The organism is Paucilactobacillus vaccinostercus DSM 20634, from assembly GCF_001436295.1.
In the GTDB taxonomy this organism is placed as follows: Bacteria; Bacillota; Bacilli; order Lactobacillales; family Lactobacillaceae; genus Paucilactobacillus; species Paucilactobacillus vaccinostercus.
Genome location: NZ_AYYY01000043.1, coordinates 57,672 through 115,342 on the forward strand (window position 1 = coordinate 57,672; position 57,671 = coordinate 115,342).

The window sequence follows — 57,671 nt, forward strand, 5'->3', positions numbered from 1 at the left end:
TTAGATGATAAAAGTCATCAAATCCGGCTGACTGTGGATTCATTGCATCAGCCCGCACCACTGCAAACACCATCGCCATCACGAGATTAACGGGGATTGATCGAATTACATTGGCGGCCATCGCCTCCTCTAGTAACGACACAACGACATTATTATTTAGTTGATCAGCCAACGGGTTGGTTTCGGACTGGCCCATCAGAAACTTGATTTGTTCAATAAGTGTCAAGCTTTCTGGATTTTTTAAAGCAAAATCATAGATCGACTTCATGTATAGTCGTAGTCGTTCTGTAATGGGAATTGTCGCATCACTAATTCGGGTTAAATCCCCCGTTGCAATAATTTTAGCTAATTCCCGCTGGTAGACACTCATTAGTAGATCATCTTTATTTTTAAAATATAAATAAACATTAGATTGTGAAATACCAACTTTTTTTGCGACTTTAATCGTCGATACTGCCGCCGCACCATATTTTAAAATGATTGCCGCAGTCGCATCCTGAATTTTCACTTTTTTCGTTTCATCTTTTTTTCTCATCATTAAATCCCCAACTAAATTTACCTTTTTTATCAGTTTAGCGAAATTTTAATCGCAGTACAACCTTGACAAAGATAGAACTATCTTTTATGATTAAAAGCAATTTAAAAGATATCTCTATCTTTTATATATAAAAATAACTACAATGAGGTGTTTTAAATGAAAATTACTTTACTAGGTTCACTCGGTAACATTAATCGGCTTGTCATTCCCCGCTTGATCGCTGACGGTCATGAAGTCACCGTTGTTACTTCTCGGCAAGAACGTACCACAGCTATTACGGCCTTGGGGGCCACACCAGCTGTCGGAACAATGACGGATTTAGCTTTTTTGACGACCCAGTTTACTGGTCGCGACGTCGTTTATCTCATGATTTCCGGAACCTCACCCGATTTATTTGCCAGTGCCCAGCAGCAAGCTGCTATTTTCCAAGCTGCAATCCGCGCATCTCACGTCCAAAAAGTGGTCAATCTCAGTAGCATTGGCGCTCAAGATGCGCGTTCTGGCAGCTTGTACGCTTACCACTTTATTGAAGATGCGCTCACCAACTTATCCGACGTTGATGTTGCCTTTGTCCGTCCTACTGGTTTCTACAATAATTTATATGCCAACCTTGCGAGTGTTCATTCAGATCACGCGATCTATGCTAATATTCCCGCAACCGTCCAACGAAAATATGTTGACCCTGCAGACATTGCCGACGTTGTGTACGCTCTGGTTAGTCAAACACCTGCCGGCAAGACAATTCGCTACGTCGTAAGCGATACCTTCACAGGGACTGAAATGATTGCCGCATTTAGTACCGCACTCGGTTTTAATGTTCGACTAGTTGAAATTTCTGATCAACAATATGCCGATGCACTCCGTCAAAATGGTATTCCAGAAAGCATTATCGGCCCGTTTGTTAAAAGTAGCCAGCTGCAACGCCAACCATCTGAGATGTACGCTGATCTTACACAACACCCGGTTCATGATGGTCACGTTAAGTTAGCCGATTTTGCACAAAAGTTTGCCCGTGCCTTTAATGACGGGGATCATGCCCCACAGGCACACACCATTGCAACTAAATAATCGTTAAAAACGGTCAACCCACTTGTCCAGGTTGACCGTTTCTTATTCATCGTAAGATATCAATTAAATTCTTGTTGGCAGCCTGTTTGGCGGGTAAAATACCAAAGACCAATCCAACCGTTGTCGACACACCGAGTGCCAGAATAACTGACGACAGCGAAACCACTGCTTTATATGGAATAAAGGCCGAAATAATTGCGGCAATTCCCACTCCCAAACCAAAGCCGATCACACCACCAATAACGGTCAGGATAATCGCTTCAATTAGAAATTGTGCCATAATCGCTCGCTGGGTCGCCCCAACCGCCAATCGAATTCCAATTTCTTGTGTCCGTTCAGAAACCGAGATATACATCATGTTCATAACCCCGATTCCCGCAATGAATAGAGAAATTGCGGCAATGGCCGAAACAAAGTATGTCAATGTATCAATCATATGCCCGACTTCATTCAGTGCATCACTATCTTCATACTCATAACTACCATAGGCAGCATGACTACCATTTTTGTTCAGTAAGCGTTGTGCATGCTTGCCTAAATGTTTGACTTTCGCCCCACTCAAAAAGGTTAATTTGATTTCATTTCCAGAAGTTGTCGACTGAAACCGGTAGTATGCCCGCTGAGGAACCAAGACATTACTTGGATTTTCAGAATGATCCACATATACACCAATAATTTGATAGCTCTGCCCGTTGATCGCTATGTTTCGTCCCAATGCATTCTGACTGCCATGAAAAATCTTTTTCGCCAAGCCACGGGAAATATTAGCCACATTATTTTCCATCACATTATCGTTAGTAGTAATGCGCTGACCTGCAATCATCGTCTTGGTCGTCTTTTTAACTGGTTTTAATTCAACCAAGTGGTTACGATCATTGAGCTGCGCCTGAACGCTCGATGGCATGCCAAAGCTATTGTCCTTCGCCATAATCTTGATACTATCAATTTTAAGCTTATTATCCGATTTCAAGAGGCTTAAATCGGACTGATCGAACCCATTTGCACTAGAGGTGCCATCCGAATAATAATTAATAATTGCTGTCTGCTTACCCGTTTTTGTGGCATGAAACTGCTTTAGCGTATCCTGCTTCACACCATTTCCAAGTGACATAATCGTAATCACCGAGGCAATGCCAATAATGATCCCAATCATGGTTAAAAAGCTTCGTTTCGGATGAGAACGCAGCGATCGCAAGGCAGAGATAATCAATTCTTTGACTAACATGATCTCATCCCCTTGTCGCTTGAGATTCGACCATCCGTGATTTTAACAATTCGATCACACATTTGCGCTAAGTGATCGTCATGGGTAACCATGATAATTGTTGTCCCTAATTCACGATTAAGATCCGTGAACAACTGCATGATATCAGCTGAATTATGGGAGTCTAACGCTCCAGTCGGTTCATCCGCAATCAAGAAGTTAGGATTAGCCACAATTGCTCGTGCAATCGCCACCCGTTGTTGCTGCCCACCGGACATATTTTTAGGCATCTTGCTACTAAATCCCGTCAATCCCACCTTATCAAGAGCCGCTTCAATTCGTTCGTTAATTTCATCTCGTCGTTTTCCGGCATATAATAATGGCAACGCAATATTTTCACCGACGTTTAAGTTCGTAATTAGCTTAAAGTTCTGAAACACAAATCCGACCTTCTGGTTACGTAAACTGGCAAATTGACGCTGATTCAGACGCCCAATTTCCTGCTTATTAAACTGATAGTGACCTTCAAAATGATTGTCCAAGAACCCAATAATATTAATGAGCGTCGATTTACCAGAACCAGATGGGCCAACAATCGCCAAAAATTCGCCCGCCGTCACTTTGAGCGAAATATCTTTCAAGACATGATACTGTTGGTTGCCTTGCCGATAAACTTTATTCACATTCGTTAGTTCAATCATTGGTTCACCTGCTGTCCGTCTTTCACCTTTTGAGGATTGCTGATAAACTTTTCGCCCACATGAAGGCCCTGCTTAATGACAGCAAAATCACCATTCACTTTGAGGTTAACCTTGGTTTGATGTGCCCGCCCATTTTTCACAAGCATGACAACCGTCCGCCCGTTACGATGCAAAACTGCGGAACGGGGAATTCTTAGGTAAGTCTGTGCCACTGCGACGCTGACGTGCTGTCCGTCCAGTAGCTGCTTTCGACACTTAACACTAAATTGATAAAGTGCTGTGTTTGTTTTACTACTTGTATCCGGAAGTTGATCGACGTTACTAATCGTTCCCTTAAATTTCTGCTGCCCCGCAAGTGCCGTGAGCGCAACAGATTCCCCCTGCTTGATCTTATGATAGTCATATTCAGAGACATATCCCTGAATTTGGTGCCCATTTGAACTAACCTTAACAACTGGTTGACCGCTGGCACCATTTTTAACACTTACTGTCCCACTGAACGGTGCCGTCACCTGGGAGTCATTATTACTACTAGCAGTCGTTACCTCTAATTGATCGTTATTAACGGTTGCCTGTGCAGAATTGATATCTGCTTGCAGTGACTGAACCTGGTCATTAAGATCTGCATAGTTATCCGCTGTCGATGATAACTGTGCCAACTGTCCCTTAAGGGTTGTTAGCTGTCGTTGCTTCAAGGCAAGGTTAGCTTGATCACTACTTAAAGTGTTTTGCAGTGCTTTTAGTTTATTAATCTGGGCAACATCATTAGTCGTTACCAAAGTTTCGCCCTTCTCGACCGCCATATTATTTTTTACAAGCACCGTAACTTTACCGTCTGGTAATTTCAAAGTCTCCTGTCGAATCGGCATAACGGTCCCCGTTTCAACCAAATCCGGTGTTTTGGTGACCGTCATAATATGATAACGATCACGTAAGGCCGCCTGTTTCTTTGCGCTATGCGCCCGAATTAATCCCCCACCAATGATGAGAACCACCAGTACTACAAAAATAATGACACGTTTTGATCGCCAAAAATGCTTCAAAATATTTCCTCCCTATTATCCCATTCAACACCACGCCTCATATTGCACTGAACGTTTTTGCCGAGAGGCGCAATCTTTTTTTAACGTGTGATTTTCACCTTTTAACGTGCACTGCGCTTCCCAAGAATTAAAAAACAACTAAAATTCTGTAACCGTTGTCATTTTGTTTTATACTGAAAGTATCAAAATAGAAATGGAGTCTTTCTCATGACCAAGTTTAATCAACCACCCGTGACTATTTCGGTTCTCGCCTTATCGGAAAAAGTTGGAAAAACCACGACGGCCTATTTTATTGCCGCAAATCTACTCAAATTGAATCACAATGTTACGATTCAGCGCGTCGATCAAGACGACAGCGTTATTCTGTCAAACAATCCTGATCAACAGCAATTTAACCTTCTAGATTGCACAGCGACACTAGATACTCAGCAAGATCAAACTGCCATTCAACACTCCCAATTATTTGTCATTCCCGTATTTTTGACCGCTTATTCCATCAATGAAATTGAACAAACCATTGCCAAAATCAGCGAGTTTAAACAGCAAATCGCCAATGCCAGCATTTTTATTCTGCCGCGCAAAATCGAAAGTCAAGGCTCCGACACAGCCAAAAATCTTTACGGGTTGCTCAGAAACAATTACAAAAATGATTCTCGCATTGTTTTGCTCCCCACCATTCCATGGGTAACAAATCTAAAGGTCAGCCCTAACCAACTTTCGGCAGCAGACAGCAGCACTTCCAATGAGCAACTTTCAAAAGCTTATGCACCAGTTGTCGATCAGCTTCACCTGGATTAGGATTTTAATCACAAAAAAGCGAAGATGTGTGACGCGTATATCGATCACATCTTCGCTTTTTGACTATTTACTCCAATTAATCGGTCTTGCGATTATCAGATTCATGTGAAGATTGCGCGGTTGTCCGTCCCAAATAGGTCCGTTCAGCTTCCTCGCGAGCAGCAATTGCTTCTTCCATCGTTGGAAATGATTTCAATAACACATAACGATTATGTCGCATTAGTCGAGCAAACCAAGTGTCAGAATGTTTATCGTACGATACCCCTAAATGCCCGGTTTTATTCCGGACGGACTTCTTCAGAGATGAATACAAAATACCATGTTCATCTGAAAAATTACTTACATCCCCAGTATACCGGCGAAATACCGGATTAGTCCGCGAACGCTCTTTCATCAAGTCACGCCTTAGGCAACCACAACTTTTCGTCACCCCATGGCGCAGTCGAACACCCGTTACGATCACATGGTTACCACAGTTGCACTCACACAACCACCGTGAATTTCCACGCGCGTCGCTGGGTTCTTCCCCAATTACTAGTAACCGTGTAAATCTTTGTCCGATTAAATTCATCTTTTTCATTGTTCGTCACTCCTAATTAATTAGACCATCACATTGACCTTTAAAAGAATCTTTCTGTAGGTTGAACAAGCAATATAAAATCAAATTAATTGTCATCATTAGAAAATATTGGTAAAACTATATTACTATCAAACCCTTCTCTGAGTTATATGACTACTTTAATCCTCATTCTTGTTGTTGCACTACATCAGCGTTTCGTTCAAATTAAGGCTGTGCTAAACAATATATTTTTGACTCAATGATCAATGAAATCAACTATTACGTTTGTTCATTATCACCCGATTTATCACTATAATTTCGCCTAAAAGGCCCTTACTGAAATTATTAAAAAAATATAATCCACCATTTCAAATGTTGACTCATAATCCCTGTCGGTGTATGCTCTACAAGGATATTTGACCAGTACTGCAATACTGATCAGCTGATTATGAATCAGATCCATCGTTCATTTCGGTTTGTTTATCATAATTTTTTTCTAAATAATTCTCGATTGGGTCCTTGCCTAAGCTAGAAACTACCAGTGAGTATAAAGGACAAAAAAGTTAGTGTGAAGGCACTAAATCAAAGAAGCGTTCATTAATAAGCTTTTAATGCTAAATCGTCTAATATTTAGGAGAGGAAGATATGGATAATACGCCGGATTTAAGAATCGTAAAAACGATTCAAATTATTGAAACCACATTTTTTACAGAACTTGCCAGCAAATCATTTGATCAAATTACGGTCACAGGGCTGGCCAGACAAGCAAGAATTAGTAAGGGGACATTTTATAATCATTATTTAGATAAATACGATCTGGCCCGTCAACTCATTGATTCACGCATCAAATCTTTAAACACCGTACTCAAACATCAATTAAATACGAGTTGGCGCCATAATATTTTATTAACCAAAATCACCCCAGAAATGGAAGAACAACTGGCCGAATTACGAATTTTACGGAAAATTCATACCTCAGAGTTGGACTTTGAAAAGCAGGTTAAGACAAGCATTGCTGAAATTTTTGAGCAACGAATTCTCCGGGATAACCTACCACTTTCACAACCACAGTTCGTATCTCGCCTATTTGCTGCCCTTGTATTCGAATTTTTCGATGAATACATTGATGATCTTCACAAAAAGGATGATCAAGTGATGCAAACACAACTGAATGAATTTTTACATGCCGCTAATGAGTTATTTCCGAAGAAGAAACGCTCGATTCGGTAAAAAAGATCCGGCTAAAAAAGAACTTCTAACCAATTTACTTGGCTAGAAGTTCTTTTTAATTTCACTACCCTATTTCCAGATTTTTACGTGTTATATAAGAAAAAATTTAATCGCAATAACCGTTTTTCTTTGATTTCTTTGACTCACTTCGTTATAGTACTGCCATGATGTAATTTACCCTTGTGAATTACATCTAGCTATCCAGAATATCGCGGAGTTGGTTCAACTCTTTTAAAAGCACCCTGGCGGAAAACAGAGTGCTTTTTGAGGCATTAAAAATCATTAATTTCAATCCGCTGGTCAACATGAAAATAATGATCGCGCACATTTCCCAGCATAAATGCATCACAATTCATGAGCGTCTTGCGCACATCATCAACATACAGTGACAATAACTTGAGTAAATCGAATTCGTTTTGTAATGGTGGTTGTTGATCAATTTCAAAATATTCGATTTTTTGATGGTCGTTATCAATCATCCCCAAATATTGACCATCAGGATAGTAGTCTCCCGGCGTCACATATAAACATGGATACACTGAGTCTTGTGCCAAAAAATTAATCACGCAAACTAGCCGCACTCTGCCAGCGTGAACCGAACCGTACATAATCCAATCTGCATCGCGCAAAAAGAGCGCCACATTCTCCGTGTAGCCATCCAATATTTTTACATAATCGCCCGGACATACCTCATCATCCGCGATACTGAAATAAGTTGGAATATCGCTATTTCCCAGCACAATTAAATAAAACCCGTCCTGAACACCTTCGCCAGCAGCAACTGTCTCTCCTTCTTCATATTGTCTGGTATGATCCATTTGGCTTCACCCACTTTATTCGTATTAATTAATGTCATCATAACAATAACCCATAAGGAAAGATATACCTTTACACGTATATGTCCATTTAATTAACCCCTTCGATTTGCATCCATGTGGTGTTAAATGTTATTCAATAAATTTATCGAAAACGCTTGCATTTATACGGATAAATTATATAATGGTACTAACAACTATATATTAACCGTATTTCGTTGCAATGAAAGCCATCCGAAACGCTTACCGGATGGCTTTTTTTGATCCGATTTCTGTTTAATACGGTTGTATTTATCCGGATAAATTATATAATAGACTTCGTTATCGATAAACTTCGGAAACGATAACGAACCTTCATAGCAATATCATTGAACCAACTTACACTTGTCGATCCTGTTCACACCGTGAACGGGATCTTTTTTATTTTTTAGTTAGTTTTATATTGACTTGTACTAACTAAATAACTATAATCCATATCGTTAGTTAGAAATATATCAATCCTAACTAAATTAATAACAACTATCTAGGAGGTACCGGTCATGCAACGGCCAACAAACTTCAATTCAAATGAATTTACACGTTCAAAATTTAAACTTCGCGATTTTATCCATCTAATCACGCAATCTAAACCACATTATTGGCAACTCATCGTGGGGCTAATCTTAGGGCTCTTCTCCACTGGAATGCAGTTAGCAGTTCCTAAATTCGCAGAATCACTCATCAACGGTCTTGGTAAGCACCTTAATTCTGGGATGGTCATCGCCGTCATTGTACTTTTTATCGTGAGTGCTTTAATTAGCGCAGCTTCCGGAACGATTTTGGGCTTTTTCGGTGAAGACGTCGTTTATAAGCTTCGAGACCTACTTTGGAACAAGCTGTTACGACTACCAGTTAGCTATTTTGACACCACCAAATCCGGTGAAATTTCATCCCATTTAGTCAATGATTCGACTCAGGTTAAAGATTTTATCGCAACATCGATGCCGCGAATGGTCACTTCCATTCTCCAATTAGTTGGGGCTCTCGTTTTGATGATCGCTATGGATTGGAAAATGACCATTATGATGTTTGTCGCCGTTCCACTACTTGTTTTTTGTATTCTACCTGTCACTCGTCAAGCCATGAAAATTGCCCGTAATCGTCAAGATGCATTAGCGGGCTTTAACGGTGAAGCTGGTGAAGTTCTGAGTGAAATGCGCCTCGTTAAGTCCTCAAATGCCGAAACTAATGAACAAATCACGGGACACAAACGCATTCACAAACTGTATCGAATCGGTCTGAAAGAAGCCATCTACGACTCCATCTCAGGACCTTTGGTTACCATGGTGATGATGGGCGTCGTTGTCGGAATGTTGGCTTATGGTGCTAGTCGAGTTGCACAAGGAACGCTCACAATGGGGACCCTGTTCTCATTTTTAATGTACCTTGTTCAAATGATTGGCCCCTTTGGCACACTTGGCCAATTTTCATCTGATATGGCCAAGGCAAGTGGCTCAACGGTTCGGATTCAAGAACTCCTCAACCAACCAGAAGAATCTCACGAAACGCAGCTCACTACCGATACTCACGGACAAACGCTCGCAATGAACCATGTCAATTTTGGCTACGATGAGAAACAAGTCCTAACGGATGTTTCCTTTACCGCGCAGCCAAACACCGTGATTGCCTTTGCTGGACCTTCCGGTGGTGGTAAATCGACCATTTTCAGTTTGCTGGAGCGCTTTTACCAACCTAATTCTGGCACGATTACTATTGGCACAACAGATCTAGCAGCCCTTAATCTCACGAATTGGCGTCAACAAATTGGTCTTGTCAGCCAAGATGCCGCAATTATGGCCGGCACGATTCGCTACAATTTAACCTATGGCGCCCAAGAAAGCTATAGCGACGATCAACTCTGGGATGTTTTAGAAATGGCCTACGCCAAGGACTTCGTGAGCAAGATGCCTAACGGTCTCAATACTGAAGTTGGTGAACGAGGCGTTAAAATTTCTGGCGGGCAACGTCAACGATTGGCAATTGCACGTGCCTTCCTACGGGATCCTCAAATCTTAATGCTGGATGAAGCCACCGCTAGTCTGGATTCTGAGTCTGAAATGATGGTCCAAAAAGCGTTAGAAAAACTCATGAAGAATCGAACCACACTAGTTATCGCCCATCGATTAAGCACCATCGTCGATGCAAATGAAATTTACTTCATCGAAAACGGTCAAGTTAGTGGGCATGGTACTCACCAAGAATTAGTTGCTAATCATGACCTTTACCGCGAGTATGTTGAAAATCAATTTGGTTCAAGCAACCCATTAAGCGCCTAGTTGTTGCCTAAATTTCGTAAAAAAAGACGTCCTAACCTCAAATTAATCGAGGTTTTTAGGACGCCTTTTTTACCTACTATTTAGTTAGCATCTCGGCTAATTCTTTTTGGGTAGTCACTTGCCCAATTCGTGGAAATAGTTTGCGGAAGAAGAATTGATGGTTCTCAAGATCTCGATCCGCACATGCATCCTCCACAATTAGCACGTGGTAGGTACTTTGATACGCATCTAATGCCGTTGCATAAACACCATTCGAAGTGGAAACGCCCGTCAAAATAATCGTTTGAATTCCCCGTCTCCGCAATTGTAAGTCTAAATCGGTTCCAAAAAAGGCACCAGGATTATGCTTAGTAATTTGAATAACATTAGCTTGACCACCTAATGTGGGAATGGTCAATACCGAACGTGGCGATTCACCCGGATGCATTGTGCCATCCGGGAACGGAAACAACCCTTGAAAAGTCGTTCGATCAACCGTCACCAACACCGTTAAAACATCAGTATCCTTAAATGTATGAATTAACGCGGTATTGCGAGTAACTACTTCTTGCGCAGAAATTGGAAATAAGGGCTTCGCTGCCAGAATGTCTTCTTGTAAGTCAATGACAACAATTGCCGTTTTACTCAACTCTAATTTTGTCGTTGGGATCATGATAAATGCTCACTTTCAATTATTAATCCGATCGATTTTATCAAACTCGATCGCATAAAACAACTCGTTCATCGATGATTTTTTTACCATTCAACCAATTGGTCCAATTATTTGTGTTTTTAATACAATATTATGCTTTTTGTCACCGGAATTTTGGTAAAATATTCATGAAAGTACTAATTATGGAGGTGTTTCTCATCTACATTGTGGATGCCAAAGAGCGGTGGGTTAACATGTTTATAGCAACATTTGTGGCTGGAACCCTCATCTACCTAGTCATCAAGGATTCTTCGCTACTTAGTTCAATTAATTCATTTTCACAAGGCGTGATCTCTCACCTTCCGTTTAATCATCCCTGGCTGAATCACACAATCACCTTCATCCTCGCCCACCTACTACTGAATCTTTACGCAGTGCTTCTCTGGTTTATTCTGTGGGGATTCAAACATAAGCTAATTGCTTTGTGGGCCTTGGTAACCTATTTTGGTATCAGCCTGCTAGGGTTACTCATTAATCAACTATTGCTCATCGTTACTGATGATACCACGGCCCCGATCGACCTGACATTTCTCAAACTGGTCGTCTTAATGGCCTGTATTTATATCTGTGTGTTACCTAATACTAGCCGGTTTGTCGGTTATCTAACCATTATCTTACTATTGATTCTGTTTAGCTTGCGAACACTTGCTGGAATCCAATTACACACTGTGGCACTCATCAATGTTGGGATCAGTATATTGTGTGGCTATGTTGGAATTCAACTTTTCGAATATATCTACCTGCATTGGTTTAGTAAATTGCAACTTATTCGTGCGTTTCGCCATTCTGATTTTAACTAGACGATTACACCTCTTCCAGAGCTTACGTTAATAGCTCTGGAAGATTTTTTTAATTGAATATTGAAAATAAAGGTCCTATACTTTCACTAATACTGGTTATCGGAGGATTATTTTGCAAAAACACTGGCAACTCAACCTATCCATTCTTTGGTTGGGTTCATTTATTACAGAGCTCGGTAATGCACTCACATTACCTTTTCTACCACTATACATTGCAACGCTCGGAAACTATCATGGGTGGACTCTCAATATTTTGAGTAGTATCGCATTCGCCGTAACTTATCTTGCAAAAACGATTGTTTCACCCATCTGGGGACGCTTGGCAGATCGCCATGGTCGCAAATTAATGTGTTTACGGGCCAGTGGGGTGATGACACTAACCATTTTTGCCAATGCTTGGGTACCAAATGTTTGGTGGTTAATCATATTTCGAGCTTTGCAAGGTGCCTTTTCGGGCTACATCAATAACGCGCAAGCCCTGATTGCAGATGCGACACCCGCCGCACACGAGGGCCATGCACTCGGAACCCTCGCCACCGGTGGTGTGACTGGCACACTACTTGGTCCCCTAATTGGTGGTCTGATTGCGGACCAAGTAGGCTACCGTGCGACCTTCATCGTGGCCGCAGTTGGCATGCTCGTCGTGTTTATCAGCACAGCTTTGTTTGTGACAGAAGACTTTGTTCCACAACCAACTAAAAGTTTTCAACGGTCACGAACACCAATTTCATCACTTTTGCTCGTGATTTTTTTCATTGTTCTCACAGTTCAGGCAGCTTCAACAACTATCCAGCCAATCGTGAGCCTATTCGTACATCAACTATCGCCACATTCTCGCAATTTGGCTCTTTTAAGTGGATTGGTAACGGCGGCGCCTGGTCTTGCAACCCTGTTAGCTGCACCACGACTTGGTAAACTCGTAGATCGAATCGGCGCCATTCGTGTGATCTATTGGGGTCTCGCCGGTGCCGCCATCATCCTGATCCCCATGCTATAGCTCACCAATACATCCCAGTTAGTGATCGGGAGATTCTGTTTTGGCTTAACGGACGCTGCCATCATTCCTGCTTACCAAACTCTGATGACGCAGCTAACAAATAAAAATGAATTTGGCCAAATATTTAGCTATAGTCAGTCTTTTCAGGCATTTGGCAACGTCATCGGTCCTGTTTTAGGCGGTGTTTTGGCAAGTGTTTGCGGTTTTCGCAGTATTTTCATCCTCACACTGATAATGGAATTAGGCTGTTTAGTCGCACTACGGGTCACTCATCGAACCGCGAACTAGCTGCATCGGATACAAAAAACGCAATTTTTCCTATTCGGATAATTGCGTTTTTTCTCATTCATCAGCAAAAACTCGATTTCGTCCCGCCCGTTTCGCTTCGTATAAATGAGTATCGGCGCGTTCAATAACCGCGTTATTATGAATGTCGTCGCCCTGAATCTGTGTGATACCGGCCGAAATCGTAATTTGAATCTGCTGCTTTCCAGATTGTACGGAAAAATTCTTTAACGCCTGGCAATAATTCTCAACGATTTCCTTAACTTGCGCATCACTGGCGCCGTCGGTCACAATGATACTGAATTCTTCGCCGCCGGTTCGATATAAATTGCATGGAAACAAGGCTTGATCCAAATAGGCATCACAATGCTGGGCAAATGCTCGGAGCACTTCATCCCCCACCAAGTGACCATGAGTATCATTGATCTGTTTAAAATGATCAATATCAATCATCACTAAGTGTACCGCCGATGATTGACCGGTCAGTAAAAGTTGCCGATACCTTGTAAAATCACTACTAAATTTTTTGACGCTATGAACCCCTGTCAGTGCATCGTGTTGGGTATCATATAAGAGTTCTCGCGTTCTTTTTTTGCGGTAGATTAACAGCCGATCGTACAAGTAGGCAATTTCCATCACCACAATAAAGCACGCAGTAATCGACAATGTTTCCGCTAACTTGTACTGGTAAGCGTACATATTGAACAGCCAGAAAATCAGGCTAACGCCACTGGTCACGATAAAAAGGCGCCACTGCTTAGCTCGAATCCATTCGCGAAAATAATTGATCAGTATCAAAAGCCCTAAAGTGCCAATGAATGCAGTTAACGCCCACCAATTACCATGCCAATACGGGTAAAATGACACCAATACCAAGGCCATCAACGTTAAAAATGCGTGCCGATTTTTGAACTTGGTGCTGATATAAATAAGCGTCCCATCTCGTAACGCATTGGCCGTCCACGTGTATGTGGTCCCGAACAACCGCAACATTCGAATAAAATAATGATCAACACATAGCCAACAACGAGCCATGCTGTTTGAACCGTTCGATGAATTACCTTAGTTGCATATGCTGCACCTAAGTCCTCAATTAGTTCCAGGGTCGCTACAAATCCAATCATGAAAAAGAACAACCAAAAAAATGTATTGCCAAATAACTCCATAAATGGCCCCCAAAGATTTCTCTATCCCTGCTAATTAATATTAACAGGATACAATATTCAACCCCGGAAAACGAGTACTTGAGGAGAGTTTATTGCCTTTTTTCTTAGCAAAAACTCATTTTCTCTCTTCGGTAATCAACGCATGACCATTGGCCATTTCGTCACCATCGTCAATCACTCTTCGTCGCAAGCGGTGCCCACCGAAAATGCCACTGCGGTCGACCAATCAAAACACCAAATGGTGGCACCTTATAACAGAACCATGCGATTGCAAAGGAACCGCCAATAACGCCAATGTAGCCGAGTGGCAACATTAATAGATATTGCCAATCTTGCCAGCTCTGATTTTTCAAAATCAGCTTAAGCACCAGCAGTCCCAGCGATTGATTCAAATACATGCCAAAACTAATCTTGGCCCCATTTTTTACCAACCATTCAATTGCTGTTGGCATCCCGGCCTGCCGCCAGGTTGCGTATCTTTGTCCAATCCAAAAGATCGTCATAATCATTAGGATATCAAAAACCTGCATGTAAGGTTGATGCGGCGATGTGGCCCGATCATAGCTCAAACCAAGAACGGTCATATTCCAATGCATATAAAAAATGGTTCCAACCGACAAACAACAGGCCAGCGAAGCAATCCACTTAATATGTCGATGAATAAAATCCGTTACTGCTTGATAGTGTAAACAGACAAACGCACCAGAAATAAAGTAGAATTGGTATGAAAAAATATTAATGCTAAATGCTTTAAACCAGTAAGGATAAGCAGATAAATCTAAATTTTGCAGCCAATATTTAATTAACGCATCCAACGTAAGCTGGATAAAAAGGCTAATACCTAAGATGCGGCGATGCTGCTCGGGCCATCTTTTGAACAGCCAAACAATGCCAGGAAAAATAAGATAAAGCTGCATCACCAACAACATGTAATACATATAAAAACGATTACCGTGGATAATAATAGCTAAGTACTGTGTTGAAAAAAGGTTCATCGTTGTAAACCCGTCATCAATCTCTGTAAATAGGACTAAAAAGAATAAGTTCCATAGTAGGTACGGCCACAAACTCCCACTGAAACGTTTCCGATAAAAACGGCCCCAGTCGCGCCGATGAAAATAATTGAGCGTCAGCACCAAACCACTCATAAATAAAAAACCGTTACGACTGTAATGAAACATTAATCGAATACTTTTTAACGTTTCACTGGCAGTGTCTTGCCCATTCATCGCGGCTAATACTGTATTAACTGTATGGTTAAAAATCACGCCCAATATAAAAAACAACCGCATAAAATCAACTTCATATAGGTATGCTTTAATCGGTTTAGAGCGTCTAATTTGATTATTCAGATCACTTCACCTTCCTTTTAACACTGTAGATTCTATGATGGCAAAATAATTTGAATAATCTTTTGTCGGAAATACGTGCTTTTCCGAATTTTCTATGAACAGTTATTAAAAAAAGATAAAACCGGGTTTGAACGAAACATCCTGTTTCGTCTCAAACTCGGTTTTTACGTCATGGTTCTTAAATTGAGCGTACTAATTTGTAGTTTAATGGGTCATTCATGCAACTACCACCGACACCGGTAACTAGGATTCGAGTGAAGAAATAATACCCTCAAATTTCTGGTTACCTTTAAGAAAACTAATTTTCTGGGTACCATGGCTACCATCCAATAATTCGATCAGCCGAAACGCTCGTTTGGCGGTAATTTGAATTGTAATCCACTCCGACGGATCTAACGTTTTACCAATAATAGTAGCCACTTTTTGAGCAGAAGTCGTCCGAACAATATACACTGACCGATCTAAATGCTGGCATTGAAAGTAGTTTAACGTTGCAGACTGGGAGGCGCTAACTCGCTGCTCGGCAACTTCAATATGACCAATCATTTCGGCGACGTTAGCAATTGTGCTCTGTAATTCAATGTAGCGCTTGCACAATCCACAAGTCGCCTTTAAATCACCAATTTGATGTTGCTGACTTTTGAGATGCTCATGCTCATCAATCACATCCACGCATTCACTTAACAATAAGCCACGATATCTTTTTAATTTATTTTTTTCGTCTATGGTCGCATTTTTCATAGTTATCAGCTCGATTTCAACTACAGTTTTCAATCAATTAATCTTCTTGGAATTTAACACGATTTACTCACTTTTTCAATTATTCTTTTACAAAAAAAGAGTGCCCTTGATGGACACCCCATTAAAAAGAATTAGTATTTAATGTCTAATAACGGTGCATGCTTAACATCCTCAATCGTTTTAGTACCTGCTAATTGCATGATGATTTTTAACTCATCATTCAAATGATTGAAGACAGAGGTCACGCCTTGCGCGCCGCCCAGTGCCAAACCATAAATTGCTGGACGACCAATTGCAACCAAGTCGGCACCAGCTGCTAAGGCTTTGAATACATCTGATCCACGACGAACGCCAGAATCAAAAATAATCGGTACACGATGGTTGACCGCCGACGCAACGTCAGTCAAAACATCAAAACTAGCTGGACCACCATTTAATTGGCGCCCACCGTGGTTGGAAACATAAATTCCAGCAGCACCAGCGCCAATCGCATATAGTGCATCTTCGGCTGATTCAATTCCCTTGACAATTACTGGTAAGTCAGTATATTGAATAATTCGTGCCACATCTTTAGGCCCGATTTTTTGAGCGGCTGACGCGTAAATCTCGCCAATTCCCTTTCCTTTACCATCGCCTTCGCTAAACTTCGTTAGGTTAGCCATTGGAATTGGAAATTGAAAATGATTGATAATGTCAGCTTCACGATAGCCATCAACCGTGGCGTCAACAGTCAAAATAATTCCCTTGACACCGGCCTTCTTGGCTTCATCTAGTAGTGATTCATTGAAATTCCAATCCTTACTCATGTAAAGTTGGAAGAATTGTGGGGCCCCATTTCCGGCTTCAGCGGTATCCGCAATTGACGTCGAAGAATACGTACTTTGTGCCATCAACCCACCTGCAGCAGCCACACCGGCTGCGGTATCAATTTCACCTTTTACATGGGCAAGCCCTTGTGCAGCGGCTGGTGCCATCATAATTGGTGTTTTTAAATCTAAGTTGAATACCCGCGTGTCAGTTTGTGGATCTTCAATATCACTGAGCGCCTTAGGCACAATTTGCTTATGCTGAAATGCTGTCCGGTTCGCATGCAACGTCCATTCATCTTCCGAACCGCCCGCAATATAACCAAAACCACCAGTTGGAATAATCTTCTGCGCTTCCTGCTCTAACGCTGGTAAGTTTAAAATATCGAGTTCCTTTTCGTTTTCATTTTGCTTATAGCCATTTGTAATTGTCATAATATGGTTCCTCCCGTTCAATGAATTTCATTTAACGGTTCCCATTCTATTCACTTACAAAAAGTAAGTCAAGTGTTTCTACTTATTTTTTTGTTTGATCGCGCGTTCGACTTCATGAATAACTAGCCCAACCGCCGCAAATCCGAGGCCAATCAAAACCGTAACCATGGCAAAACTCGTTAACAGGTAGGTAATGAGCAGTAACGACGCGATGGGGAGGAGTAGTCCCCCCGGTAGTCGCATTCCCACTCCTAGAGTTTGGTCGTTTCTCAATTTAATAAGTGATGCAATGGTCGCGATGTATTGAATAAATGAACTGAAAACAATCAATTTCACTAAAAAGATATATTCACCACTCACTACCAACCCACCAGCTAACGCGGTTGTTAAAATAATCGCCCAGTACGGGGCACCGTATCGATTTTGGCGTGCCAACCAATCTGGCATTAATTGGTGCTCGCGCGCCATCGAAGCTAATTCCACGGGGGTATCAAATGATACTGCAATTGCGACTCCCAAAATTGATACTAACATCCCGCTCAAAATTAAACTCTGCCCCATTTGACCACCAATAATACCAAAAGCAGCAGCGACTGGTAACTTTTCACCGGCCAATGAATTTCCAAGAAACTCAATCGTTACAGTCTGCGTCGCAACATAGATTAAGGAAACGGCAATCATCGTAATTATAATCACCCTCGGTAGCGCCTTAGCAGCATTTTTCATTTGCCCAGCAACATTAGGTAAAAATGAAAAACCCGTAAACATGTAGAATGCCGTCACAAACGCACCAGTAAAGCCATGGCCAGTCGTCGCGTGATGACCGAATGTCACCTTAAAATGACTTAATGCGACCGCTCCAGCAATAATAAAAATACATAGGATAACCACTTTCAGTGCACTCGACAGGTCGTCTAAATAGGTCACGAAAGACGGCCCAAACAGATTAATAATGCCAATCATGGTAATAATACTTAAAGCAATCAATTTATAGGTCAGTGACTGGCTAGTGAGAGGCATAAATCCCGCCAACGTCGTTAAAAATGCAGCAATTTCCGCACTAATTGTGATCACGCCCAGAAACCAGCCAAACCAGCCCGTTTGAAAACCGGCCAATGATCCAAATGCCCGATAGGCATACGTCCACGCACCCCCATCATCATCCATTTTAGAGGCCATCACGGCATAGTTCAATGCAATCATCAACGTGGCAAGTCCCGCAAAAAGAATGGCCAGGATACTGTAACTCCCGGCTTCTTGAAACAGATGGCCAGGCAATAGAAAAATGCCGGACCCGATAATGCCATTGATTCCTAATAACAACGCTCCCGCGAAGGAGATCTTTTTGACACTTATTTGTTTTTTCATCTCACCGCCCCCAGTCATGAGCCCTTGAATGAATAGGTTACCTCGTTAATTGTTTACTTATTATAAGTATAAATGTTTTTATCTGTTATTAGCAAAGAAAAAGGCATCATCACAACCATGATGATCCCTAAAAGTACCTTTTAGTGGCACAAAATTAACTGATTAATTTTAATATCATGTTCTTCTAGCGGCCACTGTGCCGCATCATACTTCATTACTGTCGGCACGAGCGCAACTGTTGCGCCGTGATATCCCGCTAAAAAGCGGTCGTAATATCCGGCACCAAATCCAATCCGATTACGGGTTTGACAGTCAAACGCGATTGCCGGTACAATCACTAAATCTGGTGTTTGATTAACCAATGCTGCATCATACGCGGGCTCTGGAATACCAAACTTGCTAACCACTAGTCGATCATACTGATCATCAAATGGCAAAAAGGCCATCTGCCGGTGCGGCATCGTCTTCGGCAACAAGACTTGTTTGCCGTCCTTCAGCGCCTGCGTAATTAATTGACGCGTATTCACCTCAATCGGGCTGCTAATCGTTGTCGCAATCGATCGTGCTTTTTGCCAAGCACTAGTTTGAAACAACTGTTGCGTGAGTTGCGCGGACTCTGCCTGTGTTTGTGCCTGCATCTGCGTCATTTTTTGAATTTGTTGTTTCCGAAATGCTACTTTATCCAAGTTGGTCGCCCCCATCATCAGCTTCACACATCGGTGAAGTTGCTTGTTTATGTTGTCGTTTTTGCCAAACTAATTCGAGAAGCCCAGCAATTAATAGTGCCGTAATCAATCCCACCGCATTATTAAAAATTCGAAGTTCTGTCGCTGGAACCGTACCGAATAATCCTTGAGCAATTGTGAGTGCCCCAAAACAATTAAAAACGCTTGCCCAAAAATAACTAGGAGTCAATCCGAGTAAAAATCCGGTCACAGGTGCCAAAATAAAAATTAGCTGACTGGGTAATAATACCACGCAACCGGCAAAAGCTACAGAACCAAGCACAACACCCAATAACCGTTTCATCGCTCGTTGGGTCAGTGGCCCCTGCTGCGGGAGTAATGCGGACATCCCCGCAAATCCCAGCCACATCGCTCGACCATGATGCAACCACTGGCCTACGAAAAGCGCAATACTAATCCCCATTGCTAACCTAAATTGCCATCGAAACACGGCATCGTGCCATCCGGTAAACCGCAGAACCGTCCATACTCGGACCTGGCGATTGTCATTACGATGCTGACGCCATAATACAACGCCACATATCACAAAGGAGAGCAACAATGCCCACCCCCGCGGTGCAACGCCGGCACCATGCACTGACATGCTTGTTACAATAATATAACTAAATGCATAAACACCGCCATTGCCCAGCAGTGGGTTCATCGTTGTCAGCCGTAAAATAATGAGCAACGCCAATACATTTAAGACTAATCGCCACATAATCGGTAGTAGCGGTAACCAGACACTTAGCCCGCCCATCAACAAGAGCACAATCGCCAGCGCCCCCAGACTATCGGTCACCCGATACCCATAATTCACAAATCGAATACTAAGCAACATGCAAAAACTAGCAAGTCCCACGTAGCCATTGAGTTGCCCAAAACAATAGCTAAATCCGGCAATATACACAATTGCAAAACATAATAAACAAATATCCCGCAGTAAGAGGGCCCACGTTGTTTGACGTCGTTCGTGACCATTACTATCTCGCATTTTTTGGCGCAATGTTGCTGGACTCAGTTGCATCAATTGGTATGTTGTCATATTTTCTCCCTTCAAAATCGCGTTGAGGAGTATATCAAATTCTAAAATAACCTGTCAATCCCAATTCACTCGATGATAGTCACTAAACTGTAATATTTTTTCGTGAGCGTTACCATCCCACCCAAACGTGGCTCATGATAATTTTCACAATTTTTAGTTGCACTTATTCCTTGCATCTTCTCCCAAACGCGTTTAGAATCACTCTTTGGTAATACATACATCAGCTTATATTAATTGGTGTTTCACTTAATTCTCAAGGAGGGATTTTTAACTTGACGCTTGCATTTTACGGTCAGCCTAAATTCAGTACCACATCTGCTTCACCCGTCGGATATGAATTATTTATTCGGGAAAAGCAAGATAATCACTGGGTCCTACCAGTCAGTTTCACCGCAATTCATGCCAGTCAAATTGAAAATCTTCTTCGCCAAGTACTCACTCAAGTTCCATCCACCACACAAATTCTGTCGTTTAACTTGGAACCCAGTCAATTTGTTCAACCGGTCTTTATTGAAATGGTGACTCGGATTCAACAGCAAACTCAAATTCATCTGATTACAGAACTGACCGAACGCTTTGACGCTAGTATCAGTCATGAACAACTCGTTGCGGCAGCACAACAGTTTCACCAAGATCGCCTCCTAGTTTGCATCGACGATGTGGGAACTGAGCGCAACACCCCCCAGCTAGTTCAAGAAATGAATCCTTACGTGGATGAATTCAAGTTTGCTTTTCAAAACTTACGTCCATTTAAGGACATCCAAACTGTGGAGCACTTTCTCAAATTCTGGTATAGTGTTGCTAAAGCACACGATAAAGTGTTTGCTGTTGAGGGTCTAGAAACTGCCGCAGAACTCCAATACGTCACCAATCACTATCAAGTCGATTTAATCCAGGGCTACTATACCGGTCGCCCCGAACTACTAGTTGCAGAATCGTGAATCGAATCGGAGGAAACCAATCAATGAAGATCATCGTGATGAAACAACACGATCAACACTGGGATGCCTTTGCCCAACAAATCCAATCGGTCACTTGGACCGCTGGCCGTCACCTAGCATACCTCATGTACAATCACGCTTTTTTAGACTGGGAACGCGTCATCGTTTTTAGTGACCATGGCCAACTGGTCGGCTTCTGCGCCCTGCTTGAACACGATATTGTCCCTGCCGTTCAGAGCCCTTTTGTTGGATACGTCTTTGTCAACAACAGTTATCGGGGTCAAGGACTCAGTGAACAACTTGTTAGTCGAGCCGAAACACTCGCCCAGCAGCTAGGATTTGATACCACGTACATTGTGACCCGCCACGTTGGCCTATACGAGCGCCTCGGTTACGAACTATTCGACCACCGTCAGGACCGCTTTGGTCGCGAAAATCGAATGCTCATGAAAAGTTTAAAATTAATGTCCTAACAACTCTATCGATTACGATATAGTTGTTTTTTTATATTCAAATTATATATATCATCATCTAACAAAAGTTTAAGACTATCTAAACAGCAATCATTCTGTTTGCTATTTTCTGATATTTTCCGTATATTGAACACAACTTAATGATGAGGGGGCCACTATGCAAATTTTCTTTACTAAACTACTCTGGTCAACATTGACGCTCACTGGTTTTCTGGGGTCAATTGTTGGTTTTGTTCTACCCATAATCCCTGGCATTCCATTCTTAATTCTAATGGTTTATAGTCTGCGTAAAATATCACCCCGATTCCATCGGTGGCTGCTCACAACACGTCTTGCCAAGTGGCTTCAACGGCGCGAACCGAAGTTAGCCAAGTGGCTGATTGATTAACGACGACACGCTTAATTTATCTGGCGTTCAATTCGCAAGCGTCATCCGGCACGCTTTGATGCGTCATTGACCCAACTAAACTCATAAAACTTGATTAAAAAATTATCGATTTGAAATCTCATTATTTCAAATCGATTTTTTATTGTCTTTTTTGGTCACCACCGTAATTTAGTCATCCCCGGTACCAGCCGTTTAATCGTCATTATCAAATGATAATGTTAATTCATATTTTAGCAATTCAATAGATTCATTTTGGGAAAGTCGGTATTCCAATACTATATATTGTGCTACAATGATTTGCGTCACACTATATATAGACAAAGGACGATGATTCGCTACGGAACCTGTAAATATTCTCTACATCAGTTTGAGCGGTAATACCAAATATTTTATTGGCAAACTGACAAAATACTTTGAAGAAGAACGCCACATTCAAGTTAATTCAATTAACGTTAAAGAACACCCCGAATTCACCACTCTCGACCAACCGTTTGTTGCCTTCCTACCGGCCTTTCTTAAAGGCGGTAACGGAGTTAATAACGGCTACACCGAAATCTTGACCACCATTTTGGGAGATTATCTAGAACACGAAGATAATTACCGCCGTTGTTACGGGATTATCGGTAGCGGCAATCGTAATTTTAATAAGCAGTTTGCACTCACGGCTAAACAGTACGCTGAGCGCTTCGGTTTTCCCTACATTACCGATTTTGAACTACGTGGCACAGCACACGATTTTCCCCGCATCGCCGATGCCATCTTAACCTATCGCGATCAATTCAGTTCTCAAACAACAAAGGAGTAGTCCCTAATGGCAACTAGCACCCCAGAAATGGAAAACACCTATTTTTACTTAAATAACCTCGTAAACATCCCTGTCGACGGAGAAATTCCGCTATATTACGATCAAGAAGCCCTCAAGGCCTATTTTGAAGAGACGGTCGAACCAAAGACTAAGCAATTTGATTCATTGGATGCCAAATTAAACTACTTAGTCAACGAAGATTACATTGATCCAGATATCTTGAATCAGTATTCCCACGAATTTGTGCGGTCCTTGTTCGACCGAATGAAAGACCATCACTTCCATTTCCACAGCTTTCTAGGCGCGTACAAATTTTACACACAGTACGCCATGAAAACCAACGACGGACAACAATTCTTGGAAGGCTTTATCGACCGTGTTGTCTTCAATGCCCTTTACCTTGCAAACGGTGATGAGCAACTTGCTAATGACGTTGCCGATGAATTAATTTCACAGCGTTACCAGCCCGCCACTCCCACTTTCCTCAACGCGGGGAAAAAGCGCCGCGGAGAAATGGTGTCGTGTTTCCTAATTGATATGGCCGATTCCATGCTCTCCATTGGCCGTGGCGTTAATTCCGCCCTTCAACTATCACGGATTGGCGGTGGCGTCGGTGTTAACCTGTCAAATCTCCGTGCCTCAGGCGATCCTATCAAAAAAATTGCCAACGCCTCGTCCGGGGTTGTACCAGTGATGAAGTTACTTGAGGACTCATTTAGTTACAGTAACCAGCTTGGTCAACGTAACGGTGCTGGGGTTGTCTATCTCAACGTTTTCCATCCCGATATTTTACATTTTCTGGATACCAAAAAAGAAAATGCGGATGAAAAAATTCGGGTGAAGACCCTGTCCCTCGGGCTGATCGTTCCCGATAAATACTATGAATTGCTCAAGACTAACGAACCGATGTATCTTTTTAGTCCCTATGACGTCGAACGCGAATACCACACGCCATTTGCCTACATTGATATCACGAAGGAATATGACAACATGGTTGCCAACCCGAATATCAAAAAATCGGTCTTTAACGCCCGGAAGCTAGAACAAAAGATTTCTCAACTCCAACAAGAATCTGGGTATCCTTACATCTTGAACATTGATACGGCGAACCGCACGAACCCCGTCGACGGTAAAATTATTATGAGTAATCTCTGTAGTGAAATTCTCCAGCCCCAGGAACCCTCAGAACTTGATGATGATCTATCGTATAAGACCATTGGTACCGATATTTCATGTAACCTCGGATCAACTAATATTATGAATATGATTGATTCGCCAGACTTTGGTCGCTCGGTTGCGGTCGCCGTTCGCGCGCTCACCCTCGTGACCGATACAACCAACGTCAAGGAAGTCCCAACCGTTAAACATGGTAACGAACTTTACCATACGATCGGATTGGGTGCTATGGGTCTGCATACCGCCCTTGCACGCCACCAAATTGAATATGGCTCATCAGAAGCCCTTGAATTCACGGATGCTTACTTCCTAGCCTTAAACTACTATTCACTCGTCACGAGTAACCAAATTGCACGCGAACGTCACGAAACCTTCGCCAAATTTGAGCAATCAAAATACGCCGATGGTAGTTACTTTGATCAATACCTGAACGCCGACTTTGCATTTAAGAGCACTAAAGTTGCAGAGATTTTCAAAAACATTAAATTACCATCTGTTGCCGACTGGGAGGTCCTCAAACAGGACGTCATGGCGGATGGTCTTTACCATCGTAACCGACTTGCCGTGGCACCGAATGGTTCCATTTCGTACGTTAATGAAACGAGTGCGTCACTTCACCCAATCACACAATTAGTAGAACAACGGCAGGAAAATAAAGTGGGATCAATCTTCTACCCGGCACCCTACCTGTCTAACGAAACTTTGCCCTACTACACGCCCGCATATGATATCGACCAACGCAAAATCATTGATACCTATGCCGTAGCGCAAAAACACATTGATCAAGGCATGAGTCTGACACTGTTCATGCGTTCAGTTTTGAAACCCGACCTTTACGAATGGAAGGACAATGACAACTTGAAGATGACGACCCGGGACCTTAACCGGTTACGGAATTACGCCTGGACCAAGGGCATCAAGTCACTTTATTACATCCGAACATTCACAGAAGACGACGAAATCAAAACCGCAAATGAATGCGAGTCATGCATGATCTAGGGGATGTATTCAGGGTTAGCGCCCGTTTAACCCACCGACAACACGTTATTGGATCACGGTGCCCGTACACCTGTGAATCCTAACTAAGGAGACGAACAAATAACGATGGACTATTTATACTACAAAGCAATTAACTGGGATGACATTAAAGATAATTTCGATAAATACACGTGGGAACAACTCACCACTAACTTTTGGTTGGACATTCGGATTCCCGTCACGAATGATCAACCAGCTTGGCAACAGCTATCAGCCACTCAACAACAGGCCATTACCCGCATGTTGGCAGGTGCATCGATGTTAGCCGTCTACCAATCAGAGGTCGGCACTCCTGCCATTCGCCATGATCGGCGAACCCAACAAGAAGAATCCGTATTAAATACCATTACCTTCATGAAATCAGTCCATGCTAAGAGTTACACGACCATTTTCCGGGCCCTGATTCCGGGCAATGGTGGCGCAAATTTCACTTGGGCAGACAATAATACTGATCTGCAAGCTGAAATCGACCAACTCGCTCAAACGAGCACCAATGGCACAGCTTTACAAAAAAAAGCCCTTTTTATTTTGACTGAAACTGGCCTTTCATTTGGTAAATATTGGACAACCCTTCAAACCCATTCTCTCGTCAATACCTACCAAATGTTGGCCAATATTCTTCGTGGAAGTGCCATCTTTAGTGCCTATGTCGGTTACAAATTTCACCTTGGGTTTGAAGACCTCGCGGCAAGTGACCAAGCCGAACTGCAGCATTGGATTAACACCCAGTTTGATCAACTCATGCAAACCGAAAAAGATTTCCTAGAAGCTAACCTTGAAGATGCCACCGAAGCCATCAATTTGGCCTACTATGGTGCCAATCATGCACTAACATCACTTGGTTTCGATGCTAGCTACGAGGTTCAGCCATCTCCACTAGTCGCGCAGCTCAAGAAATTGATGATCGATCAAGATCAATTCTTGCAACAGGTGACGGCAGCAAACAACGAATCGGACACTGAAGAAATGACCGATGACGACTACGATTTCTAAGGAGCATTCAACTAATGAGCTATAAAACAATTAACTGGGACATCATCGAAGACGAATTTGACGAATATGTATGGGATAAAGCAACGGCACAATACTGGTTAGATACACGGGTGCCGGTTTCTAATGATTTACGCGACTGGCGGACACTTTCTGACACCGAAAAGTCAGTCATCAACCGAGTTGTCGGGGGATTAGCCTTGCTGGACACACTCCAATCCGAAGAAGGCGTCGACGTCATGCGGCCCGACGTTCGGACACGGAAGGAAGCGGCAGTCATCAATGACTTTTTGATGATGGAGTCAATTCATGCCAAGAGTTACGGCACTATTTTGACCTCTTTGAACGATCAAGCCACTGTTGACGAAGTCTTCAATTGGATGAACAATAATCCCCGAATGCAGTACAAAGCCAAACGGATTAATGACATTTACCAAACAGGAAACAACCTTGAAAAGAAGGTCGCAAGTGTCTTTCTCGAAGGAATTTTGTACTACACCAACTTCTTTACCCCACTTTGGTACCGCGGTAACAACAAACTCGCCAACCTTTCCGAGGTCATCAAGCTGGTGATCCGTGACGAATCCGTCCATGGCACCTACCTCGGCTACAAGTTCCAACTAGGCTATAACGAACTGCCAGAAGCTGAACAAAAAACATTCAAAAAATGGATGGATGATTTACTCGATGATCTCCTTGAAAACGAATTTGCATTCACCGAAGAAGTTTACGCGCCAATTGGTTTAGCCGAAGACGTGAAACAATTTGTCCACTACAACGCCAACAAGGCCCTTCAAAACATGGGCTTTGAATCCCGCTTCCCCCATGCCGAAATTGAAGATATCAACCCGATCGTGATGAACGGCATTTCAACCGAAACGGCGAACCACGATTTCTTCTCCCAAGTTGGTGCTGGCTATCTGATGGGTAATGCCGAAGCCATGGATAACAGCGACTACGATTTCTAATTCTTATCCGCTTTCTAATCAAAACATCCCTCCCCGAATCAAATCGAGGAAGGATGTTTTTTAATTTGTAGTTGTTTGAATCGGTGCTAGCAAAAAGTGAATCTGTTGGCGAACCCGCTCCCGCACATCGGCACTCAATCGTCGCTGATTTTTGATCAACAATTCATCATACAGTACCTTCTGAAAAATCGACATCACAATCATCGCAAGGTTATCGGCAGCTTGGCTGTCATTAAGCGCCAGTTTCTCGACATTTTGAAAGGCTTGAGATAATCGCGCCTGAATTTGTTGAATCGCGTCAATCAACCAGTGAGACTGCTCATCAGACAACAACATTCGTTCACGAATTGTAATAATGAACGATTGATAGCTGGTTTCACTTTGGAATGCTTGCCATAGCTGATCAAATAATGTCATCATTTGAGTTTCGATATCAGTGACAGTTGTCGAATTTGTTAGTGATACCGCTAGTAAACTAACCCGACTTTCAATTCCCTGCTGAACAATTGTATCCAAAATTTCCTGTTTACCATGCGGAAAGTGGTAGTAAAGTGCGCCTTCCGAAATTCCTGCCGCTTTATTAATCATTCGTGTCGTCGTTGCCTCAAAACCGCGACTAGCAAATAGTTTGCGAGCCACATCAATAATTTTGTCCTTTGGCTGGTCGTTTTTAATCATTTAATCTCCATCTTCGTAAAAAGTCGGGCACTCAGGCCCAACTTAAACTACATAATACCGACAGTTTGTAAAATAAGATACCCGTTTAAGATTACCAAAACAATTGCTGAACCCCAAGCACAGTACTTAATCCAAGCCCGGTTAGCAAACTCACCCATCAGCTTACGATTACTGGTGAACATTACCAGCGGAATAACCGCAAACGGTAACGCAATACTGAGAAAAACTTGAGAAAATGTCAGTAGGTTTTCAATCTTAGCTTCGTTTCCGTGATAGTAAATTGCAAATGCCAAAACTGGCGTAACTGAGAACAACCGTGTAACCAGCCGTTGAACCCATAGTGGAATTCGCAGGCGGATAAACCCTTCCATGATGATCTGCCCCGCTAACGTTCCAGTAATCGTTGAGCTTTGGCCGGAAGAAAGTAAGGCGACGGCAAAGAGCATACTCAGCATCGGACTGGCAATTGCCCCAACAACCTGACTGTTACTAAGTGCGTTAAACAAATCAACGAACCGCCCCAGTGAACTATCAGTGCCATAAAAGAGTGCTGCACCTAAGATCAGTAGCAAACTATTTACGATGAAGGCGATAAATAGCTGCATGTTAGAATCAATCGTTGAAAACCGAACCGCCTGTGCTAATTGCTTACGATCAGTTCGATCAACCTTCCGCGTTTGTGAAATCGACGATCCAAGGTACAAATCATGCGGCATCACAGTTGCCCCAATAATTCCCAAAGAAAGATAGAGCATCGAGTGGTTGGTAAAAATATCACTGCTTGGAACGTAGCCACGCATAATCCCACCGATACTGGGCTGTGCAAGTAAGACCTCATACACGAAGACCAGTAAAATAACCGCCACCAGGGTTGCTACGATGGCTTCAATCTTACGGAACCCGAGCTTCATCAGTAACAATAAAATTAAAACATCAGCCGCAGTAATCATAATCCCGACGATCAGTGGAATATTAAATAATAGCTTTAACGCAATCCCAGAACCGATGATTTCCGCAATGTCGGTTGCCATAATAGCAAGTTCCGTAACCACCCAGAGCATTAGACCGACACCCTTAGATGTTCGCTCCCTTGTCAATTGGGCTAAATCTTTTCCCGTCACGATACCTAACTTCGCCGACATAGACTGAAGCATCATCGCAATCAGGCTAGAAATTAAAACAACTGCCAGCAAGCGATACTTATACTGAGCCCCACCAGCAATCGACGTGATCCAGTTACCCGGATCCATATAACCAACAGCAATTAAAATCCCAGGGCCACTGTAGGCCGCCAACGTTTTCCAAAAGCCTGCGTTCTTAGGGACCTCGATACTACCATTAATTTCATCTAAACTTTTGTCAGCAGCCGTTCCATTTGAAACGATTCCTTTTCCTTGTGCAAACACCTTATCTTCCATTTTAAGTTCCTCTTTTCTATTGGCTTAGAAATTCGGCAACCTATCAGAACTAATTCAAAGCATTTGGATTAATATAAATTTAATCAGCTGATACACCCGATTAACACCATATTAACGCAGTCTTTTGATTAGCCATCTAAGTTAACAATTATCTAACTGAGCGCCCGCTCAGTTCCATAGAGTAATATAACACGAATTGAGTTTTTATCAAGCATTTTGCTTCAAAAAAAGAACCAACAAATGCCTTAGTAACGGCATCTAACCGGATAATCATGATAACCGTCACGTTGTAATCGGTACCACTAATTTACGCTTTTTTTAATTAAAAAGTAGGATCTTCATAAATTTGCTGTAAACTAATCATAGTTTGCATATTGGAGGATAAATCATGACAAAAACCGACGTTGTTGTAATTGGCGCAGGCGCGGCTGGCATTGGGGCCGCCATCACGCTTGCCGAAGCTTCAAAAAATGTCATTTTACTTGAGAAAGGAAACCGCTACGGGGGTGCTGGCATGTTCGGCGCACAAGGCCTTTTTGCCGTTAATAGTCAGCAACAACAGGCTTCCAACAGTTCCCTAACCCTAGCACAGGCCTATCAGGAAATGATGACTTACACGCATTATCGTTCAAACGCCCCCCTCACTAAGGCCATCCTAAGTAAGTCAGCCAATACAATTGACTGGCTGGCAGATCATGGTCTCGCTACCGAACTTGTGAACAATACGCAAGAAGTTCACCAGGATCGCCCACGAGTTTACCACCAGTATATCGATAAATTTGCGGGATTCGAACGTCTTATGCAGCACTTTTTAGATCACGGTGGCATTTTGAAAACTGAAACCGCCGCTAAATCCTTAAAATATGACGGCCAACAAGTTACCGGCGTCGTTGTTGAACACGATGGGCATGAGACTCTGATCAACTGTCAAGCTGTCATTGTGGCTGATGGTGGCTATATCGGCAATCCCGAGATGGTCAAACAGTACTTAGACATTGACGCTAAGAACTTATTTAGCATGGGTGAACGGAAGGCCACTGGGGATGGCATTTCGATGCTTGCCGACTTAGGCGCCGATACGAAATCACTCGGGACCTTCGAAAATCACGCAGCATCCGTTGTGTCAGATTCCGATCCCAAATGGCATAACGATACCATCTTCACCCTCACGAATTTACCGCTACTTTGGGTTAATGCCGCAGGGAAACGCTTTGTTGATGAGGGCATCGTTTACGATTTCGCACTCTGGGGAAATGCCACATATCAGGCAGGCGGGTACTACTACTTTGTGATCGACCAGCACTTAATTGATCAGCTTAAAACCAGTGCCCTTCCGCTGACACATTCGTTTGAGCGCACATTTACCACCCTTGCCCATCAAGAGGTTACTCATCACGTCGGGCCGTTTACAGAAATTGATGCCGATCTGGCACAGGCCGTGGAAAAAGGCGCGGCTTTTAAAGGCAACACGTTAGCTGAACTCAGCGCTCAACTACACGTTTCCGCCGGGCAGCTCACCGCGACCGTTGCACGGTACAATGATTTGGTTCAACGTGGTCATGACGAGGACTTCTACAAAGCCGGTGCTTTCATGAACTATCCGGTTCAACAGGGACCATTCTATGCAATCAAAGCACGCTCCACCTCCCTTGGGACCATTGGCGGCATTGAAACTAACGAAAAGCTTGAAGCACTCAAACCGAATGCACACCCGATTAAGGGGGCATTCGTCGCTGGTAATAATGCTAGTGGGATGTACGACACCTCTTACCCAACAATTGAAGGAATTAGTTGTGCCTTTGCTTGGAACTCCGGTCGAATCGCTGGTGAATCAGCGAGCCACCTAATTGAAACTGGCACACAAAACTACTACGAAGCGTAATTTTAAAGATCTACGCAATTAACCGATCAACGGTCCATTGCGTGGGTCTTTTTGTTTATATGAAAGCGTTTTACTTTATATCTTGGTGACACCCCCTTACAATAAAGCTAGAAGTGGGGTGATCACATTCACATCATCGTTAAAGTCTGTTGGGGACTGTTAGCCATCACGAGTTTAGCGGGCGGTATTGCGGGAATTATTTTGCCAATTCTCCCCGGTATTCCCTTCTTGATCTTGGCCCTCATTTGTGTCGGTAAAATTTCTCAACATTTTCGCCACTGGCTGCTCCACACACGCGCATTTCAGTGGCTTAACCATCACGAGCCCCAAATTGCTCGTTGGATATTCCGTAACTAAAAAGGCGCCGCCAGAGAGACAACTTCACCCTCTGACAACGCCTTTTTAGCTACCGTTTAATGAACCCTTCCCCACCATTCAAGTAGGCCATTTCATCATAAATAATTTGTTGTTGTAACGTCTTGGCTTTGCTAACACTGACCGTTTCATCTGCCACCAATTGCTGAACAAATTCATACTCGGCATGAAACGCCTGCAAAAAGAGCTGATAAACCAGCTTCGAATCTGGTGTTGGCAAACTCATCCGCCGGTGCCGTTCTTGATAAAAACGAATCACCGGATGTAAGCCGTTAAGATGGCGTCCCGTTGTTCGTTGGTAATCTTCCAACGCCTTGATGGCCGCTTTAAATCCAACCGATTCGATTTGTTTAATTTCCCAGCCATGTTCCTCGAACTGGTTTTTCCAATATAATTGCTCAGTCACTACCGGACTCGTCAAAAGTGCATCTTGCCACGTTTGAAAATCACGATAGACTTTCAACGTGTGTGACCCAAAGCGTAGGCGCAACCATAATCGCTGAAGAAAATTACTGTGCACCGTATTATAAGCCAGTTCAATAAATTCAAGATACATATGATACTGATCAGTCGTAATCTCACCGGTATCCAATAAGTTTTTTACAGCCGTTCGTTCTACCCCATGGGCCACATCAAAAGTTTTCTTAGCTAGTCGTTGATTTTTAGCATCGTGGTGATGCAGTTGTTGCGTTAGCGCACTAATCACAATATCAACTTCCGCCGGATGTTGGCGGTTAGCTCGCACCGTTTTTAATGCCCGATGAATCATTTTAGCATTCCAATCGATTTCTGCTTTTCCGCTGCCAGCGGCCGTTTCCTTCGTCATCTTCGGGACGATAATTGCAGCGACTGCCAAACTGATTAAAATGACCACCGTCGCAATATAGAGCAATGCGTTTCGATCAATCCCACCCGGTAACCGTTTAAACTGTGGTAACAAAAATGCTAAGGAAAGCGAAATTGTCCCGCTGGCCCCGCTTACCGCCATCAAACAACTATCTAACCAGCGATGATTACTGGAAAGATGCATCCAAACAAAATAGCGGGTCCACACTAGGCGCAATAAAAACTTTAAGCCATACAAAGTTACCCCAATTAATGTGAAAAACACCAATAATCCCGGCCGCAAAGACACAATTCGCGCCATAATTGCTGGTAATGAAATTCCCAGTAACATGAAAATAAAGCCGTTTAAAACTTGCGAAACCAGTTCCCAGATATGATTACGGACCAACTGCACCTGACTCGAAACAAGACGCAACTTATCGGTCTCCATTCCCTGTACTAGTCCAGCCGCAACCACTGCCAAAATCCCCGAAACATGGATCTTTTCGGCGCAAACATATACGACAAATGGCACAATTAGCTCCAACGAAATCATGATAAATGGAATATCATCGTTCCACCGAATCATTTTACTGCGTAGCCAGTGGAATCCCATGCCAATAACTGTCCCCAAAACTAATCCACCCACAAATTCAACGAAGAAAGTTCCAGTTGCATGAGATAGTGAAATTGTTCCCGTTGCAAACGCTGCTAATGCAATATCAAAGGCCACAAACCCAGACGCATCATTAAACAGCGATTCATTTTGTAAAATAATCGTGGGAATCTTGAATTTCTGATTTGGCTGCATGAAGGCACTCACGGCTGAGGCATCAGTCGGTGTCACAATTGCGCACAGCGCAATGGCGAGTGACAACGGTAATATCGGAAACAACACGTGCAATGAAAAGCCAACCGCAACCACTGTGACCACTACAAGGGCAATTGCCAATGAAAAAATATTAATGGCGCCCCGCCCGATCCAGTAACGTGACGCACTCTGTGATTCGATATAGAGCAGCGGTGTCACTACAAAAAATAAAAAGAAATCAGAATCAAAAATATAGTGGTGATATTGCGGTAAAAAGGAGAGCAAGATTCCAGTCACAATAAAGCAAAACGGCAATGGGAGCCATTTTAAATGCCGATGTAAAATAACATCCGCGACTAATGCAATCAAAATAATTAAAATAAAAAACGTACTTTCCACAATTCTAACCTCACTTCACCGTCACCGTGTGGCGGCACCCAAATTATCTCCGTCATCTGCTACTATGCTAACCCATTATATGGGATTTAGCTCGATTTGGGCACCTCTACTCTTCATTTTTAGCGAAATAAGTTTTTACAATTGGTTTTGATCGATCTAATTTGATAACGAACTAGCACTGCCGCTCGTTGCAGCCGATGATGAAGTAGTATTGGCTTGGTCGGCCGCACTACTGCTATCAGCGGTTGAAGATGAACTAGCCTTGCTAGCGGTGGTGCTACTTGCTGTTTTGGCACTCGCACTATGACTAGCCGTTGATGTCGCATGACTACTTGAGGCAGTACTTGCCCGATTTTGGGTGGTACTTGACTGTGTCCCGGCCGTTTTAGTCGTACTTGATGACTGTGCGGTTGTGTGGCTTACACCAGAAGTGGCTGAATTAGCGGCTTGTGCCGCATGACTGGTGGCTGTCTCTGTTGTCTTCGTCGCTTGTTGGGAACTACGCTGGCTCTTTTTAGTCGTTTTATGCTTTTTTTTCGATGAAGATGTACTTGATACGCTTGTGTCCGTACTGGTTGAGGCACTTGTTGTTTTAGTAACCGATGTATCCGCATTAAGTGCCAATCCAATCACAAAGACGGCAATGACGGCACAGCCTGCCAGAATAAACGGCAGTGGGTGCTTTTTAAAGGTCCGAATCTGAAACCATGTTCGCCAATTAATATGTTGTCTACCTGCACCAGTTGCCGCCTTAAAATGGGGCCGGTAACCGCCCTGGCCCTTCTTAGTCTTGTTCGTCAATGGGGCCGTCGGCTGGTCCATGGAATTCCGTGTCACTGACGATGATGGTTGAAACAACCGCCGGCTTTCATTTTTAGGTGCTGCTGTCTTACTCCGTCTGGCGCCACTATCTGGTGCCGACTTTACTCGTGAGTGGTTTACTGTCTTTTGATTAAACTTAACGGGCTCAGTATTTTCAACGCTCTTCAAGTGTAACTGTTGCTTAAGCCATAGCATTCGTGGGCTATCTGTATTTTTATCTTCATTTCTTGCAACGCGTGTTTGTTTTTTTTCTGTCATTGTTATAATCCTTACTTCATTAAATAGTGGTTAACCCTTGCTACGACTCTATTTAATGAAGTTTGCCTACTAAAATCAAGCAAACCGTCCTTTATTTAGAAATTATTTATTAATAATTCATGAATTGTTTATTCTTTACCAGTTTAACCGGCATCAAAAAAGGCACCACAATTGTGATGCCACCAATAAGTTACTTCTGTTGCGCTACATATTGTTCCAATGTTAGGTGATGATGATAAATATAGCTTGCGGCGCGTTTGCCAACATAGCGGAAATGCCACGATTCATAGCTAATATGGGTGGAACTCTTTTTCCCCTTCGGATAACGTAAAATCCAACCGTACTTCCATGAATTTTTAGCCAGCCACTTTCCCTGCTTCGTCTTCGCAAAGGCTTGCGTCACATCACTGCCTGCTTGAGCTTCACTGGGCGTCAAAAAGTCCATCGCTAATCCCGTTTGGTGTTCACTTGACCCTGGACTGTTGACAGTCTTCAGTGCATCCTTTTTCGCCTGAGCATATGTCATCCCCTTGGCCTCACGTTGCTGAATATTACGTGCCAATACTTCTTTTTGATGCTCATACGATCGATACCCGGAGCCAGCAACCAACGTGGCCCCAGCTTTTTGGGCTGCCGCAGTTAGCTGCTCATAACTTTTAATAACGCGTGTATCCAACTGTTGGTTATTATCAACAGTTTTTAGATCAGGGACATAGGTCGCCGAAAGATGGTGGTTCACGTTCACGACTTTCAACTTCCAGTTACTGGCCGCATGAACCGTCCCAGTCGCTGTCAACCAAAAAGTGCCTGTGATGGCAAGCACGATGCTACTAATTACTACTAATAGTTTTTTCATCAATTAACCACTTTCCTTAATTCAATACAGTGATCTACTTTAACACAGACCGATGATAATATCGTGATTAAATTACTAAATTTCAGTAATGCTTTTACAAACATGAAAATTGACTTCAAATTTCCCGAAATATATACTTTAAGAATAGTCATATAATAATTTTATATAAAAAGGAAGTCTTGAAATGGCAAAAGCTCAAATTGGAATTATTTTAGGATCTGCACGGCTTGGATCACTAGGCGAACATATTTTTAAATACCTGCAAACAACTTTCGTCAACAATGACGAGTACGAGTACAATTGGATCCGCCTTGCAGATTATCCACTTGATTTTTATGAACACAGCGAAACGCCACTTTCTCAACCAATCACTGATCTGACAAACGTTGAATCAGCATGGCTCACCCAAATTAAAGCCCAAGATGGCTATGTTATTTTAACACCCGAGTACGATCATTCAATTACTGGCGCTCTCAAAAATGCACTCGACTATATTGGTCCCGAAGTAGATCATAAACCTGTGCAACTTATTGCCTATTCTTCGTACAGTGACGGTGGGATGCTGGCAGCACAATCGGTTGTTCAAGTCTTGCAAATGCTCAAGATGATTGTCTTACCAACACCCACCCTTCTCTGGAATGCTAACGATAACTTTGATGCCACCGGAAAATTAATTGCCGACGCCCCCAATAGCACGTACTTTGCGCAACGGCTGGCAGAAACCTTTTCAGAAATCGGATTCTACACGGCTCTCCTGAAAGCTCACCCGCGGCACCTAGATTAAATTAGCACCCTATTATGAGCTAATTCGTTGCTGATAACCATCGATAACGGATATAGTTAAGTTACATTCCCTTTGAAAGGAGTAACGATCATGGCAAAAGAATTTACAGTTGAGGAACTGAGTCAATTTGATGGGCAAAATGGACATCCTGCCTATGTGGCCATCGATGGCACCGTGTATGATATGAGCAACGTCGGCCCTTGGGAAGGCGGTCACCATCACGGTAATGTTGCTGGACAAGATCTCTCACAGGCAATTTTAAAGTCACCACATTTAAAGAGTGTTCTCCCCAAACTTCCAGTCGTTGGAACCCTTAAGGCATAGATAAACTATCTCGATTGATGACCAATAACTTTGAAGCGTTCAAAAAAAACATCTTAGCTAAGCCTAACGCCTAGTTAAGATGTTTTTATTTGGTTGGTAAACTTGGTTTATTAAAATAATACCCTTGGAAAAACTGAATGCCGAGTTGATCGTACGCAAGCTGAACCTCTTCAAGAGTCTCGACACCTTCAAGAATAAAATTTAAATTATTACGTTTTGCTACATCAACCCAGAATTTTACCCGTTCCTGTAACGCCTCGGCGGTGTTATTCTTACGTAAGTTTTGCAAAGCAAACTTTACACCGTCAACGTACGGCAATAGATTTTGAACTAATTCATAACTATTATCACTACCAACATCGTCAATGTTGATATGCACCCCGCCAGCCCGATAAATAGCGGTGATGTTTCGCGTGATTTTCATGTCCGGTACATCTACGATTTCAACCGTTAAATCATCAGGGCCATCAGGACTATTACGAAATTTAGTTAAGGTTTTGGCGACAAGTTCACTACAAAATTGTGTTTGTGTAAGGTTGACCGCAACCTGTTTAGTATTAGATTGTGCCAGGACCTTCTTAATCAGTTCAATTTGCGTTTTCGGTGACAGTTCAAACATCTCTGGTAAAATCCAACGATCATGTTCGTGATCATACATGCGCAAAAGAAGTTCATTACACCACCGCGAAGACGACTGAATTGTTCCAGAACTATCTGGATGCATAATTCCTTGCGCAAAAAAGGCATATGTCGAACTCAAATCCTGATTATCATGATGCATGGTTTCACCATCAATAGTAATCGTATCACCACCAGCATGTTTACTCAGATAGACATTATCATCTGCCCGTTTGTACATTGCATCGATTGTTAGATCAGACGCTTTCACATTGGTGATTCCCACAGAAACTGTGATTGGCACCTCAAATTTCTGGGCTTTAAACCGCGTCTTCCGAATGATATCCCAACATTTTGTGACAACCGGTGCCACCTCTTTTGGTGTTTGCTCAAAAAAGACCGCGTTGAACTCTTCACCACCAATTCGATAAAATCGATGGTCCAAATCATACATTTTTAAAATCTCAGTCAACTTATCGGCAGCCGCATTTAACACGGCGTTACCAGCCAAGCGACCATAATGATCATTGACCTGTTTAAAATGATCAATATCAAATGCCACCAACGTTAACGCAACATGCTGAGCTTGAGCTTGCGCAAACATATTCGTAACTTCACGTTGGTAAACCTCGTAAGGCTGTGAATTAGTCAGTTCATCATAGTTGACCATGCGCGTTAGTTCTTTATTTCGACCAGCTTCAATCGATTCATGACGCCAGAACCAAAAGGCCACCGTAGACATTGCCAAAAACATCCCGATTGCATGCACCAAAAGAATAGTCATCTCATACCCCGTTGCACGGAGTGGCAAACTCAACCAATAAACCACCGCAATGGCAGAAAACGTAGTCAAGCTTTTCCACATACTATCACGAATCTGATGATTATACTTTTGCGTCACTATAATACCGATTGCCAATAAAATTAATGATATCCAAAACTGTGGCTGTCCGTACACACCCCAATGGCTAACGCACCAAAAAATAATGATCGCAATTAGTCTGACCGCATCTTCTAACTGGTGCAGTGCGCCGTTTAAAAACGGTAAAATAAATAGGAACAAAGCCATATTGTGTAATAAGATCGCCGTGTTGGTCGCAAAGAAGCCCATTAAATGCAGCAATGTTGCTGTCCCAACTGACATCAATAATAGGCTTAATCGTGCGATCCCTTGATGGCGATAAGAATGCTTCTGCATGAACGCATACTGATATAACGATTGATAAAAACCTAAAAAACCCGCCATAAAGAAAACTGCAATAATAACTTGCGTGAACCAGACCAGGCTTGGCTGAACATGTAAATTCATGCCCATACTGAAATGTAATCCAAAAATATTAAACCCCATTGACTAGCTCCTTGCTCGTTCTTAGTTATCGATCACTCCATTAATGATCACGAAACATACGTATTAATTCTGAACCATCTACACGTATGGTTCAATACCTTGACGTAATCTCATCTTTTTTTAATTTAAATCTAGTTGTTTAGTTTACCGAACGTACGTTGCCCAAATTATCAGACTTCGGTATAATAAAAAAGTAATTATTCTGATATAGGGGATTTAACGTCACATGACTAATAAATGGTTTACAAAATTAATCGCGGTACTCTTGGTTAACACTTTCTTTTTTATGGCTGGGCCAGCCGGAGTTCCGGCAGTTCAGGCGAGTCACACAAGTTACAGCACCCGCGTCACGCACACTGCTGCGCGTAAAACAACCAGCACGTACCATGCACCCAAGGCTTCCTCAATTCAAGCGTCCTATGCGACCGGATACAAAACCAGTCACGGTAAAACATATTACGCGCAGGGCCACTACCTACGTAATTTGTTTATCTTTCTAGGTATTTCCCATCTTGCCAGTCAGCATGCCACTACCAGTGCTGCTGCAAAAGCACCGAGTGAAGCACTCGCTAAATCTGTACTAACCGATTCAATCAAAACACAACTCGGAGGCAGTGATAAGATTCAGTTTAATCAGGCTGGCGCGTTTATCATTAATAATAATCAAACCACCTTAAACGCCAATGTTGCCAGTGCCCCCTATGCAACCAATCAAAAAGATGCCCAAAATCGTCCCACGCTCGGCAACGCACTCCTCAATCGAACCACCCGCCAGTATAAAAACCGTTCTGAAACAGGAAATGGTGCTTCGGATTGGAAACCCGCTGGCTTTCACCAACTCACTAATTTGTCCGGTAGTTACAGTCACGCGTATGATCGTGGACACCTCTTGGGATACGCCCTTGTTGGTGGCATCAATGGTTTTGACGCTTCTGAATCGAATCCGAAAAATATTGCTACTCAAACAGCCTGGGCCAATGAAGCAATGAACACCCAGTCTACCGGCCAAAACTATTATGAAAGCCTCGTTCGAAAAGCGCTCGATCAAAATAAAACCGTTCGGTACCGAGTTAGCGATCTCTACGACGGAAATAATTTAATTCCTAGCGGTGCCCACATTGAGGCCAAGTCCACCGATGGCACATTGGAATTTAACGTGTTTGTCCCCAATGTCCAGTCAGGATTGACCATTAACTATCAAACCGGAACTGCTTCCAAGTAGCCCATCTTTTTGGCGGTCTGTATTTTTTGCCACACGTCGCCGTTATCCGGAGATTATCTTTTGGCAACCGCGCCACGCAAAGATTTCTTGTGGTACAATGTATTTCAATAATGTTTATTTAAATCACCATAACTTATCTTACGAGGAAGTATTATGTCAACTAATCAACTTTTGCAAGATTTACCGTTATTCGCGATGCCGATTGCTGTTATCAGCTTTTTTAGTATCGGTTTTATTCAGTATTTTCAGCGAATCTGGTCAGACGCATTTGAGCGTGAAGGGCCAAGTACCCGCTACCGATTTGGTCGACGCCTAATTTTGCTCTTCTTATCCGTTGGTCTAGGGTGCTTCATCCATTTTGGCGCCATGGCCTATATCACAAATGATTCGGCTCTTTTATACCATAATTGGGCCCTTTTTGTTTTAGTTTTGCCACTTCTTTACGGTGGCTTTAATGGGTTGGAGGTCTCACTCCAATCACTAACCCTCTTAATGATTTGGTACATGCACCATGCTCCAAATTTTTGGCACCCCACAACATTGCTAGCGCTCGCTGGTTTTATTGCACTGGCAGTTCTACTCAAACGTTACCATCAGTACATTATGCAGCACTGGTGGGTTGGCGTTTTACTTGCTGGAATACTGGCTAGCTTGTTTTGGTTTACGGTTCCTCATGTCTCAATGCACCTAGTCATGACGACCGAGCTTAAATGGGAAGCTGTGTTAATGTACACACTAATGATCGCCTTCGTTCTTGGATATTGGTTACGTCAGTATCGTGATGACAAACGAACACATGAATTAGAGCGATTAGCTGAGTACGAAAAAGGCACTTATGATACTGGCTATGCCAATCATCAAGCTGAACTGCAGCAGCTTTTCACTAAAACCCAAGCGCAAAACGACACGCTTACCTTTGCAACACTTGATCTTGACCACTTTAAACAAATTAATGATCGCTTTGGTCGTTTAGCTGGAAATGCTGTTTTGATTGCTGTTGGTGAAACACTGAAACAATTACTCACAAATGCTAACGTTGAACATCAACTTTATTTAACCACTGGGGAAGAATATAATATTGTCTTTCCCAATCAATCCGCTGAATCAGTTTTACCAATTATAAAAGGATGTTGGCAAGCAATTCGCAAACAGGAATTTCCCTACAAGCAACGAAATATTGCCGTCACCGTTTCAATCGGGTGCACAGCGCTCCAAAGTGATGACACGAGTATTAATGACATTTATAAACGTGCCGATGATGCGCTTTCTAAAAGTAAACGAAGCGGTCGAGATACCGTTACGTTTGATACTCAAATCATTTCAGGTGCCGACAAATCTGAAAAAAGTCTCGCCGATTATTGCTACTTCTCACAGGGCATCTACGATATAACACAAGATGGTCATCCCAAGTACTACCATGAGCTGCTGCTCCGAACCTATGATAGCCTTCAAAAGCGCTGGGTACTCCCCGACACATTTGAAATTCCCGCTTGGATGCAAATCGCATTGCTACAAGAGTTTATGCGGCATACTCAGCTACACAACTTCAACATCAACCTTACTGCTGATCAATTCCAAGATATTGATATCGCCGAAGCACTGGCCCAATTTTCGGAAAGTCCAGAAGGACCCACCAATTTGACGGTTGAAATTACCGCATTGACCGACTCCCAAACGACTCGTCGAATTAGTGCCCGCTATCGGGCCGCCGGAATCAAAATTTTGATCGACGATGTTGGTTCAGATAATAGTTTCGAAATGGTTCGACCATCAATGGCTTACATTAATGGATTTAAATTTGCGATGCAAAATTTGCGCAAAACAACTAGCGATTCTGCACTGCGTGAACGTGTTCAATTTTGGCGCCAGATCGCAAAAGAAAATCAACTTTCATTCATTTTAGAAGGCGTTGAAACCGCCGAAGATTTAAAGATGGCGCAGGCTCTTTCAACGCCATACGTTCAAGGCTACTACTTTGATAAACCATCAGCTGCCGAGGGACTCTCGCAATAAAGCGAACAGATCACAATCATCCCTGTCATATTTTGATATCGCCAACAGTACAGTAATGCTACTTACTGTTGATACATAGTCCTTAATTTTGGAATTCAAAAACTAGATGGGAGGAACTAAATGCTTCTGTGGGAAATTAGGATTGTTACTTTTATTACGAATCTACTCTTACTGGTAGGTTACGCACTCCTCTACAATTGGCTTCAAAACACAAAGTTTACCAATAACATTCATCAAAAGTTACGCACATCTTACCTTGTCAGCATCACCATTGCATTTTTGATTTTGTTTCACTCCGCCTCTGAACTCAGCATCATTCAAAACCATAATAATACCGGTTTTGGATGGACCTATATTAATTTTCAAATTGCAACCGTGCTATACGCCCTACTCTCATCACGTAAACAGGCGCTTTTCTATTCCTTATCGGTTGTAACCTTAAGTTGGTACTGGTGGCTACCAAATGTCTCCAATTCAGCCCTGTTCTATGTCGTTACGCTCATTATGATGTGGTTGGCCCAGCGATTCGGCATCACAATTGGCACTTACCGAACACTTTACTATCCATTTTGCCTACTTTTCGTGACTCCATTTTTATGGGCAAATTTTATTTCACTTCGTGGCATCGATGTTGGTTGGCCATGGGAGCTCATAATCACGTTATTGATCTGTTGGTTACTGTGGGAGATCCATTACTTGGTTAAACGACAGCACATTCGGCAAGCAGTCCTCCTTCGTGAAGCGCGAACCGATAAATTAACACACCTAAATAATTTTCGCGTTTTCAACGAAGACCTTTTATCCGCCTACAGTCACCTAACCGATCCGCTTAATTATTCTTTATATACATTTGATATTGATCACTTTAAACAAATCAACGACCAGTATGGTCATCTCGTTGGTAATCAAGTGCTCGAACAGGTTTCGGCCCGTCTAAATGATATTTTGGCACAGCTTCCCTACCACTTTAAGACCTACCGAACTGGCGGTGAGGAATTTAGTTTTATTTTATTCGACACCGCTCGAGTAACTGAACACCCCACCCAAATTGCGAACCTAGTCCGAGATGAACTGAGCCAGTTGAAATTCACGGTGCCACCGGATCAAAAATTTAATATCACGATTTCACTTGGTCAGGATCACGTATTACCAGATGATCGTAATTATATGGACATTTATAGTCGCGCGGATGAACGATTGTACCAATCAAAACATCGCGGACGTAATACGATCTGTGTCCGTCCACCAATGAATACGCCCAAATAAAAAGTGCTCTGTGTGAGGAGCACTTTTTGTTTTATCTATTTTTGACAATATTTTTTATGCACAATAACACCCGCTATGGCGGCAATCATTCCCGCCCAGCCAATACAGGAAATAATAATTTCTTTTTTGGTTGGTCGCCGCAATTCAACATCGACTTCATACTTTCCTGGATGCCAAACTTTTTTCATTGGTAATTTCATATTCATTCCTCCAATTATCGTATGCCCTTAAGTTTTCTTCTTAATATGAGATTACCGCCAATTGAAAGCGATTGCAAGAAATATCATCACCTAAAAAAAGAAGATGGATAATAGTATCCATCTTCTCAAATAATTACGCATTAAATTGGTTAAGTAACTGACTAAATGGAATCAATCCATCTGCGTGATACTGCTTCACAAATGCATCAACATCCGCTTGAGTATGATTTCCATCAGCTTCCAATACAAGTTGTTCAACCGGTAATGGACGATCATCTGAAATTTTTACATCAATGACAGTCGGTCCGTTCACGGTTTGAGCATCCTTAAAAGCGGCCTTTAATTCAGCCAATGTCTTAACTTCATATCCTTTGGCCCCTAAAGCTGTAGCCGCATCACCGAAGTTCGCATCAATTAAGTCAACACCAGAATGGGGCTGACCTGTATCATCTTGTTCTGCCTCAATAAATCCAAGCGATTCATTTGTCAAAACGACGTTAATAATCGGCTGACGATACTTAACTTGCGTTAAAATATCGTGCATGACCATCGTAAAACCACCGTCACCACTGATTGAAAATACTTGACGGTCTGGATAAGATGCTTGGGCCGCAATCGCCGTTGGCAATGCATATCCCATCGTTGCGTACCAGCCCGATGTTGTAATCTTTTGCGTTGGCTTCATTTTAAGAAGACGAACACCATCGATCGTGACATTACCAACATCTAGTGCGAATACCGCATCATCTTTGGCAATTTGATTAATTTGTTCAAAGACCGTATCCACCCGCAATGGCGTCTGATCCTCGTTCACAAATTTTTTAAGCCACTCCAACCAATTCTTCTTGTCTGCCACCAAAGCATCGTAATACGCGCGACTTTCCACTGCACTTGAACGATCGATAAATGCCTGCAGAGCTGTTTTGGCATCTGCCAAAAGACCAACATCGACATGATGCCGTTTACCAATATTAGTTGGTTTAACATCCACTTGGATAAATTTTGCGGCTGGATTAAAGAAAAACGAGGCAAATGGGAAATTACTACCCACAAATAGAATGGCGTCAGCGTTACTTGCTGCATCAACCCCCGGCTTAGTTGCTACACGACCGGCACTCCCCATGTAAGCTTCATCAGCATCGGTGATGACACCCTTTGCGAGAGCAGATGACATCAATGGAATTTTCAACTGATCAGATAGTTGTTTCAACTCTTTGGCGGCTTTTTTGGCACCTAATCCAAAGTAAATGAGTGGACGTTTAGCGTTCGTTAAAATTTCAACCGCCTTATCAACGGCTGTTTGATCTGGAAGGGGATAATTATCAGTAACCACATAATTATCTGCAGTTGAAACATAGTTATCTTCAATTTCTGCCCAACCAAGGTCTTTGGGAATCGTAACAACTGCCACGCCTGAATGCTCGTAAGCTTGTCGAATTGCTTGGTCAACTACCGCTGGCAATTGTTCGGCAGTCATTACCGTTCGATTGTAAACTGAAACATCCGCAAAAATTGGATTTTCATTTAATTCTTGGAAAAAGTCAGTGTTCATAGCACTCGTTGGTACCTGTGCTACCAAGGCTAGCACTGGCGCATGGTCATGTTTAGCATCGTAAAGACCATTCAGAAGATGAACCGCACCAGGGCCTGCGGATCCAAATGTTACCCCAATTTTACCAGTTAATTTAGCTTCACCGGCTGCCGCAATGGCCCCTGTTTCTTCATGGCGAACCTGAATATATTTCATCGTACTCTTCCGATTGTGAAGTGCATTCATGGTCGAATCAAAGGAACCTCCTGGCAATCCAAATAGATGATCGACATGCCAGTCTTCTAATACCTTAATCATTGCATCTGCTGCATTAATTTTTGACATTTTAACGTCCTCCTCTAGAAATACAATCATTTAACATGGTCTACTTTATATCACTTACTAAAAATAAGCAACTAAAACGGTTTCTTTTTGTTAAAAAATTAATCTCTGCTCGCCATTATTAATCTCCTAACAACGGTAGCATAACACGTTTTACAAAAATGATGGTAGTAACACACACACTGCAATTAAAATAAACGTCACCTGCTGCGTGTGTTTGCTCGATAAATATTCTTGGTGCTTTTCCTCATCCGATTTAGCGTCATACATTTCCGCCATCACGTCGATCATTTCATCGACTTGGTTAAAATACAGCGCTAACATCATGCGTTCCTCTTGAGAATACTCAACTGGCGAACTCAAGTGCTGTTGCAAATCAATCACTTGCGCAATTTCCGTACGTTGCGTCAAACCAGCACTCGTTAATTGCTGAATCTGTTGTTTAATCTTCCAGTCATGACTAGCTCCATAAGGATGTTCATCTGCCTCGTTGGCCAGCGTTGCGACAGTTTGCTCCCAGTCACTAAATATGTTTTTAGAGGCCACCAACTCACCAGCGTTACGTCCCAACTTTTTGAACCAGCTTCGTTTTTGTCCCCACCGATCCGGATAAAACTCGTTCAATCGAATCATTCGATACGAAAAAATAAACAGCAACCCAAATAGAATCAAAATCAGGAGATTACCAAAAATACTCCACAAGCTTGATGTCAATGACCGCTGCTCAATCCAATTTGAAAATAATGTGTATGCTAACGGAACACCAATAAAATTCAAACCCATTTTCATTAACTGGCGATTGCCTTCACCTGTTCGATTCACAGCATCTTGCATTTCTCTAAAATACTTATATAGCATTCCCATTGATCCCTGATACTGTGATTCATCCTTATACTGGCTCATTAAAATACGGTACGCCCAGATTAAAAATACGAGGTTCACGAAAAGCATTAATAATTTACCGGTTTGCGGTGTCATTGTCATTTTCAAATCTCATTTCTTCATTGATCTAGTCTTTCATTACTAATAGTTCTCGAAAAAACGCTCACAAATTTCATGAGCGTCATCCCCTTAAAAGTGCAGCAGTTCAAAAGCCTGTGGATTGCGCTCATTTGATAATTGTGAACGAAATTCATGTTGATCATATAATTTTTGTTCCAAACTATTTAATCGCGTACGTTCCACGGCATCTAAACTAATAATGGCCTTATATCGCTTAGCCTGATTCTGATAATCCTTTTTCGTGTACTCATCCAGATCACTCAAAAATGGTTGCGCGTCCCGGCGATACTTATCAATCATTCCCTGATCTCCATGCGTCAAAGCGGTTTGGATGTACGCTTGAATCTTGGTCATTGCCAACGCTAGGCTCTGCTGATCAACGGGTCGTTCAAACTGCTGTTCGTTAAATACTAAAGCTTCGTATACTGCTTGATCATCACTGTCACGAGTAATAATTTGATGCAACCGCCGCCGTCTCGCAATATCATTTTCATGATCGTCCAAAATGTTTTCAAGGTCTGTTTTATCATCACTGTTTAAATTCATCGTTTTCAGACTCGTTACGCCAATCACACTGCTATTAGCTAACGATCCATCTTCCGCAAATTTCATCAAGGTATCCTTAACTTTTTCTGGTTCTCCAAAAAGTGCAAAGGTTAAATCAGTTTGGACATCATCGGTGAAGGTTTGACGATCTATAATGAGTTTTCCTTGGTCATTTACCTGACCATGTTCTTGAAGATGATTAGTCAAAATCTGATTTAGGTTAATTCCGTAACGATAATTACTACTTACTAGCGCATAATTGTTTTCCATAAAACGGATCAACTCCCTCGATAATTACTACCTTCAGTATACTGCGAAAGCCCATTCATAAGCCAGTTTTTCCAATTTATTCCCACAAAAAAACATCATCATAGTTTCTGACGATGCTTCTGCTTGATTTATATTAAGCTGTTTTTTTAGCTTCTGATTTACGCACGATTGCACGTTGATTGAGTTCAGTCACTGTTAATGAATCCTGCTTATCGAATTCTTTGATTGCTACCAAAACAGAATTCTCATAAACCTTTTCAACTTCTCCAGCAAAATCATGCTCGAGTGAGCCAAACTTTTTGCATTTAACTTTGTCGCCAATCTCAAATTCAGTCATTCAATTCACCTCATAGAATTAATCATGTTATATTAACAAATAATGTCACAATATGCAATCAACTTAAGTATTATGCAAATACTTTTTTACGTTGACCAGAAACTGCTCGTAATTCACCATTCATAATTTGGCTAATATGTTCCTTCTCATCACTGTTAGCACTGCCTTCAACAATTGACTTCATCCGTTCCAGCTTCTTCAAATGCTTGATCGCTGCCATATAAGAGCCCGTTAATACTAAGACAGACCCCACCCAAGCCAATGGATTGGCAAAGCAAGCCCCCGCATACCCAAAGTTAGCTGCTAACACCAGGGCTGCAAACGAGCGCATTACTAACTCGGCGGTTCCAGCAATGGTTGGTACCACACTTTGGCCCAAGCCCTGTAAGGTATAACGAATAATGAATAGGATCGCCAAAATCCAGTACGAACTACCAACGATATTAAAGTAAATCTGCGTTAGTTTTAAAACTGCTGGCGATTGATTACCAATAAACAGCATAACTAAGTTTTGACCAAATAAGATGATCAATCCGCCAACAATAATACTGAACGTCACTGAAGCCATTAACGATTGGCGTACGCCCTTAATAATACGCGCATACATCCCAGCACCAATATTTTGCGCCGTGAAGGTGGCCATTGTAATTCCAAATGACATCATTGGTAGGCTCGCTAATTGGTCGATCTTAGTGGCCGACGTTGTAGCCGCCACTGAGGTCGTTCCAAGCCCGTTTAAAGCCGACTGCATGAAAATGCTCCCGACCGCAATAATCGAAGACTGGAAGGCCATTGGCAGACCAATTCGTGCATGGGTGCCAATTTCTTTGAAGACGCCCTTAAAATCAGCCGCATGAACCTGTAACAGTGGAATTCGTTTTGAAATATAGATCACACATAAAATACTGGAAATAACTTGTGAAATAACCGTTGCCCAGCCTGCCCCGGCAACGCCCCAATGAAATCCTACGATAAATAAAAGTTCCAAAATAACGTTGACCACCGTTCCAATAATCAGGAACCATAAGGGGGTCTTGGAATCACCTAATGCTCTGATTTCGTTCGAAAGCATGTTAAAGGCCATTGATGCAAAAATTCCCATGAAGATAATAGAAATAAATTTTTTGGCATTAACATAGATATCTGTCGGCGTGCTCATCAAATGCATGATCGGATCAAGGAAAATTAAACTAATTGCAGTTAACATAATGGTGACAATTATACTCATCACGATACTTGTTGCAAAACTCTTGCGAACACCGCGGTAGTCGCGTGATCCCAATCGTTGAGCAGTGACAATAGAAAATCCAGACGTTAATCCGGTCGCAAATCCGATAATCAGAAAGTTGAGACTTCCTGTCGATCCAACTGCGGCTAAGGCATTAACACCCAATGTCTGACCAACAATTAAAACATCAGTAAAGTTATATAATTGTTGAAAGAGGTTCCCAATAAAAAGTGGCAAAGTGAAACGTAGAATTAGTTTAAGTGGATTTCCCTGTGTAAGATCTCGCATCTTGGCACTCCCTTCGTTTGTTATGAAATAAGCACAATGCTTTGCATTTTACGACCATCCCTGCAAAAAAACAAGCTAAAAGGTAACATTTCTTATAATTTCTTATAAAAACCCTTTTCATTATGAGAAGCATGCTAAAATGATGGTATTAATAACACTTAGATTGGAATGCATTGAATGCTAATTATCATTTATCTGGCCGTATGTACGATTCTCATGCTCACTACTTGTCTGGGATTTAGTGCACAGACACAAAAAAAAGTAAAAACCTGGCTAGTCATTAGTCGCACACTTTATTTGCTCCTGCTCATCATCGCTGGCACTCGTTTCTTCTATTTAGTGACGGCTACCCCTGCCATGGCGATTATCAAACTACTCCTGACAATTGTTTGGGTATTTTTCATTGAAGCTGGTTTTACACAAAAACAAGAGCAACACATTACCGTTCCACTCGGAACCGCAACTGCATTGCTCTTCATCGCTAATTTAACACTTAACTATTATTTTTAACGTTGCCAATAGCCAGCGTTAATTGTATCTAACATTTTAGTCAGCTGAACCGTTTCTTCAACATCATGAACGCGTAAAATACGACCACCATGTAAATACATGTAAGCTTCAGCAATCAAGGTGACCGGTAACCGGTCATCTTTTTTTAGTCCAAACAATTTAGCCCCAAATCCCTTACGAGAAATGGCAACCATCATCGGTCGACCAAGGTAGTTAAATTGATCGATATTGCGCATCATGGCGTAATCTTGATAACCATCTGCCACCTTCGAATAGCCAATGCCTTGATCAAGTGCAATTCGTTCACGATCAATGCCAGCTGCCGTCAACGCCGATAAATTAGTCTCAAAAAATCGTTTCATTTCTCGAGTTAAATTATCGTATTCAGTATCCCGACTACTGTGCATCGTTAGCAATCCGGTCTTCGAATTAGCAAACAATGCTAATTTATCAGGCACATCAGTGAACGCGTTGACATCATTAATAATATCAACCCCTGCTCTCACCATTTCCTGCATAACTGGTAGTTTGTAGGTGTCAACGGCCACGGCCACCTGTGGGTAATGTTGCTGAATTAAAGTGACGGTGCTACTAATTCGGCGAAGCTCTTCGACCGGAGTTACCTCAACGAAGCCGCCTGGTCGAGTCGTTTGCCCACCAACCTCAATAACGGTTACGCCAGCAGCAATCATGCGCTCGATTTGATCAGCAATGGCAGCTGGATCTTGGAAGCGTCCGCCATCGTAAAACGAATCTGGCGTAATATTCAAAATACCATAGATAATCGGCTTTTGACTGATATTAAAGTCAAACCGCGTTGTTTGCCAATGAACTTCATACTTGCGCGTAATCGCGGTTAGCGATCGAACACATTCTGGATCGTTCACAAATTTTGCTGCACACCGGTCAGCAAAGGTTGCCCACGCCGCAAATGGTATCGTGGCCTGAACACTCGTCTCTTGATCGACAAAGTCAGCATCAAACTGTGCCAATAGCTCAATCAACGCCGCATGCTGAGTATCGGTCACAAGGTTGAATTCAAGCATTAGCTGCGCTCGTCGTTGCACTAATCCTTGCAACACACGACTTTCAAAGCTATTTGTATCATTAACTACAATTTCATTAATTTGCATGGGTCGTCTCCTCCATGTGAGTCATCAAATCAGCAATGGCCTTTGTACGATGCAACAACGGTAATTTTACAGCATCAGATAATTCAGCTAATGTCTGATGCATGCCGTCCGGAACCAGAATCAAATCGAAACTGGCCCCATTTTGGCCACGTTCTTCAGTTGCGATGGTGCCATGGAACTCACCATGCCCGATCACCGATTTAATCGGCGTTCTCAGCACCAATGTCGTTGTCATGGTGACTTCACGACTTTTATTGGCCACAATTGCTAAAATACGTTGATTCAGGTGATGCTCAGTATCTGTATACATCTTCAATTGGCGGGCCGTTTGAACGCCCAACCCGTCAGGATCGGCAGCCAAAAGCATTCCGGAATCATCAGCTACGATCCACTCATCCGGAAGCAACCGCGCAATAAAATTCGCTTTTCCCTGAGCATTTTCTTGATAACTTTGGGTGCCTTCACTAGGAAATTCATGGCGGCCAATCAATTGTTGATACGAGATTGCTTGGTAGCCGAGATAAGCAAAGCACGTGACTAATTCAGCCGTCTTTGCTTGGTTGTTTGACGCAATCACAAATCGTCGCTTAGTTTTCATCCAGTTACTCCAACTCCTTGATTAGATAAAATGAACCTGTAATCACAACAACTGATTTTTCATCACTCGCAATTAACGCCTGACGGAGTCCCTCACGAGCATCAGCAACAATCTGTGCTTCCGGTAATAACTGCTTTAATTGATTCTGATTGAGTGCTCGTTTGGGATTTGCTGGCGTTGTGATAAAAATCTGTGCACCGAATTTGCGATACATTTCTACCATCTCAGCATAGTTCTTATCCTTCAAAAAGCCGATGACAAAAATCCATTTACGATCTGGAAACAGATGTCCCAAACTACGCATGAGTTGCTGCGTACTATCAGGATTATGTGCACCATCGATGATCACCGGCGGTTCTGATAATAATTGCTGCATTCGTCCGGCAATTTTAGTTGTTGCCAACGTCTGCAATAGCGTCTGCACATTATCAACATAGTGCCGCTCAACAAGCCAATCATAAACCATGAGTACCGTTGTTAAATTATCAATTTGAAAATCACCAATTAATGATAAGTGAGCTTTCTGCTGTACCAAATACTGAGAATTCAATACCAGATCAAATCCCGTCAATTGTTCACTAATAATTTGGATTTTAATTTGTGTATCGTCGACACATGCCTTCGCATGATGTGCTTGCGCAGTATGTCGAATAATATCAATTGCTTCATCATGCTGATGAGGCGCCATAAACACGGTTGTTCGTGGCTTTATGATCTGAGCTTTGTTCGTTGCAATTTTAGCAATTGTATCTCCCAAAATTTTGGTATGATCCAAATCAATATGCGTAAAAATCGTCAACAATGGCGGTTCAATGGCATTGGTGGCATCCGTCAAGCCGCCCAGTCCCGCTTCAATAACTGCCCAGTCAACCTGCGCATCAGCAAAAGCCTGAATCATAATGAGTGTAAACCACTCAAAAATGGTCAGATCGCTTGGTTGCACATCCAGCGGTAATTGCGGCACAATTTTTTCATAGGTTGCCACAAAAACTGATCGTGAAATTAGCTGATCATTGATTTGAATCTGCTCACGCTGGTCAACTAAAGCGGGGCTCGCAAAGTGGCCGACGCGATAGCCTTGATTTTGCAGTAAGTGCGCCACTAACGTTCCAGTCGATCCTTTACCATTAGTTCCCGCAATATGAACAATTTTAAAATCCTGATCCGGATGACCAAGACGGGCTAACACCCGTTTTAGGAGTCCCACGCGATCATTATTTCCCGCGAGCATGGCTGTATTGAGTTGCTGAATCAAAGCATCATAACTTAACAATTACTTTCTCTCCGTTTGCCGTAAAAATTCCTTTTTCAAATCCCGATCTTCCTTAAAAGCACCACTAAATTTAGACGTGTAAGTATATAAATTAGACTTATTAATCCCACGCATCTCCATACACATATGCCGGGCACTCAGTGAAACAGCCACACCGGCTGGATGAAGCATCCGTTCCATTTCGTTTAAAATATCGACCGTGATTCGTTCTTGCATCCCCGGTTTTCTTGCCGCAAAGTCAACCAGGCGTGGTACCTTGCTTAGACCAATAACCACACCGTCTTGGGGCACATAGGCCACATTCGCCACTCCGAAAAATGGTAATAAGTGATGCTCACACATCGAGTAAAACGGAATCTGTTGCACTAATACCATCTCTGGGTCATCGTCAATGTGAAATAACTTGTAGTCTTCAAAGTGGGGCTTACCAACTGATGAAAAAATTTCTTCATACATTTTAGCTACCCGTGCTGGTGTTTCAACGACCCCTTCACGCGTTGGATCGTCGCCCACTCCGGCCAGAATTTCACTGACCGCATTCTCAATTCTCTTCTTATCCATTTATGCCTTTTCTCCACTGTTTCTATATTTTCTGACCCAATTACTATCATCCGTCGTTGCAATCATTTGATTAACGATCGCATGAATCTGTGCATCCCCCCGGGAAATCTCTTTAATTGGAACTAGTACAAATAAACGATGCTGTACCTCTGGATGAGGCAATGTCACAACGGGATCATCGCTGTGGAGATTATCAAAAAAGATAATATCCAAGTCAATCGTCCGTGGTCCCCAATGAACTAGCCGCTTCCGATGTAATTGCTGCTCAATCTGATGTAATTGCGCTAGTAGTGCTCGTGGTGTCAGACTAGTTTCAACTTTAACCGCAATATTTAAAAAATCATCTTGAACGACGCCACCCACCGGCTCAGTCTCATATAAACTCGACACCTGCTCCACCTGAATGTCATGCATTGCCTTCAATAACACCACTGCTTGGTGTAACTGTGCAGCCCGATCACCAATGTTGGACCCCATACTCAAATAAGCCACTGACATCTTTACCGACTCCCTGATACTTCAATTTCAATATTGTCGAAAATTCCAGCAATCGGTACGCTATACTTTCGAACTCGGAGCGTGATGGCTTCGATCGTTGGATATGCTTCTAATAATCGCTGTAGCAGCTGATTAGCCACACTTTCGATTAAATCATAATTATTATTTAAAATAAAATCGGCCACAGTTTGATAAACGTCCGCATAACTCACCGTCTCATTTAAATCATCATGGACCACTTTTAATTCAATCGGATACGTCAATTCAGCATCGACTTCTAATTTCTGGCCTAATTTCTTTTCTTCAGCAAATACTCCGTTATAGGTATGAAAACTCATGTTGTTAATTCTGATTTTTCCGATCCCACTCACGCCCTTCGATATTTTCAGTAATATCATAGCATTTTTTATCTTTCAATTGCGCAATTTTGATCCAAAAGGATAATTTATTGATCTACAGATAAAAATAAATATTCTACACGTTGTAGTTTACAAATGACAGTTTGTCGTGTTATATTATCAATTGTTATTTTTTATGAAGATTTGGAGGTGAAAATATGACCAAAAGAAGAAACTTGGATCTCGACAAAGTTGTGAACCAGGCCATCGAAATTATTCAAGCCGACGGCATTAAGGCATTGACATTACCTCGATTGGCCAAAGAACTCGACATCCGGACTCAGTCGTTGTACAACTACATCGCCAATCTCGATGAACTCGTCTCATTAATCGGTGCACGACTCATTCGGGAGATGTGTCAGGAAATTAAAGATGGCATCATTGGGCTCTCAGACAATGTCGCCTTGATCCAGTTCGCATCGATTGCGCGGCGCTACCTATTAAGTAAAGGTAATTTAGCCCTTGTTATTTATGACCTGCATTCGTTCCCCACTAACTCTCAGTTTTCAATCGAAGCTAAAAAATTAGTGGACCTTCTCAATCAGGTGCTGGCCTCCTCAACACTTAAACAAGAAGAACAGTTTGCCGTGTCACAGACGCTCATCAGTGCCGTACTGGGATTTGTTTTCATTGAAACCTCCAACTTCTATGATCTAGCAAGCGAAGACGATGTTGAAAAAAGCTACTGTCAAATGCTCAAGCGGATCATTACACCAAACCAATCGATTTAAGCATATTAAAGGAGAGAAAGTATGGGAAAATTCGTTAAAAATCACGTTGGTTCACTAATTGCGTGGATTGCGATCGTTGTCATTGCATTGTTTATGATGCCTAATATCAACACGTTAACCCGGGAACACGCAACCATTACATTACCTAAGGATTCTCAAAGTCAAATTGCAAATAGCATTCAGAAAAAATGGGGCTATGGTCAGGGAAATACATACCAAGTTGTCGCCGTTTTTAATAACGGTAACCATAAAATGAGTGCCTCGGACAAGCAAAATGTTCAAGATGTCGTCAACAAGCTTAAAAATAATAAGCAAAAATATGGCATCAAGAGTATTACAGCCCCTAATGACAATTCTGCCACGAAAGCGCAATTGATTTCGAAAGATAAAACAACTCAACTCGTGCAAATCATGGTCAGCAAAAAGCACGGCACAGTTAAGAAAATCAACCATGAACTAACTACTGCAGTTAAAGCTCACGGGGTTAAATCCTACATCACGGGTTCGGATATTCTGAATGATGATTTTTCTGCCGCCATTCAAGAAGGAATCAAGAAAACAGAAGTTATTTCCATCATCTTTATTTTCATCGTTTTAGTATTAGTTTTCCGGTCACCAATCGTTCCCCTAGTTTCTCTATTGTCCGTTGGGGTATCATTCTTGACCTCCTTAAGCATCGTAACCAACCTCGTGGAAAAGTTTAATTTTCCGTTCTCAAACTTTACTCAGGTATTCATGGTAATTGTGCTCTTCGGGATCGGGACCGACTATAATATCCTCCTATATAATCAATTCAAGGACGAGCTTAGTCGGGGGCTCTCCAATTGGGAAGCAACTCGACGCGCCCGAAAAGAAGCTGGAAAAACCATTTTGTATTCAGGTTCTTCCGTCTTAATTGGTTTTTCAGCCCTTGGTTTAGCCAAATTCTCTATTTATCAATCTGCCATTGGAGTCGCTGTTGGGGTAGCCGTCTTACTTATCGTGCTCCTAACACTTAATCCATTTTTCATGGCCACAATGGGCAAAAAGATGTTCTGGCCATCTAAAAATTTCGATGGCGAAGGTCAAAGCAAACTCTGGCACCGGCTTTCAAGTAACGCGACCATTCATCCAATCATCTCATTAGCAATCGTTTTAATCTTGCTAATGCCGTTTTACTTCATGTTTAACAGTAAACTAAATTATGATGATACTGATGAAATTAGTAACTCGGTTGCCTCTAAACAAGGTTTTCTCGTTGTTCAAGATCATTTTTCAAAAGGGACCGCTGAACCATCAACCATCTATATCAAATCGAACCACCGGTTAGATAACGAAAAAGATCTCAAAGCGATCGATGAAATTACTCGTAAACTTCAACAAGATCCAAGTGTTAAAACCGTGGCTTCGGTCACGCAACCTGGTGGTACTAAGGTTAAAAAGCTTTATGTCACCAATCAACTAGGTACCGTTAATAGCGGTCTAAAATCGGCTCAGACTGGTCTTGGTAAATTATCAACTGGTAGTTCACAAATGACCACTGGATTAAACCAGCTGTCTGCTGGTAGCCAGCAGTTAGTAAACGGCGTCTCGCAACTAACAAGTGAGCTCAATAGTCAATTATCAGGTAGTAACGCTAGCCAAATTGCACAGCTGGAATCTGGCTTACCACAAATTAATAGTGGTATCCAACAGCTAAACACCGCACTTCAAAATTCGGGAACTTCTGTTGATACAAGTGCCCTGACCTCAGAACTCACTAACGTTGGGTCACAGGCTAAAGTAATTGGTAATAACCTGACTCAGGCTGGTAACACTTTGAGCGGATTAAGTTCAACGGACACGTCTGGTGCTGCTTCACAAATTATTTCAACCGCCAACAGCAACGGTGCTAATTTAACGGCACAGCAACAAGCCATCCTCTCACAGGTAATTAGTGCCGCCATGACACAACAGTCCCAGACACTAGAAAACAAATTGACATCTGTTGCTAATAACATCAAAGCTGCCGGTAGTGCCGACCAAAGTTTGGCTAGCTCCATGCAAAGCGTTAGTGGTTCAGCCTCCTCATTGCAGTCAATGCTGAGTCAACTAACCACTTTGAAATCACAAGTCAGTGAGCTCGCAACTGCATCTAATACTGCACTTCCTGGTGCTGCTACCGCTTTGAAGCAACTCACAAATGGCTTAACACAAGTGCAATCAGCACTCGGATCCAGCCAGACTGGTTTGACTCAAATCAACACCGGGATCAACAAACTGGCTTCAGAATCGCCACAAATGACGACCGGGATTAATAAGGTCAACTCTGGTCTTGGTGAAGGTGGCAGTTACCTGAAAGGACTATCAAATTCAGCTGCTTCTGATACCTACTACGTACCAAAGAGTATTCTTCACGGCAAATCCTATAAACCGGCAGTTAAGACCTACCTCTCTGAAGATAAGAAATCCGCCAAGATTACCATTGTACTGAATACTAATCCAAGTGATTCGGTTGCCACGAATAAAGCTCGTTCACTTGCCAACCTAGCCCGTAAGAACTTGAAGGGAACCGATTTAAAGAATGCGACTGTTGCAATGGGTGGTCAATCATCAACCCTTGCTGATACAAAGTCGATCGCTAGCCAAGACTTTATCCGGACGGCAGCCATCATGCTGATCGGGATTACATTGGCGCTGATCTTTGTCACTCGTTCCCTTCTTCAACCACTTTATATTATTGGCACCTTAATGCTCGCCTACATGACTTCATTAAGTATCACTCATTGGCTCGTCAAACTGGTCATGGGAAAGGATATGTTGGCTTGGAATACACCATTCTTCTCGTTCATCATGTTAATCGCACTTGGGGTTGATTACAGTATCTTCCTGATGATGAAGTACCGC

The 57,671-nt window shown here is 42.4% G+C and carries 55 protein-coding genes and 1 pseudogene (2 of these 56 cut by a window edge); 24 read left to right on the forward strand and 32 right to left on the reverse strand.

The window, feature by feature from the left end; all coding sequences use genetic code 11:
- A protein-coding gene (locus FC26_RS08245; protein WP_157061136.1) for a TetR/AcrR family transcriptional regulator crosses the window boundary here: on the reverse strand, positions 1–538 show its 5' portion. It extends 29 nt beyond the left edge of the window; 538 of the gene's 567 nt are visible here — the first part of the coding sequence; the start codon lies at positions 536–538; the stop codon falls past the left edge of the window.
- 156 nt (positions 539–694) lie between these two features.
- Here FC26_RS08245 and FC26_RS08250 point away from each other — a divergent pair, with 156 nt between their 5' ends.
- Positions 695–1,606 carry an SDR family oxidoreductase gene (locus FC26_RS08250; RefSeq protein WP_057779543.1) on the forward strand — a complete coding sequence of 304 codons (912 nt, stop codon included), beginning with the start codon at positions 695–697 and terminating at the stop codon, positions 1,604–1,606.
- A gap of 46 nt (positions 1,607–1,652) precedes the next feature.
- Here FC26_RS08250 and FC26_RS08255 read toward each other — a convergent pair whose 3' ends face one another.
- From FC26_RS08255 to FC26_RS08265, 3 genes are all read right to left on the reverse strand, one after another.
- Positions 1,653–2,759 carry an ABC transporter permease gene (locus FC26_RS08255; protein WP_057779674.1) on the reverse strand — a complete coding sequence of 369 codons (1,107 nt, stop codon included), beginning with the start codon at positions 2,757–2,759 and terminating at the stop codon, positions 1,653–1,655.
- Positions 2,760–2,824: 65 nt separating this feature from the next.
- Positions 2,825–3,511, reverse strand: a complete 687-nt coding sequence (locus tag FC26_RS08260) for an ABC transporter ATP-binding protein (RefSeq protein WP_057779544.1) — start codon at positions 3,509–3,511, stop codon at positions 2,825–2,827.
- Positions 3,508–4,554: an efflux RND transporter periplasmic adaptor subunit gene (locus FC26_RS08265; protein ID WP_057779545.1), complete on the reverse strand. Its 1,047-nt coding sequence runs from the start codon at positions 4,552–4,554 to the stop codon at positions 3,508–3,510. The genes FC26_RS08260 and FC26_RS08265 overlap by 4 nt, the downstream gene beginning before the upstream one ends.
- A 207-nt stretch (positions 4,555–4,761) precedes the next feature.
- Here FC26_RS08265 and FC26_RS08270 point away from each other — a divergent pair, with 207 nt between their 5' ends.
- Positions 4,762–5,352: a P-loop NTPase family protein gene (locus tag FC26_RS08270; protein WP_057779547.1), complete on the forward strand. Its 591-nt coding sequence runs from the start codon at positions 4,762–4,764 to the stop codon at positions 5,350–5,352.
- Between the two features lie 76 nt (positions 5,353–5,428).
- Here the strand turns inward: FC26_RS08270 and FC26_RS08275 are convergent, their stop codons facing one another.
- Positions 5,429–5,932 (reverse strand): AP2 domain-containing protein, encoded by a 504-nt coding sequence (locus FC26_RS08275; RefSeq protein WP_057779549.1) that lies wholly within the window; start codon positions 5,930–5,932, stop codon positions 5,429–5,431.
- Positions 5,933–6,556: 624 nt separating this feature from the next.
- Here FC26_RS08275 and FC26_RS12535 point away from each other — a divergent pair.
- On the forward strand, positions 6,557–7,141 hold the full coding sequence (locus tag FC26_RS12535; protein WP_083483790.1) for a TetR/AcrR family transcriptional regulator: 585 nt from the start codon (positions 6,557–6,559) through the stop codon (positions 7,139–7,141).
- Between the two features lie 272 nt (positions 7,142–7,413).
- Here FC26_RS12535 and FC26_RS08285 read toward each other — a convergent pair whose 3' ends face one another.
- The gene (locus FC26_RS08285; protein ID WP_057779550.1) at positions 7,414–7,959 is read right to left on the reverse strand and encodes a hypothetical protein; all 546 of its coding nucleotides are present in this window, start codon (positions 7,957–7,959) and stop codon (positions 7,414–7,416) included.
- Between the two features lie 536 nt (positions 7,960–8,495).
- Here FC26_RS08285 and FC26_RS08290 point away from each other — a divergent pair.
- The gene (locus FC26_RS08290) at positions 8,496–10,271 is read left to right on the forward strand and encodes an ABC transporter ATP-binding protein (protein ID WP_057779552.1); all 1,776 of its coding nucleotides are present in this window, start codon (positions 8,496–8,498) and stop codon (positions 10,269–10,271) included.
- Positions 10,272–10,347: 76 nt separating this feature from the next.
- Here FC26_RS08290 and FC26_RS08295 read toward each other — a convergent pair whose 3' ends face one another.
- A complete protein-coding gene (locus FC26_RS08295) occupies positions 10,348–10,923 on the reverse strand; it encodes an isochorismatase family protein (protein WP_057779554.1) in 576 nt (191 codons plus the stop codon).
- 167 nt (positions 10,924–11,090) lie between these two features.
- Between FC26_RS08295 and FC26_RS08300 the strand changes: the two genes are divergently transcribed.
- The 3 genes and pseudogenes from FC26_RS08300 to FC26_RS13075 form a co-directional block, all read left to right on the forward strand.
- A complete protein-coding gene (locus tag FC26_RS08300) occupies positions 11,091–11,762 on the forward strand; it encodes a hypothetical protein (protein WP_157061138.1) in 672 nt (223 codons plus the stop codon).
- 112 nt (positions 11,763–11,874) lie between these two features.
- Positions 11,875–12,759 (forward strand): MFS transporter, encoded by an 885-nt coding sequence (locus FC26_RS08305; RefSeq protein WP_057779556.1) that lies wholly within the window; start codon positions 11,875–11,877, stop codon positions 12,757–12,759.
- 18 nt (positions 12,760–12,777) lie between these two features.
- Positions 12,778–13,047: pseudogene (locus FC26_RS13075) on the forward strand (MFS transporter); the annotation flags it as partial.
- A 54-nt stretch (positions 13,048–13,101) separates the two neighbouring features.
- On the opposite strand, the gene FC26_RS08310 reads toward FC26_RS13075, so the two are convergent.
- From FC26_RS08310 to FC26_RS08345, 7 genes are all read right to left on the reverse strand, one after another.
- Positions 13,102–14,079, reverse strand: a complete 978-nt coding sequence (locus FC26_RS08310) for a GGDEF domain-containing protein (protein ID WP_083483791.1) — start codon at positions 14,077–14,079, stop codon at positions 13,102–13,104.
- A gap of 301 nt (positions 14,080–14,380) precedes the next feature.
- Positions 14,381–15,562 (reverse strand): acyltransferase, encoded by a 1,182-nt coding sequence (locus FC26_RS08320; RefSeq protein WP_338045564.1) that lies wholly within the window; start codon positions 15,560–15,562, stop codon positions 14,381–14,383.
- Positions 15,563–15,805: 243 nt separating this feature from the next.
- Positions 15,806–16,336 (reverse strand): hypothetical protein, encoded by a 531-nt coding sequence (locus tag FC26_RS08325; RefSeq protein ID WP_057779563.1) that lies wholly within the window; start codon positions 16,334–16,336, stop codon positions 15,806–15,808.
- Between the two features lie 98 nt (positions 16,337–16,434).
- Complete coding sequence (locus tag FC26_RS08330; protein ID WP_057779564.1) at positions 16,435–17,544, reverse strand: lactate oxidase; 1,110 nt, start codon at positions 17,542–17,544, stop codon at positions 16,435–16,437.
- A 78-nt stretch (positions 17,545–17,622) separates the two neighbouring features.
- Positions 17,623–18,912 carry an APC family permease gene (locus tag FC26_RS08335; protein WP_057779566.1) on the reverse strand — a complete coding sequence of 430 codons (1,290 nt, stop codon included), beginning with the start codon at positions 18,910–18,912 and terminating at the stop codon, positions 17,623–17,625.
- 140 nt (positions 18,913–19,052) lie between these two features.
- Positions 19,053–19,598: a 5-formyltetrahydrofolate cyclo-ligase gene (locus FC26_RS08340; protein WP_235809495.1), complete on the reverse strand. Its 546-nt coding sequence runs from the start codon at positions 19,596–19,598 to the stop codon at positions 19,053–19,055.
- Complete coding sequence (locus FC26_RS08345; RefSeq protein WP_057779569.1) at positions 19,591–20,682, reverse strand: FUSC family protein; 1,092 nt, start codon at positions 20,680–20,682, stop codon at positions 19,591–19,593. The genes FC26_RS08340 and FC26_RS08345 overlap by 8 nt, the downstream gene beginning before the upstream one ends.
- A gap of 272 nt (positions 20,683–20,954) precedes the next feature.
- On the opposite strand from FC26_RS08345, the gene FC26_RS08350 reads away from it, so the two are divergent.
- From FC26_RS08350 to nrdF, 7 genes are all read left to right on the forward strand, one after another.
- Positions 20,955–21,623: an EAL domain-containing protein gene (locus FC26_RS08350; protein ID WP_057779570.1), complete on the forward strand. Its 669-nt coding sequence runs from the start codon at positions 20,955–20,957 to the stop codon at positions 21,621–21,623.
- A 23-nt stretch (positions 21,624–21,646) separates the two neighbouring features.
- The gene (locus tag FC26_RS08355) at positions 21,647–22,096 is read left to right on the forward strand and encodes a GNAT family N-acetyltransferase (protein ID WP_057779572.1); all 450 of its coding nucleotides are present in this window, start codon (positions 21,647–21,649) and stop codon (positions 22,094–22,096) included.
- A 157-nt stretch (positions 22,097–22,253) separates the two neighbouring features.
- Positions 22,254–22,484, forward strand: a complete 231-nt coding sequence (locus tag FC26_RS08360) for a DUF454 family protein (protein WP_057779574.1) — start codon at positions 22,254–22,256, stop codon at positions 22,482–22,484.
- Positions 22,485–22,836: 352 nt separating this feature from the next.
- A complete protein-coding gene (locus FC26_RS08365) occupies positions 22,837–23,289 on the forward strand; it encodes a class Ib ribonucleoside-diphosphate reductase assembly flavoprotein NrdI (RefSeq protein ID WP_072535998.1) in 453 nt (150 codons plus the stop codon).
- Between the two features lie 27 nt (positions 23,290–23,316).
- A complete protein-coding gene (nrdE, locus tag FC26_RS08370) occupies positions 23,317–25,464 on the forward strand; it encodes a class 1b ribonucleoside-diphosphate reductase subunit alpha (protein WP_057779677.1) in 2,148 nt (715 codons plus the stop codon).
- A 105-nt stretch (positions 25,465–25,569) separates the two neighbouring features.
- Positions 25,570–26,496, forward strand: coding sequence for a ribonucleotide-diphosphate reductase subunit beta (locus FC26_RS08375; protein WP_057779576.1), 927 nt, complete (start codon positions 25,570–25,572; stop codon positions 26,494–26,496).
- A gap of 14 nt (positions 26,497–26,510) precedes the next feature.
- Positions 26,511–27,461, forward strand: coding sequence for a class 1b ribonucleoside-diphosphate reductase subunit beta (nrdF, locus tag FC26_RS08380; RefSeq protein WP_057779577.1), 951 nt, complete (start codon positions 26,511–26,513; stop codon positions 27,459–27,461).
- A gap of 60 nt (positions 27,462–27,521) precedes the next feature.
- Here the strand turns inward: nrdF and FC26_RS08385 are convergent, their stop codons facing one another.
- Both FC26_RS08385 and FC26_RS08390 read right to left on the reverse strand, forming a co-directional pair.
- On the reverse strand, positions 27,522–28,139 hold the full coding sequence (locus tag FC26_RS08385) for a TetR/AcrR family transcriptional regulator (protein ID WP_057779579.1): 618 nt from the start codon (positions 28,137–28,139) through the stop codon (positions 27,522–27,524).
- A gap of 47 nt (positions 28,140–28,186) precedes the next feature.
- A complete protein-coding gene (locus FC26_RS08390; protein ID WP_057779581.1) occupies positions 28,187–29,557 on the reverse strand; it encodes an Nramp family divalent metal transporter in 1,371 nt (456 codons plus the stop codon).
- Between the two features lie 388 nt (positions 29,558–29,945).
- On the opposite strand from FC26_RS08390, the gene FC26_RS08395 reads away from it, so the two are divergent.
- Positions 29,946–31,439, forward strand: a complete 1,494-nt coding sequence (locus tag FC26_RS08395) for an FAD-dependent oxidoreductase (RefSeq protein ID WP_057779583.1) — start codon at positions 29,946–29,948, stop codon at positions 31,437–31,439.
- Between the two features lie 135 nt (positions 31,440–31,574).
- Positions 31,575–31,796 (forward strand): DUF454 family protein, encoded by a 222-nt coding sequence (locus FC26_RS12540; RefSeq protein WP_268872661.1) that lies wholly within the window; start codon positions 31,575–31,577, stop codon positions 31,794–31,796.
- A 49-nt stretch (positions 31,797–31,845) separates the two neighbouring features.
- On the opposite strand, the gene FC26_RS08400 is transcribed toward FC26_RS12540, so the two are convergent.
- The 3 genes from FC26_RS08400 to FC26_RS08410 form a co-directional block, all read right to left on the reverse strand.
- Positions 31,846–33,849: a cation:proton antiporter gene (locus FC26_RS08400; RefSeq protein WP_057779585.1), complete on the reverse strand. Its 2,004-nt coding sequence runs from the start codon at positions 33,847–33,849 to the stop codon at positions 31,846–31,848.
- Positions 33,850–34,005: 156 nt separating this feature from the next.
- Positions 34,006–34,929 carry a hypothetical protein gene (locus FC26_RS08405; RefSeq protein WP_057779588.1) on the reverse strand — a complete coding sequence of 308 codons (924 nt, stop codon included), beginning with the start codon at positions 34,927–34,929 and terminating at the stop codon, positions 34,006–34,008.
- Between the two features lie 190 nt (positions 34,930–35,119).
- Entirely contained in the window at positions 35,120–35,785 is a 666-nt protein-coding gene (locus FC26_RS08410; RefSeq protein ID WP_057779591.1) for a M15 family metallopeptidase, read from the reverse strand.
- A 184-nt stretch (positions 35,786–35,969) separates the two neighbouring features.
- On the opposite strand from FC26_RS08410, the gene FC26_RS08415 reads away from it, so the two are divergent.
- Both FC26_RS08415 and FC26_RS08420 read left to right on the forward strand, forming a co-directional pair.
- Positions 35,970–36,569 (forward strand): NADPH-dependent FMN reductase, encoded by a 600-nt coding sequence (locus FC26_RS08415; RefSeq protein WP_057779593.1) that lies wholly within the window; start codon positions 35,970–35,972, stop codon positions 36,567–36,569.
- Positions 36,570–36,659: 90 nt separating this feature from the next.
- Positions 36,660–36,893 carry a cytochrome b5 domain-containing protein gene (locus FC26_RS08420; protein WP_057779595.1) on the forward strand — a complete coding sequence of 78 codons (234 nt, stop codon included), beginning with the start codon at positions 36,660–36,662 and terminating at the stop codon, positions 36,891–36,893.
- 85 nt (positions 36,894–36,978) lie between these two features.
- Here FC26_RS08420 and FC26_RS08425 read toward each other — a convergent pair whose 3' ends face one another.
- A complete protein-coding gene (locus tag FC26_RS08425) occupies positions 36,979–38,859 on the reverse strand; it encodes a sensor domain-containing diguanylate cyclase (protein WP_057779597.1) in 1,881 nt (626 codons plus the stop codon).
- Positions 38,860–39,085: 226 nt separating this feature from the next.
- On the opposite strand from FC26_RS08425, the gene FC26_RS08430 reads away from it, so the two are divergent.
- The 3 genes from FC26_RS08430 (at position 39,086) to FC26_RS08440 (ending at position 43,360) form a co-directional block, all read left to right on the forward strand.
- On the forward strand, positions 39,086–40,081 hold the full coding sequence (locus FC26_RS08430; RefSeq protein WP_057779599.1) for a DNA/RNA non-specific endonuclease: 996 nt from the start codon (positions 39,086–39,088) through the stop codon (positions 40,079–40,081).
- Between the two features lie 153 nt (positions 40,082–40,234).
- Positions 40,235–42,094 (forward strand): diguanylate cyclase, encoded by a 1,860-nt coding sequence (locus FC26_RS08435; protein ID WP_057779601.1) that lies wholly within the window; start codon positions 40,235–40,237, stop codon positions 42,092–42,094.
- A gap of 120 nt (positions 42,095–42,214) precedes the next feature.
- On the forward strand, positions 42,215–43,360 hold the full coding sequence (locus FC26_RS08440; protein WP_057779603.1) for a GGDEF domain-containing protein: 1,146 nt from the start codon (positions 42,215–42,217) through the stop codon (positions 43,358–43,360).
- Positions 43,361–43,395: 35 nt separating this feature from the next.
- Here FC26_RS08440 and FC26_RS12770 read toward each other — a convergent pair whose 3' ends face one another.
- The 6 genes from FC26_RS12770 to FC26_RS08465 all read right to left on the reverse strand — a co-directional run bounded on the left by FC26_RS12770 (position 43,396) and on the right by FC26_RS08465 (position 49,104).
- Entirely contained in the window at positions 43,396–43,560 is a 165-nt protein-coding gene (locus FC26_RS12770) for a hypothetical protein (RefSeq protein WP_157061141.1), read from the reverse strand.
- Between the two features lie 133 nt (positions 43,561–43,693).
- On the reverse strand, positions 43,694–45,436 hold the full coding sequence (gene spxB, locus FC26_RS08445; protein WP_057779605.1) for a pyruvate oxidase: 1,743 nt from the start codon (positions 45,434–45,436) through the stop codon (positions 43,694–43,696).
- 150 nt (positions 45,437–45,586) lie between these two features.
- Positions 45,587–46,417 carry a hypothetical protein gene (locus FC26_RS08450; RefSeq protein WP_057779607.1) on the reverse strand — a complete coding sequence of 277 codons (831 nt, stop codon included), beginning with the start codon at positions 46,415–46,417 and terminating at the stop codon, positions 45,587–45,589.
- An 87-nt stretch (positions 46,418–46,504) separates the two neighbouring features.
- On the reverse strand, positions 46,505–47,251 hold the full coding sequence (locus FC26_RS08455) for a hypothetical protein (protein WP_057779609.1): 747 nt from the start codon (positions 47,249–47,251) through the stop codon (positions 46,505–46,507).
- Between the two features lie 133 nt (positions 47,252–47,384).
- Entirely contained in the window at positions 47,385–47,588 is a 204-nt protein-coding gene (locus tag FC26_RS08460) for a hypothetical protein (RefSeq protein ID WP_057779612.1), read from the reverse strand.
- 70 nt (positions 47,589–47,658) lie between these two features.
- Positions 47,659–49,104, reverse strand: a complete 1,446-nt coding sequence (locus FC26_RS08465; RefSeq protein ID WP_057779614.1) for an MATE family efflux transporter — start codon at positions 49,102–49,104, stop codon at positions 47,659–47,661.
- A 177-nt stretch (positions 49,105–49,281) separates the two neighbouring features.
- Between FC26_RS08465 and FC26_RS08470 the strand changes: the two genes are divergently transcribed.
- Positions 49,282–49,614 (forward strand): DUF1516 family protein, encoded by a 333-nt coding sequence (locus tag FC26_RS08470; RefSeq protein ID WP_057779616.1) that lies wholly within the window; start codon positions 49,282–49,284, stop codon positions 49,612–49,614.
- Here FC26_RS08470 and folP read toward each other — a convergent pair.
- From folP to folB, 6 genes are read right to left on the reverse strand one after another with little or no spacing between them, the layout of a single operon-like run.
- A complete protein-coding gene (gene folP, locus FC26_RS08475) occupies positions 49,611–50,747 on the reverse strand; it encodes a dihydropteroate synthase (RefSeq protein WP_057779619.1) in 1,137 nt (378 codons plus the stop codon). The two genes, FC26_RS08470 and folP, sit on opposite strands and share 4 nt — an antisense overlap.
- A complete protein-coding gene (locus FC26_RS08480) occupies positions 50,737–51,345 on the reverse strand; it encodes a non-canonical purine NTP pyrophosphatase (RefSeq protein ID WP_057779621.1) in 609 nt (202 codons plus the stop codon). Before FC26_RS08480 ends, folP begins: the two co-directional genes overlap by 11 nt.
- A gap of 4 nt (positions 51,346–51,349) precedes the next feature.
- The gene (locus tag FC26_RS08485) at positions 51,350–52,618 is read right to left on the reverse strand and encodes a bifunctional folylpolyglutamate synthase/dihydrofolate synthase (protein WP_057779624.1); all 1,269 of its coding nucleotides are present in this window, start codon (positions 52,616–52,618) and stop codon (positions 51,350–51,352) included.
- Positions 52,619–53,179: a GTP cyclohydrolase I FolE gene (gene folE / locus FC26_RS08490; RefSeq protein WP_057779626.1), complete on the reverse strand. Its 561-nt coding sequence runs from the start codon at positions 53,177–53,179 to the stop codon at positions 52,619–52,621. It abuts the gene before it with no gap.
- Positions 53,180–53,677, reverse strand: a complete 498-nt coding sequence (gene folK, locus FC26_RS08495) for a 2-amino-4-hydroxy-6-hydroxymethyldihydropteridine diphosphokinase (RefSeq protein ID WP_057779628.1) — start codon at positions 53,675–53,677, stop codon at positions 53,180–53,182. It lies immediately after the preceding gene.
- Between the two features lie 2 nt (positions 53,678–53,679).
- Positions 53,680–54,075 (reverse strand): dihydroneopterin aldolase, encoded by a 396-nt coding sequence (gene folB / locus FC26_RS08500; protein ID WP_083483794.1) that lies wholly within the window; start codon positions 54,073–54,075, stop codon positions 53,680–53,682.
- A 158-nt stretch (positions 54,076–54,233) separates the two neighbouring features.
- Between folB and FC26_RS08505 the strand changes: the two genes are divergently transcribed.
- Together FC26_RS08505 and FC26_RS08510 are read left to right on the forward strand one after the other, a co-directional pair.
- Entirely contained in the window at positions 54,234–54,806 is a 573-nt protein-coding gene (locus tag FC26_RS08505) for a TetR/AcrR family transcriptional regulator (RefSeq protein WP_057779632.1), read from the forward strand.
- A gap of 21 nt (positions 54,807–54,827) precedes the next feature.
- Positions 54,828–57,671 carry the 5' portion of an MMPL family transporter gene (locus FC26_RS08510; RefSeq protein WP_057779634.1) on the forward strand. Its footprint extends 291 nt past the window's final position, so only the first 2,844 of its 3,135 coding nucleotides appear in the window; the start codon lies at positions 54,828–54,830; its stop codon lies off the right edge, out of view.

What these genes read in the sequence shown, in the direction of transcription:
- folB (WP_083483794.1), bottom strand. Translation starts at nt 54,075, where the DNA reads ATGATATTACTGAAAATATCGAAGGGCGTGAGTGGGATCGGAAAAATC.
- FC26_RS08460 (WP_057779612.1), bottom strand. Translation starts at nt 47,588, where the DNA reads ATGACTGAATTTGAGATTGGCGACAAAGTTAAATGCAAAAAGTTTGGC.
- FC26_RS08310 (WP_083483791.1), bottom strand. Translation starts at nt 14,079, where the DNA reads ATGGCTCGTTGTTGGCTATGTGTTGATCATTATTTTATTCGAATGTTG.
- FC26_RS08295 (WP_057779554.1), bottom strand. Translation starts at nt 10,923, where the DNA reads ATGATCCCAACGACAAAATTAGAGTTGAGTAAAACGGCAATTGTTGTC.
- FC26_RS08290 (WP_057779552.1), top strand. Translation starts at nt 8,496, where the DNA reads ATGCAACGGCCAACAAACTTCAATTCAAATGAATTTACACGTTCAAAA.
- FC26_RS08300 (WP_157061138.1), top strand. Translation starts at nt 11,091, where the DNA reads ATGAAAGTACTAATTATGGAGGTGTTTCTCATCTACATTGTGGATGCC.
- FC26_RS08440 (WP_057779603.1), top strand. Translation starts at nt 42,215, where the DNA reads ATGCTTCTGTGGGAAATTAGGATTGTTACTTTTATTACGAATCTACTC.
- FC26_RS08480 (WP_057779621.1), bottom strand. Translation starts at nt 51,345, where the DNA reads ATGAAAACTAAGCGACGATTTGTGATTGCGTCAAACAACCAAGCAAAG.
- FC26_RS12535 (WP_083483790.1), top strand. Translation starts at nt 6,557, where the DNA reads ATGGATAATACGCCGGATTTAAGAATCGTAAAAACGATTCAAATTATT.
- folE (WP_057779626.1), bottom strand. Translation starts at nt 53,179, where the DNA reads ATGGATAAGAAGAGAATTGAGAATGCGGTCAGTGAAATTCTGGCCGGA.
- nrdF (WP_057779577.1), top strand. Translation starts at nt 26,511, where the DNA reads ATGAGCTATAAAACAATTAACTGGGACATCATCGAAGACGAATTTGAC.
- FC26_RS08425 (WP_057779597.1), bottom strand. Translation starts at nt 38,859, where the DNA reads ATGGGGTTTAATATTTTTGGATTACATTTCAGTATGGGCATGAATTTA.
- FC26_RS08450 (WP_057779607.1), bottom strand. Translation starts at nt 46,417, where the DNA reads ATGACAATGACACCGCAAACCGGTAAATTATTAATGCTTTTCGTGAAC.
- FC26_RS08465 (WP_057779614.1), bottom strand. Translation starts at nt 49,104, where the DNA reads ATGCGAGATCTTACACAGGGAAATCCACTTAAACTAATTCTACGTTTC.
- FC26_RS08330 (WP_057779564.1), bottom strand. Translation starts at nt 17,544, where the DNA reads ATGACAATTACAAATGGCTATAAGCAAAATGAAAACGAAAAGGAACTC.
- FC26_RS08360 (WP_057779574.1), top strand. Translation starts at nt 22,254, where the DNA reads ATGCAAATTTTCTTTACTAAACTACTCTGGTCAACATTGACGCTCACT.
- FC26_RS08455 (WP_057779609.1), bottom strand. Translation starts at nt 47,251, where the DNA reads ATGGAAAACAATTATGCGCTAGTAAGTAGTAATTATCGTTACGGAATT.
- FC26_RS08275 (WP_057779549.1), bottom strand. Translation starts at nt 5,932, where the DNA reads ATGAAAAAGATGAATTTAATCGGACAAAGATTTACACGGTTACTAGTA.
- FC26_RS08390 (WP_057779581.1), bottom strand. Translation starts at nt 29,557, where the DNA reads ATGGAAGATAAGGTGTTTGCACAAGGAAAAGGAATCGTTTCAAATGGA.
- folK (WP_057779628.1), bottom strand. Translation starts at nt 53,677, where the DNA reads ATGTCAGTGGCTTATTTGAGTATGGGGTCCAACATTGGTGATCGGGCT.
- FC26_RS08285 (WP_057779550.1), bottom strand. Translation starts at nt 7,959, where the DNA reads ATGGATCATACCAGACAATATGAAGAAGGAGAGACAGTTGCTGCTGGC.
- FC26_RS08505 (WP_057779632.1), top strand. Translation starts at nt 54,234, where the DNA reads ATGACCAAAAGAAGAAACTTGGATCTCGACAAAGTTGTGAACCAGGCC.
- FC26_RS08375 (WP_057779576.1), top strand. Translation starts at nt 25,570, where the DNA reads ATGGACTATTTATACTACAAAGCAATTAACTGGGATGACATTAAAGAT.
- nrdE (WP_057779677.1), top strand. Translation starts at nt 23,317, where the DNA reads ATGGAAAACACCTATTTTTACTTAAATAACCTCGTAAACATCCCTGTC.
- folP (WP_057779619.1), bottom strand. Translation starts at nt 50,747, where the DNA reads ATGCAAATTAATGAAATTGTAGTTAATGATACAAATAGCTTTGAAAGT.
- FC26_RS08385 (WP_057779579.1), bottom strand. Translation starts at nt 28,139, where the DNA reads ATGATTAAAAACGACCAGCCAAAGGACAAAATTATTGATGTGGCTCGC.
- FC26_RS08270 (WP_057779547.1), top strand. Translation starts at nt 4,762, where the DNA reads ATGACCAAGTTTAATCAACCACCCGTGACTATTTCGGTTCTCGCCTTA.
- FC26_RS08250 (WP_057779543.1), top strand. Translation starts at nt 695, where the DNA reads ATGAAAATTACTTTACTAGGTTCACTCGGTAACATTAATCGGCTTGTC.
- FC26_RS08335 (WP_057779566.1), bottom strand. Translation starts at nt 18,912, where the DNA reads ATGAAAAAACAAATAAGTGTCAAAAAGATCTCCTTCGCGGGAGCGTTG.
- FC26_RS08255 (WP_057779674.1), bottom strand. Translation starts at nt 2,759, where the DNA reads ATGATTGGGATCATTATTGGCATTGCCTCGGTGATTACGATTATGTCA.
- FC26_RS08405 (WP_057779588.1), bottom strand. Translation starts at nt 34,929, where the DNA reads ATGACAGAAAAAAAACAAACACGCGTTGCAAGAAATGAAGATAAAAAT.
- FC26_RS08410 (WP_057779591.1), bottom strand. Translation starts at nt 35,785, where the DNA reads ATGAAAAAACTATTAGTAGTAATTAGTAGCATCGTGCTTGCCATCACA.
- FC26_RS08470 (WP_057779616.1), top strand. Translation starts at nt 49,282, where the DNA reads ATGCTAATTATCATTTATCTGGCCGTATGTACGATTCTCATGCTCACT.
- FC26_RS12770 (WP_157061141.1), bottom strand. Translation starts at nt 43,560, where the DNA reads ATGAAATTACCAATGAAAAAAGTTTGGCATCCAGGAAAGTATGAAGTC.
- FC26_RS08260 (WP_057779544.1), bottom strand. Translation starts at nt 3,511, where the DNA reads ATGATTGAACTAACGAATGTGAATAAAGTTTATCGGCAAGGCAACCAA.
- spxB (WP_057779605.1), bottom strand. Translation starts at nt 45,436, where the DNA reads ATGTCAAAAATTAATGCAGCAGATGCAATGATTAAGGTATTAGAAGAC.
- FC26_RS08395 (WP_057779583.1), top strand. Translation starts at nt 29,946, where the DNA reads ATGACAAAAACCGACGTTGTTGTAATTGGCGCAGGCGCGGCTGGCATT.
- FC26_RS08430 (WP_057779599.1), top strand. Translation starts at nt 39,086, where the DNA reads ATGACTAATAAATGGTTTACAAAATTAATCGCGGTACTCTTGGTTAAC.
- FC26_RS08420 (WP_057779595.1), top strand. Translation starts at nt 36,660, where the DNA reads ATGGCAAAAGAATTTACAGTTGAGGAACTGAGTCAATTTGATGGGCAA.
- FC26_RS08415 (WP_057779593.1), top strand. Translation starts at nt 35,970, where the DNA reads ATGGCAAAAGCTCAAATTGGAATTATTTTAGGATCTGCACGGCTTGGA.
- FC26_RS08345 (WP_057779569.1), bottom strand. Translation starts at nt 20,682, where the DNA reads ATGACAACATACCAATTGATGCAACTGAGTCCAGCAACATTGCGCCAA.
- FC26_RS08435 (WP_057779601.1), top strand. Translation starts at nt 40,235, where the DNA reads ATGTCAACTAATCAACTTTTGCAAGATTTACCGTTATTCGCGATGCCG.
- FC26_RS08355 (WP_057779572.1), top strand. Translation starts at nt 21,647, where the DNA reads ATGAAGATCATCGTGATGAAACAACACGATCAACACTGGGATGCCTTT.